This window comes from Kitasatospora sp. NPDC059146, assembly GCF_042786665.1.
Classification (GTDB): domain Bacteria; phylum Actinomycetota; class Actinomycetes; order Streptomycetales; family Streptomycetaceae; genus Kitasatospora.
This window is the reverse complement of the sequence record NZ_JBHZCY010000086.1, coordinates 1-40,805: the sequence shown is the minus strand read 5'-3', so window position 1 is coordinate 40,805 and position 40,805 is coordinate 1. Positions and strand designations below refer to the sequence as shown.

Genomic DNA, 40,805 nt, shown 5'->3' with positions numbered 1-40,805 from the left:
CAAGTACGTCCAGTACGAAGCCGACTCGGGCGCACGCCCAGCCGGGCGCCCAACGCCGCGCGCTGATCTGCCAAGATCCGCCGGACAGGCCCTAGACGTCGGGCAGGGCGGCCAGCAGCCGGTCGATCTCCTCGGGGGAGTTGTAGGCGTGCAGGCTGACCCGGACCGAGGTGTCGGTCTCGCCGGCGCGGGCCTGGCAGTGGCCGTCGGCGCGGACCATCAGGCCGTGGCTGGCGAGGACGAAGCCGAGGTCGTTGGAGGGGATCGCGCGGTGTCGGAAGGTGACGATGGCCTCGCGGCGCTGCACCGGGGAGTCGGCGGCCAGGCTCTGTCCGCAGCCGAGCACCTGGTAGGCGTCGGAGCCGCTCAGGCCGTCGGTGAGGCGGGTGGCCAGGGCGGTGGTCCAGCGTCGGATGCGGTCGGTGCCGGCGGCGTCGAGCCAGTCCAGGGCGGCCTCCAGGCCGGCGATCCCGCAGGTGTTGGGGGTGCCGCTCCAGCCGCCGGGGCGGAACTCCGGGCCGCGGGTGTTGCGGGCCCAGACGGCGCCGGTGCCGGGCAGGGCGAGTGCCTTGTGGCCGGAGAAGACCACGAAGTCGACGTCGAGGCGGCCGACGTCCACCGGCAGGTGGCCGACGCTCTGTGCCGCGTCCAGGCAGATCGGTACGTCGGGGCCGACGGCGGCCCGGATCCGGTGGACGTTCATGTCGGCGCCGTACACGTGGTGGACGTGGGTGGCGGCGACGAAGGCCGTCCGCTCGGTGACGAGTCCGGGCAGCGCCCGGTGGTCGTAGTCGTGCGAGGCCGGGTCGTACGGGAGTTCGCGAACCCGGACGCGGACGCCGCGGTCGGCGAGCAGGTGCTGCGCCTCCAGCCAGGGCAGGGCGTTGGCCTGGTGGTCGGCGAAGGGCACGATGATCTCGTCGCCGTCCCGCAGGTGCCGGGGGAGCCAGTCCCGGGCCACCGTGCGCAGGCCCTCGGTGGTGCCGCTGACGAAGTGCACTCCGGAGGGCTGCCCGGGTGCCGGGTCGCCGAGGAAGGCGGCGACCCGGGTGCGGGTGCGTTCGACCAGCGTGGTGGTGGCGTTGGCCCAGGTGTAGGTGCCGCGCCCGGCGTTGGCGTTGGCGGTGGTCAGGTAGTGGTGAACGGCGTCGAGCACCGCCCGCGGCTTCTGGGCGGTGGCCGCGCTGTCCAGGTAGGCCTGCTCGGGGGCGCCGGTGATGATCGGGAACTGCTTGCGCAACTCCCGGTGCCAGCCGTCCAGTTCGTCGAGGGTGCTCATGCGCGGCCTCCGTTCAGTCCCGGACCAGCGGCGCGCCCGCGTCGCGCCAGCCGATGATGCCGCCCGCCAGGCTGCGGGCGTCCTGGTGCCCCATCCGGGTGAGCAGTGCGGCGTACCGGACCGACTTCTCGCCGACCGGACAGGCCAGCAGGACGGGCCGGCGGGTGCCGAACGGCATTCCCCCGTGCAGGAGTTCGTCGAACAGCTCGTCGACGATGTTGACCGAGCCCTCGATGTGCAGCGCGGCGTAGGCGAAGGGGCCGCGCAGGTCGACCACCAGCGGGTGCTCCTCGGCGATCCACTCGCGGGCGGCGTCCACGTCGACGGCCCGGGCGGCGGCGAGTTCGGCCTCGGTCAGGGTGCCCACCGAGTTCGGCCGGGCGGGCCGGTGGAACAGCTCGGGGCGGCGGTCGCGGACGTAGCCGAGGTAGCTCTCGACCCGGTCGCAGACGATGAACACGGCCGTCCGGCGCTCCTCGGTGCCCGCCAACTCGGCGTCCAGGGAGCGGAGGTGGCGCAGCGCGCCGTAGTAGGCGCCGCCGCCGGTGGGGCCGGCCAGCAGGCCGCAGCGGCGGATCAGGGTGAGCATGCCGTCGATGGCCTGCTCGGCGGTCACCGAGGCGATGCTGTCGTAGGTGTCGGGGTCGAACAGGCCGACCTCGTGCACCTCGTCGATGGTGCGGATGCCGGGGATGAAGTCGGACTTGTGGGCGACCAGTCCGAGCACCTCGACCGCCGGGTTGTGGGCGCGCAGCACGGTCGCCACGCCGGTGGAGGAGCCGGCGGTGCCGACGCAGGCGATGAAGACGTCGGGGGCGCGGCCGTCGAGGTCGCGGACGATCTCCGGACCGGTGCCGGTGAGGTGGGCGTCGAGGTTGAGCGGGTTGAAGTACTGGTCGGTGTGGAGGTAGCCGGATTCGGCCGCGGAGAGCATCCGGTGGATGCGGGTGAGCGGGTCGTCGGCGTCGGTGGGGTCGAGGCACTCGGCCCGGCCGGGCAGTTCCTCGATCTCGGCGCCGAGCAGCAGCAGGAGGTCCTTGACCTCGGGGACCTTCATCCGGTTGGTGACGCTCTTGAACGGCAGGCCGTGCATGCCGGCGATCAGCGCGAGCGCCTTGGCGGTGTTGCCGCTGGAGAGTTCCACGACGGTGTCGCCGCGCGCGACGGCGGCGGGGAGCGCCTCGCGGGTCATGTTCCAGGCGGCGCGGTCCTTGACCGAGCCGAAGGGGTTGAGCAGTTCGAGCTTGGCGTACAGGTCGATGCTGCGCAGGCCGGTCACGGCCGGGTCGATCCGGACCAGCGGGGTGTCGCCGATCGCGTCGGTGATGCTGTCGTACCTCATGCGCGTCCGTCCCCCTGGGGTGTCGCGGGCCCCGCGGTGTCGAGGGGCCAGTACTGCTCGTCGAGGCGCCAGTGCCAGGCGCCGTCCTGGCGGTAGGCGGCGACCTTGCGCGCGACGGGCTGCCGGATCGGTCCGCCGGCGTTGAAGTCCATCAGGTAGCCCGCGGTGTTGGCGAAGGCGAGCAGGTCGCCGGGGGCGGGGAGGCGGGGGAGGTGGACCACCCGACGGGTGATCAGGTCGGCCTCCAGGCAGAGGTTGCCGAGCAGGTGGACGCCGACGGACCCGTCCGGGGTGGCCGGGGTGGCGGGGGCGCCGGAGCGCGGGATCAGCACCGGGTCCATCAGCACCCCGTGGTCCTCCAGGCCGGCGTCCCGGGCGTTCATCTCCAGCCGCACCAGCTGCTCGGCGCCCGGCCCCCGTCGCACCTCCAGGACGCGGGCGAGGGTGGCCCCGCACTGGTCGACCAGGGCCCGGCCGGGTTCGACGGCCAGGTCGTACATGTTCTCCAGCAGCAGGGTGGCCAGCGGTCGGCCGAGGGTGGGTGCGGGGTGGGAGAGCAGTTCGTCCAGGTATGCCTCGGCGACGACCGGGCGGTGCGCGGGGTACAGGCCCAGCGTGCCGCGCAGGGTGCCGGACTCGTTGCGGAGCCCGTAGCCGTGCCCCTGCCAGGTGAGCGGGGGCCGTCGGCCCAGGACGGCGTCGGTCAGTGCGGTGGTGTACCGCTCCCACTGGGCGGCGTCGGCCAGGTAGTTGACGCCGAAGCCGCCGCCGATGTCGATGGTGCGGGGGTGCAGGCCGCGGCGGTGGCACTCGTCCATGATCCGGATGCAGGCTTCCAGGGCGACGGCCTTCTCGCCGATACCGGTGGTGTCCAAGTGGTAGGCGACGCCGGTGAGTTCGACGGTGTCGCGGTGGCGTTCGAGGGCGTCCAGCAGTGCGTCGAGCTCGTCGGCCGGGACGCCGAAGCGGCTCGGCCGGGTGAGGACGGTGACGCCGGGCGAGTGGAAGCCGGAGAGCCGGGGCATGACGGGCACCCGGGGGAGGGCGTGCTTGCGCACCAGGTCGGCCAGCTCGTCGAGTTCGGCCAGGGTGTCCAGGTGGACGGTGGCGCCGGTGCGGGCGGCCAGCCAGAGGAACTCGCGGGTCTTCGGGCCGGTGGCCAGGATCCGCTCGGGGGCGCAGCCGGCGCCGAGGGCGTGCTGGAGCTCGCCGAGCGAGGCGACGTCGAGCCCGGCGTCGGCGGCGGCGTCCGCGGCGGCGAGCCGCCGGACGAGGGCGCTGGAGCGGTTGGCCTTGTGGGCGAAGTGGATCCGCCCGGTGAGCCGGTGCTTGCGGTAGACGGACCGGAAGCGGGCCAGGTTGTCGGCGAGCTGTTCGGGCAGCAGCAGGTTGAGCGGTGACCCGAGTGCGTCGACCAGGGTGTGCAGGAGGTCGGTGGTGTCCAGGAGGGATCGGAGCCGGGGCTCCAGCCGTGGTTCCAGGTACAGCGGTGAGGGCCGCATGGTGGTCAGCCTCCCGTCGGTGGTCCGGGGTGAGGGGCACACGGCTCGCCGACGGGCTGCCCAGGCCGGTCGACGACCGAGGCAAACGGTAACTGTTTTCAGTTTGAATCAACAGCGGTTTCTGTCACGCCATAGCAAAGACTGTGCCCAGATGAAAGTACTCAATCCGTTTGTGACAGAAGGAAGTTGGGTCAGGGACCAATTCCGGTCAGCGCAGCGCCACCAGGACGGAGCTGGCGCCGTACTGCCAGACCGACCCGGCCTGGCGGAAGCCCGCCAGTCGCAGCAGTGCGGCGTGCTGGGCGGCGGACAGGCCGTTGCCCTCGCCCTCGCTGGGCGGCAGCTGCCGCTCGCGGGCCGCCAGCAGTTCGGCGAACTCCGGGATCCGGCGGGCGGCGTCCCACCACTGCGACCAGTCCTCGGCGCCGCCCACGCCCCGGCGCTGGGAGCGGCGCCGGCCGATCGCCAGTGCCAGTTCGGCGAGGGAGGGCTCCTCGGGGATCAGGTGGTCGCCGTTGACCAGGACGGCGCCGGGCCGCAGCGCGCCCGCGAGGTCGCGGTAGATCCGGAGCAGTGCCTCCGGCGGCGGGTAGTGCAGCGCGGTGGAGGAGAGCACGGCGTCCAGCGGGCGGTCGAGTCCGAGGTCCTCGATCCAGCCGGGGCGCCCGATCAGGGTCTCCACCCAGCGGGTCACCCGGGGGTGTCCGGCCCGGCCGAGCGCGAGCAGCAGCGGGTCGATGTCGACGGCGACGACCTCGGCGTGCGGCAGCCGTTCGGCGACCCGCGCGGACAGCGAGCCGGGACCGCTGCCGAGGTCCGCGATCAGCGGACGGGTGCGGTGGCCGACGACCTGCTCCACCACGTCGACCATGACGGTGAACCGCTCCTCGCGCTCCACCGCGTACCGCTCCTGCTGGCGCTCCCAGCGTTCCAGCCAGGCCCCGGCCAGGGTCGCGTCCACCGGCATCCCGACTCCCGCTGTGTCCGTGCGCATTCGAGCTCCCCGTGCGATGCCAATGTGTGTCATGTTCATACGGATTGGCAACGGAACCGGCCGGTGCGATCCACTGCCCGCACCGTAATGATATCCGTTTTCATCTGAGGGGCGTGCCACGGGCCTGCCGCGAGCCTGCGGCGGGCCCGCCACGGGAATCCGCGAAGCACCAGGGCCGGGCCGGGCCGGAGCGCAGCAGCGCCCCACCCCGGCCCTTCCGGCGGGTCTACCGCCCGGCGGACTGGTCCGCGACGGCGCGCACGGCCGCGCCCGCCCAGGCGCGGTTGCCGAGCAGCGTCTTGACGTCCGAGGCGAGCCCGTTGTCGGGGTTCACCCGGAAGCCCAGCTCGTACAGGGTGTTCTTGTCCCAGTTGGTGGTGAGCAGCCGGATCGGGACGTCCCCGGGGTGGGCCTGGAGGGCGAGCTTGAGCTCGGCGACGACCTCGGGCGTGATCCGGGAGGCCGGGACGGTGATCTGGACCGGCGGCTTGGTGCCGAGCTCGGCGGAGGAGACGTCGAGGGTGGCGATCTCCTGGCCGAAGATGCTCAGCGAGCCGTCGCGCTCGTTGAGGCGGCCGCGGACCGAGATGACGTTGTCCTCGATCATCTGCTCGGCCATCAGGTTGTAGGTGGCCGGGAAGAACAGCACCTCGACCGAGCCGTCGCGGTCGGACAGGGTGATGATCGCCCAGGCGTTGCCCGCCTTGTTGATCCGCCGGTCCACGCCGGTGATCAGCCCGGAGAGCCGGACCTCGCCCTCGGAGCGGCCGGAGCCGAGGAGCTCGGCGATCGAGGTGTCGCGGTTCTGGGAGAGGATGTGCTCGGCGCCGTCCAGCGGGTGGCTGGAGACGTACAGGCCGAGCATCTCGCGCTCCAGGGCGAGGAGCTGGCGCCGGGGCCACTCGTTCTCGGTGAGCTGGAAGTCCAGTCCGATGGCGGGTCCGCCGCCGTCACCGGTGTCGAGGGCGCCGAACAGGTCGTCCTGCCCGATGGCCTGCTGCTTCTTCAACCCGGTGACGGCGTCGATGGCGCTCTCGTGGACGCTGCTGAGCGAGAGCCGGCTGTGCCCGAGCGAGTCGAAGGCGCCGGCCTTGATCAGCGAGTCGATGGTGCGCTTGTTGCAGACCACCAGCTCGACCTTGTCCAGGAAGTCGGCGAAGGAGGTGTACTTGCCCTTCTCGTCGCGGGTCCCGACCAGGGACTCGATCACCGGCACGCCGACGTTGCGCACGGCCTTGAGGCCGAAGCGGACGTCGCTGCCGACGGCGGTGAAGTCGACCACCGACTCGTTGACGTCGGGGGAGAGGATCTTGATGCCCATCTGCCGGCACTCGGCCAGGTAGACGGCCATCTTGTCCTTGTCGTCGGCGACCGAGGTGAGCAGCGCCGCCATGTACTCGGCCGGGTAGTTGGCCTTGAGGTAGGCGGTCTGGTACGAGACCAGGCCGTACGCGGCGGAGTGCGATTTGTTGAACGCGTAGCCGGCGAACGGGACCAGGACGTCCCACACCGCCTGGATCGCCTCGTCGGAGTAGCCGCGCTCCTTGCAGCCCGCGTGGAAGGGGACGAACTCCTTCTCCAGCACCTCCTTCTTCTTCTTGCCCATCGCGCGGCGCAGCAGGTCTGCCTGTCCGAGCGAGTAGCCGGCCAGCACCTGGGCGGCTCGCTGCACCTGCTCCTGGTAGACGATCAGGCCGTAGGTGGGGCCGAGGACGTCCTTGAGCGGTTCCTCCAGCTCGGGGTGGATCGGGATGATCTCCTGCTGGGCGTTCTTGCGCAGCGCGTAGTTGGTGTGCGAGTTCATGCCCATCGGGCCGGGCCGGTACAGCGCGGAGACGGCGGAGATGTCGGCGAACTCGGTGGGCTTCATCAGCTTGAGCAGGGCGCGCATGGGGCCGCCGTCGAGCTGGAACACGCCCAGGGTGTCGCCGCGGGCGAGCAGCTGGTACGTGGTGGGGTCGTCGATCGGGATCTTCTCGATGTCGACGTCGACGCCCCGGTTGGCCTTCACGATCTTGATGCAGTGGTCGATGATGCCCAGGTTCCGCAGACCCAGGAAGTCCATCTTGATCAGGCCCATGGCTTCGCACGACGGGTAGTCGAAGCCGGTGATGATCACGCCGTCCTTGTCCCGCATGTGCAGCGGGATCAGGTCGAGCAGCGGGGTCGAGGAGAGGATGACGGCCGCGGCGTGCACGCCGGTGCCGCGGATCAGGCCCTCGATGCCGCGCCCGGTGTCGATGATCTTCTTGACGTCGGGCTCGTTCTGGTACAGCGCCCGGATCTCGGTGCCCTCGTTGTACCGGGAGTGCTTCTCGTCGAACAGGTCGGCCAGCGGCACGCCCTTGCCCATGACGTCCGGCGGCATCGCCTTGGTGATCCGGTCGCCCATCGCGAAGGGGTAGCCGAGGATCCGGTTGGCGTCCTTCACGGCCGCCTTGGCCTTGATGGTGCCGAAGGTGTTCACCTGGGCCGTGTACGCGGCGCCGTACTTCTCGGTCACGTAGCGGACCATCTGGTCGCGCTGGCGGTCGTCGAAGTCGATGTCGACGTCCGGGGGGTTGATGCGCTCGGGGTTGAGGAAGCGCTCGAACAGCAGGTCGTGCTCCAGCGGGTCCAGCTGGGTGATGCCGGTGAGGTAGGCGACCATCGAGCCGGCCGCCGAGCCACGGCCCGGGCCGACCGGGATGCCGTTGTCCCGGCCGTACTGGCAGATGTCGGCGACCACGAGGAAGTAGGCGTCGAACCCCATCGGGGTGATGACGCCCATCTCCAGCTCGATCCGGTCCAGTACCTCCTGGCTCGGGCTGTCGCCGTACCGGTGCTGGAGCCCGACCTCGATCTTCTTGCGCAGGAAGGAGGCCTGGGTCTCGCCCTCGGGCACGTCGAACTGGGGCATCCGGTCGACGTAGGTGAAGACCTCGTCGTACGACTCGATCCGCTCGGCGATCGCGAGGGTGTTGTCGCAGGCCTCCGGCAGCTCGCGGAAGAGCTCGCGCATCTCCTCGGCGGTCTTCACGTAGTAGCCCGAGCCGTTGAACTTGAAGCGGTTCGGGTCGTCCTTGTTCTTGCCCACGCCGACGCAGAGCAGGCTGTCGTGGGCGTCCGCCTGGTCGGCGGTCACGTAGTGGGAGTCGTTGGTGGCCAGCAGCGGGATGTTCAGGTCCTTGGCCAGGCGCAGGAGGTCCTCGCGGACGTCCTTCTCGATGGAGAGGCCGTGGTCCATCAGCTCCAGGAAGTAGTTCTCCTTGCCGAAGATGTCCTGGTAGGCGCCGGCCGCCTTGACCGCCTCGTCGTACTGCCCGAGCCGCAGCCGGGTCTGCACCTCACCGGAGGGGCAGCCGGTGGTGGCGATGATGCCGGTGGCGTTGGCGGCGATCAGCTCGCGGTCCATCCGGGGCTTCATGTAGTAGCCCTCCATCGACGCGAGCGAGGAGAGCTTGAAGAGGTTCCGCAGGCCGGTGGCGTTCTGCGCCCACATGGTCATGTGGGTGTAGCGGCCGCCGCCGGAGACGTCCTTGCCGCCTTCGCCGTCGGAGCCGGTGGGACGCTGGCCGCCGGGCGACCAGAACACCTGCTTCTTGAGGAAGCGGGACGCCGGGGCGACGTAGGCCTCGATGCCGATGATCGGCTTCACCCCGGTCTTGGCGGCGGAGTGGAAGAACTCGTACGCGCCGAACATGTTGCCGTGGTCGCTCATCGCGATGGCGGGCATGCCCTGTCTCTCCGCCTCGGCGAACAGCTTTCCGTTCTTCGCCGCCCCGTCCAGCATCGAGTACTCGGTGTGGACGTGCAGGTGCGCGAAGCTGTCGGACACGGCGCTTTGCTCCTCGGTGGACCGGGGGGTACGGAAGCGGTCCACGTTAGCGGGTCGCCCCGGGGAGTGCGGCATTCCGGGGTCTGGGCCGACGGACTCCGACGAGATCCTCCCGCCGCCTTGACAACCGCTCCCGCCGTCGGGGTGCGCCGACGGCGGAAGCCGTGCGGTCAGGCGGTCGGGGTGGCCTCGGGGAGGGCGGGGATCTCGGTGACGCTCGCCAGCACGTGGGTGTGCGGGTGCCCGTCGAAGTCGGCCCGGGTGAGCTCCCCGGTCAGCACCCCGACGACCACGCCGGCCCCGGCGTTGCGGCCGGCCTCGACGTCGACCACGGTGTCCCCGGCGGTCAGCACCCGGCGGGTGTCGATCACCCCGGTCTTCTCCATCGCCCGGTGGATCATGTGCGGGGCCGGGCGGCCGCGCGGGACCTCGTCGGAGGTGACGACGGCGTCCAGGTTGCCGCCCTCGCCGGTGGACCAGCCGAGCGACTCCAGCAGCGGGTAGGCGACGTCGTCGCTGAACCCGGTGGTCAGCGCGACCTTGATGCCGCGGCGGCGCAGCTCGGCCAGGGCCTCCTCGACGCCCTCGATGGCCTGCGGGGGGTTGGCGCGGTAGGCCTCGCGCAGGAACTCCGCGAAGGCCGCGTAGCTCTCCTCGACCAGCTCCGGGGTGGGGGTGCCGCCGCCGATGCGGACCAGGGCGGCGATGGCCTCGCGCTTGTCGGTGCCCATCCAGGTCTGGAGGTCGGCGTCGGCGACCGCCACCCCGTTGCGTTCGACGGCGGTGCGCAGCGCGCGGTACACGGCGCCGGACTCGTTGACGGTGGTACCGGCCATGTCCAGGGCGGCGAGCTCGATCACGGTGTTCAGTCCTCTTCGGTGCGGTAGCGGCCGATCACGGTTCGGCCTTCGACGGTGTTCTCGACGGTGAAGGTGGCCATCGCGGGCAGGTAGCGGTCGTCGGCGTCCTCCAGCGGGACGCCCCGGCCGGAGGTGGTGAGCCGGCGCACCCGCAGCAGCGGGTCCCCGGTGGCGATCCGGAGGAGCTCGGCGTCGCGCGGCCCGGCGGCGACGGCGTCGATGGTGTGCCGGGCGTGGTGCAGGTCGACCTCGCGGCGCAGCAGCTCCTGGTAGACCGAGCCGGTGTCCGGGTCGAAGTCGAACAGGATGCGGCCGACCTCGTGGACGAAGGTGGAGCGTTCGAGCATGGCCGGGACGCCGTCCAGCAGGCGCAGCCGGACGAGTTCGACCACCGGCTCGCCCTCGGCGAGGCCGAGCCGGGCGGCCGCCTCCGGGGCGGCCCGGCGGCGGGCCACCTCCAGGGTGTGCTGCCCGGGCTCGCGGCCGATGCTGCGGGCCCACTGGGTGAAGGACAGGAAGGTGCCGAAGGGCTGGGAGGGCGCGGTGCGGTGGGCGACGGGCGGTTTGCCGCGTCCGCCGACCAGGCTGCCCGCGCTCCGCAGCATGGCCAGGGCCTGGCGGACCGGGCCGCGGGAGGTGCCGAACTCGGCGCAGAGCTGCGACTCGCTGGGCACCGGCTCGCCCTCGGGCCACTCGCCGGACTCGATGCGGCGCAGGAACTCCGCGCCGAGCCGTTGGTGGAGGGGGAGGTCCTCACTTGTCTTCACAAGTCGACTATGACACCCGGGGCCGGAACTTCTCAAGGCCGGTCCACCTGCGGATTCTCCTGTTCATCCAAGTGGGCCCGAAGATCGTCCGCCGGGTGAACAGGGGGTGACTTGTACATACATCTCTTGACTCCGGCGCTCGTCGGCCGCTTGGCTGGGGACCATGAGCAGCAGCACCGCATCCGTAACCACCCCCGCCGTCTCCCCCTCGCGCGACACCGCCGGCGCGCCCGGCCCCAGCGACGTGGTGATCGTCGGCGCCGGCATCGTCGGCCTGGCCCACGCCTTCGAGGCGCTCCGCAACGGGCTGTCCGTCACCGTCGTGGAGCGCGACCGGCAGCCGGTCGGCGCCTCGGTCCGCAACTTCGGCCACTGCTGCATCACCGCCCAGGACGGCGCACTGCTCGGACTGGCCCGGCGCTCCCGCTCCGGCTGGCTGCGCGCCGCCGCGGCGGCCGGCTTCTGGGCCGAGGAGGCCGGCGCCCTGGTGGTGGCCCGGTCGGAGACCGAGGCGGCCGTGCTGGCCGAGCTGCACGCCGACCGCGGCGGCGACGACGTACGGCTGCGCACCGCCGCGCAGACGGCCGAGGCGCTCGGCCGCGCGGGCGGCGAGGCCGGCGACCTGGTCGGCGGCGCGCTGCTGCCCGCCGACCTGCGGGTCAACCCGCGCGAGGCCGCGCCCGCCCTGGCCCGCTGGGTCGCCGAGCACCCGCGGGGCCGGGTGCTGTGGGGCACCGCCGTCACCGGCGTGGAGTCCGGCGCCGTGCACACCACCCGCGGCCCGGTGCGCGGCGACCGGATCCTGGTCTGCGTCGGCCACGACCTCGACTACCTGTTCCCCGACATCGCCGAGGACCACGAGATCCAGCGCTGCCGCCTGAGCATGGCGCGGGCCGAGGCACCGGCCGGGTTCCGCACCAACGCGGCGGTACTGACCGCCACCTCGATGCTGCGCTACGACGCCTTCACCGCCCAGCCGTCGGCCGGCCCGCTGCGCGCGGAGGTCCTCGGCCACAGCGCGGAGCTGGTGGGCATCGGCGCCAATGTGATGTTCACCCGGCTGCCGGACGGCACCGTGCTGGTCGGCGACTCGCACCACTACGACGCCACCACCCCGCCGTTCGTCGACGAGCGCACCCACGAGCTGCTGATCGCCGCCGTCGCCCGGGTGCTGGGCGTGCCGGACCTGCGGATCCTGGAGCGCTGGCAGGGCGTCTACGCCAGCAGTGCGCGCGGCCCGCTGCTGGTGCGCGACCTGGCCCCGGGCGTGCGGGCGATCACCGTCACCTCGGGCGTCGGGATGACCCTCTCCTTCGGCCTGGCGGCCGCCACCTTCGACGGCACCCTGGCCGCGACCGACTGAGCCCACGGGCCCGGACGGCCGTCCGGCCGGGCCCGTTGAGGGGCCCGGCCGGTGAGTGCTCCGGGCGCGTGCCCGGCGCGGCTCAGAACGCCGAGTGGGCGAACCAGTGCGCCAGCAGCTCCTCGTCCCCGGCGAGCTCGATCCCGGCGGCGGTGCGGTCCAGGCGCCCGTACAGGAGCAGCAGCAGCTCGGCGGCGCCCGCCCGGACGGTGGCGTCGGCGGCCGCCTCGGAGCCGTCGGGGTCGGCGTCCGCCAGGCCGAAGCCGTCGGGGCGCAGCCGGACCAGCCAGTCGCCCTCGCCGTCGGTGCGGGTGAAGCGGATGGTCCGGTCCTCGGCGCGCAGCTCGGCCGTCCCGGGGGCGAAGAGGGTGGCGAAGGGCAGGTTGGTCAGGAACTCGGCCACGCCGTCGGCGGCGAGGGCCGGGTCGATCTCGGGTGCCAGGCCGAGTGCGGTCTCGGCGTCGACGCGGTGGACCAGGGTCTCGAAGAGCATCCGCCGCACCCAGAACCGGGCGTGCTGGTCCGCGCCCCAGGCCCACATCGGCTCGTCGAGCCCGCCCTCGGCGAAGGCGGCGGCGGACTCCCGGGCGGACTCGGCCAGCCAGGCCGGGTACTGGTCCACGCCCTCGGGCAGCCGCAGGTCGACGTCCCGGCTGCGCGGCGGCTCCTGGATCCGCTGCCGGAGCAGGACGGTGAACCAGCGGTGCACGCTGCCGGTGTGGCGGACGAGGTCGGCGAGCGTCCAGCCGGGGCAGCCGGGCACCGGGAGGGCCGGGTCGGCGTCCTGGACGGCGGTGACGAAGCGGGCGGTCTCGGCGGCGACGGCAGCGCCGTGGTCCTGCGGGGTCATGAGGGCTGTCTCCAGTGCTACGGATGTCGCGGCGCCCCGGGTCGGACTGCGCCCGATGGCTTGCGCTGTCAATTTTTCACCAGCTGAAACAATCGCCACGACGCTAGGCCTGAAAGGTTGAGCTTGTCAAGTAACTCTGCGGAGGCGCCGAGAGGCCGTAGCGCCGCGGTGACCGGGCCCGGCAGGGGTCGTTGAGCAGGGGCCGGACGTCCCCGCGAGAAAGCGTGCAGCCACGTGCCCCAGCCCTTCGAACTCCCCGCCTTCTACCTGCCGTACCCCGCCCGCCTCAACCCCCGACTGGAGGAGGCGCGCGAGCACTCCCGGCAGTGGGCCCGGCAGATGGGCATGCTGGAGGGCTCGGGCATCTGGGAGCAGCGGGACCTCGACGCCCACGACTACCCGCTGCTGTGCGCCTACACCCACCCGGACTGCGACGGGCCCGAACTCTCGCTGATCACCGACTGGTACGTCTGGGTGTTCTTCTTCGACGGCCACTTCCTGGAGACCTTCAAGCGCACCCAGGACCGGGCCGGCGGCAAGGCCTACCTGGACCGGCTGCCCGCCTTCATGCCGCTGAACCTCCCCTTCTCGATGCCCGAGCCGCGGAACCCGGTCGAGGCGGGCCTCGCCGACCTCTGGCTGCGCACCGTCCCCGGCACCTCGCGGGAGTGGCGCGAACGCTTCGCGCTGAGCACCGAGCACCTGCTCGACGAGTCGATCTGGGAGCTGTCGAACATCGACATCGGCCGGATCCCCAACCCGGTCGAGTACATCGAGATGCGCCGCAAGGTGGGCGGCGCGCCCTGGTCCGCCGGGCTGGTGGAGCACGCGGCGGGTGCCGAGGTCCCGGCGTCGGTCGCCGGCACCCGGCCGCTGCGGGTGCTCCGGGACGCCTTCTCGGACGCGGTGCACCTGCGCAACGACCTGTTCTCCTACCAGCGCGAGACCGAGGAGGAGGGCGAACTGAGCAACGGCGTCCTGGTGCTGGAGACCTTCCTCGACATCTCCACCCAGGAGGCGGCCGACCGGGTCAACGACCTGCTGACCTCCCGGCTCCAGCAGTTCGAGGACACCGCGCTCACCGAACTGCCCCCGCTGTTCGCCGACCACGGCCTCGGCCCGGAGGAGGCGGCCCGGGTGCTCGCGTACGTCAAGGGACTGCAGGACTGGCAGTCCGGCGGGCACGAGTGGCACCTGCGGTCCAGCCGCTACATGAACGGCGGGGGCGTGAACGGCGGGGGCGTGAACGGCTTCGGCCCGCAGGGGAGTTCGGTGCTCCCGCTGGGCGGCCTCGGCACCTCGGCGATGGACCTCGAGCGGCTGGGGGCCGCGACCGGCGCGCAGCGCGTACGGAACTTCTCCTTCGTCCCGCACCGGCGCACCGGGCCGTCCCTGGTGCCCGCACTCCGGTCCCCGGGCGAGGTACGGGCCAGCCCGCACCTGGCGCAGGCCCGACAGGCGTCGCTGGAGTGGGCCGAACGGATGGGCATGCTCGCCCCCGGACCGCGCACCGGCGGCCGGCCGGTCTGGAGCGAACGGACCCTCGCCCGCGCCGACTTCGGCCTGCTGGGCGCCCTCACCCTGCCGGACCTCGGCGCCGAGCAGCTGGCCGCCGCCGTCGGCTTCATCACCTGGGGCTGCTACGGCGACGACCACTTCGACGCCGCCTACGGGCAGCCGCGCGACCTGGCCGGGGCCAAACTGGCCGCCGCCCGCCTGCTGGCGCTCACCGCACCGGGCCAGGCCGCACCCGTCGCCCCCGCGGACGCGCTGGAGCGCGGGCTCGCCGACCTCTGGTCCCGGCTCGCCGAGCACCTGCCGCCCGCCGCGCAGGACACCGTCCGAGGCGTCCTGACGGACCTGCTGGAGGGCTGGGTGACGGAGGTCGCCAACCTGGCCCACCACCGCATCCCCGACCCGGTCGACTTCCTGGAGGTGCGTCGGCAGACCGTCGGCGGGGAGTTCTTCACCACGATCCCCGGTCTGCTGCGCGGTGAGGCGCTCCCGCCCGAGGTCCGGGCCAGCGGCACGATGCGGGCCGTGGAACTCGCGGCGGTCGACCACTCCGCCCTGGTCAACGACCTGTACTCGTACCAGCGGGAGATCGAGTTCGAGGGCGACTTCCACAACTCCGCGCTGGTCGCGGAGCACTTCTTCGACTGCGGCTACCGGGAGGCGGCGCACGTCGTCGCCGACCTCGCGGAGGCCCGGCTGGACCAGTTCGAACACCTGGTGGCCGCCGAACTGCCCGTCCTCTGCGAGGACTTCCGGCTCGGTGCCGCCGCCCGGCAGGCCGTCGACGAGCACGTCCGCCACCTGCGGGCCTTCCTGGCCGGCAATCTGGACTGGCACGGCCGCAGCGGCCGCTTCACGGAGGCCGAACTGCGACGCCACCACGGCCACGAGCTGCGGGGGCCGACCGGCCTCGGCACCTCGGCCACCCGGCTCCCGCTGCCGGCCCGCTGATCCGGCGGCCGCCCGCACCGGGCGCCGGGCGCGGCTACCCGGCCGGTGCGGGACGCACGGTGAGGCCGGGCCGGCGGCGGTGGACGGTGAGGTAGACCAGGCCGTCCTCGCCCGCACCGACCGCCCGCCGCGCGCCGTGCGGCAGCCAGGCGGTGCAGCCGGGGGAGAGCAACTGCCGGCCGTTGGCCGTCTCCAGGTGGCCGCTGCCGTCGAGCACCTGGACGAGGACGTCGAGGTCCGGCTCCACATGGGCCGCGACCTCGGCGTTCGCCGGCAGGCGGACGATGTTGGCGTCGAGCTGGCGGCCCTCCTCCTGCAACCGCCACAGCGCCCCGCCGCGGTCGGCGGGGGCCCGGTGCAGCAGGGAGTCCAGGTGGGTGAGCACACCTGGTCCGGGGTGGGACGTCAACGCGGCCTCCTGCGGGCGAGCGGGGGTGAGGGGATCGGCCCGTGGATTCTACGGAGGATCACCGGGCGTCCCTCGCTCGGCGGCGAGCAGCCGGTCGAGGGCCGTGTCGACGTCCAGGTGGTGGGACTCCGCCCCGGCGGGCACCAGCGCGAAGCAGTCCGAGAGGAACGCCGTGACGAGGTCCTCCGGGGCGCTCACCACGGCCCGGCCGACCGGCCCCAGAAGGGTGATCAGCACCTCGCCCGCCGCCCCCGGGCGGATCCGCACGTCCCCGCTGCCGACCGGGCCGAGCCGCCCCTCGTTGAGCAGTTCGCGGCTGAAGTACCAGCACACCCGGGCGGCGTCGCCGGTGCACCGGCACGGGGTCAGCGGGAACGCCAGGCAGGCCGCGTACGGGAGGCTCGCGTCGAAGCGGAGCTCGGCCTCGACCGGGACGTCGGGCGCCGGGCCGTCGGGGAAGGTGACGGGCACCGGGCGGACGGTGGACAGCTGCATCGGTTCGGCCTCCTGCGATCGCGACCCGCCGGACCGGGGCGGCCCGCCGTACCCGGGGGCGCCTACCCGGTGCGCCGGCCGGCAGCGGGCGGGGGAGGAATCTGCACAATTCCCCCGCATCGCCGGGGCGTCGGGCATCCGTACGGGGCCCTCGCATTCACTCACACGGATGAAACGGTGGGCTGTCCGGCGTCCTCGGCGTAGCCGCGACCGGCCCGTGGCGGCGGAGGCTGGGAAGCGCGCCGCTCCCGCCGCCGCACCCCTCCCGAACGGAGCCCGTCCGTGACCAGCCCCCGGCCCCTCCAGGCAGCCGCCGCGCTGCTGCTCTCCGCCGCCCTCGCCGCCTGCTCCAGCTCCGGCAGCCCGTCGAACGGCAGCCCGTCGACCGGCACCACCTCGAACGGCGCGCCCTCGTCCGCGGTCACCAGCCCCGCGCAGGTCAGCAGCGCCGCCACCAGCCCGGCGCAGAGCAGCGGTGCCGCGACCACTCCCGCGCAGGGCAGCACCGGCGCCCTCCAGGTCATCATCAAGAACTTCGCCTTCTCCCCCGCGACCCTGACGGTGAAGGCCGGCCAGACCGTCACCGTGATGAACCAGGACTCCACCGCCCACACCCTGACGGCCTCCGACAAGTCCTTCGACACCGGGACGATCCAGCCCGGCGCCAGTGCCACCTTCACCGCCCCGCAGCAGACCGGCGACCACCCGTACATCTGCACCATCCACCCGTTCATGCACGGCACCCTCACCGTCGGCTGACCGGCCGTGGCCCCCCGCACGCACGCCCGCCCCCGCGACGGACGCCGGCCCGTCGAGCTCCTGCTGTGCCTGGTGGCCGTCGCCGGGCTCGCCGTGGACGCGGCCGTCCACGCCCGGCTCGCCGACCGGTACGACGCCATCGGCGACAGCATCACCCAGGGCACGCTGTTCCGGGCCGAGGCCGCCGCCGCCAGCCTCGCCGCGCTGCTCCTGCTGCTCGGGCGCCGCCGATCCGCCGTCCTGTTCGGCTGGCTGGTCGCGGCCTCCGGCCTCGGCGCCCTGCTGCTCTACCGCTACGTCGACGTCGGCACCCTCGGACCGCTGCCGAACATGTACGAGCCGATCTGGTTCGCCGACAAGACCCTGGCCGCCTGGGCCGAGGGCATCGCCACGGCGGCGCTCACCGCCCTGCTGCTGCTCGGCCTGCGCCGCCGCCGAGGCCAGGAACCCGCCTGAGCGGGAGCGGGCGCTCCCGGGCGGTGCCCCGCCGCTCGGGTGAACGGGCGGCGCGGCGGGGGCGACGGGCCCGGAGGCGGATCGGGCGGAGGCGATGATCGCCGGAATCCCCGGGCCCTCACCGTCGGAGGCGGACATGCGGATCCTGCTCCTCGCCAGCGCGTTCAACAGCCTCAGCCAGCGGCTGCACGCCGAACTGCGCGACCGCGGCCACCGCGTCGACGTCCAACTGGCGGGTGACGACGAGGAGTTGCTGGCGACGGTGGCCCGGCTGCGGCCGGATCTCGTGCTCGCGCCGATGCTCCGCAGCGCGATCCCGCGCACGCTCTGGGAGCAGCTCACCTGCCTGGTCGTCCACCCCGGCCCGCCGGGCGACCGCGGCCCGTCCTCGCTGGACCGGGCGGTCCAGGAGGGCCGCACCGCATGGGGCGTCACGGTGCTCCAGGCCGAGGCGGAGATGGACGCCGGACCGGTCTGGGCCTGGGCGCCCTGCCGGCTGCCGGAGCGCGGCAAGAGCGACCTCTACCGCAACGAGGTCGCCGACGCCGCCGTCACGGCCGCGCTGCTCGCCGTGGAACGCTTCGCCTCCGGAAGCCACGCCCCGCAGCCGCAGCACGGCCCCGGCTGGCACGGGACGGTGCGCACCCGGCCGCCGCTGCGCCAGGCGGAGCGCCGGATCGACTGGACGGCCGACCCCACCGAGGAGGTGCTGCGCCGGCTGCGCGCCGCGGACTCCCGCCCCGGGGTGCTGGACGTGCTGTGCGGCGCTGAGTGGTACCTGCACGGCGGCCACCGGGAGCCGCTGCTGCGCGGCCGCCCGGGCGAGCTGCTCGCCACCCGGGCCGGCGCGGTGTGCCGGGCTACCCCGGACGGCGCAGTGTGGCTCCCCGAACTGCGCCGCCGCCGCACGCCGGGCGGGCCCGCGACAATCAAGCTCCCGGCGGTGACGGCGCTCGGCGCCCTGCTGCCGCCCCTGCCGGAGCACCCGGCGCCGCTGACGGCGGACGAGGGCGAGCACCCGGGCTGGTCGGACTTGGGCTACCACGAGGACGGCCCGGTGGGCTTCCTGCGGTTCTCCTTCCCCGGCGGGGCGATGTCCGCCGAGCACTGCCGCCGACTGCTGGCCGCGTACCGCTTCGCGCTCGGCCGCCCGACCACGGTGCTGGTGCTCGGCGGCGGCCGGGACTTCTTCTCCAACGGCATCCACCTCAACGTGATCGAGGCCGCGCCGGACCCGGCCGCCGAGTCCTGGGCGAACATCACCGCGATGGACGACCTGGTCGCCGAGGTGCTCACCACCACCGACCGGCTGGTGGTCGCGGCCGTCGGCGGGAACGCCGCGGCCGGCGGGGTGATGCTGGCGCTGGCCGCCGACGAGGTGTGGTGCCGGGCCGGCTCGGTGCTCAACCCGCACTACCGGCTGATGGGGCTGCACGGCTCGGAGTACTGGACGTACACCCTGCCGCGCCGGGTGGGCGCGGCGCAGGCGGAGCGGCTGACCGGGCGGGCCCTGCCGGTGTCCGCCGCGGCCGCCGAGCGGATCGGCCTGGTCGACCGGGTGCTCGACGCCGGGCCGGAGGAGTTCGGGGCGCACACGGCCCGGCTGGCGGGGCTGCTGGCCGCCTCGCCGTCCGTCCACCGGCGGATCGCGGCGAAGAAGGCGGCGCGCGAGGCCGACGAGCGGACGAAGCCGCTGGAGGCGTACCGGGCGGAGGAGCTCGCGGTGATGCGCCGGCAGTTCTTCACACCCGAATCGCCGTACCACGTGCTGCGGTCCGCGTTCGTGCGCAAGCAGCCGGTGCCCGCCGGGCTCCGCGCCGAGCCGTGACCCGAACGGCCGCGCCCGGCTTGCGCGTGCCGGGCGGTCCCGCCGGGTCGGTGGACCGGCGGAAGGCCCGAAGCGTTGCTATGACTGGGTCCGAGCCATTTTCGTCCGGCTCCCATCCCCGAGGAGGCATCCTCATGGGTGCTGCAACAACCGACACCGACGTGGTGCACATTCTCTGGATCAACGCCGGCCTCAGCTGTGACGGGGACTCCGTCTCGCTGACCGCCGCGATGCAGCCGAGCATCGAGGAGATCGTCACCGGCGTGCTGCCCGGTCTGCCGAAGATCGCGGTGCACTGGCCGCTGATCGACTTCGAGTGCGGGCCGGTCCAGGGCGCCGACAACTTCGTCGAGTGGTTCTTCAAGGCCGACCGCGGCGAGCTCGAACCCTTCGTGCTGGTCGTCGAGGGGTCGATCCCCAACGAGAAGATCAAGAAGGAGGGTTACTGGTGCGGCTTCGGTGACGACCCCGCCACCGGCCAGCCCATCACCACCAGTGAGTGGCTGGACCGGCTCGCCTCCAAGGCGACCGCCGTGGTGGCGATCGGGACCTGCGCCACGTACGGCGGCATCCACGCGATGGCCGGCAACCCGACCGGCGCGATGGGCGTGCCGGACTACCTCGGCTGGGACTGGAAGTCCAAGGCCGGGCTGCCGATCGTCTGCGTGCCGGGCTGCCCGATCCAGCCCGACAACTTCGCCGAGACGCTCACCTACCTGCTGTACCAACTGGCGGGCTCGGCGCCGATGATCCCGCTGGACGACAAGCTGCGGCCCGCCTGGCTGTTCGGCGCCACCGTGCACGAGGGCTGCGACCGCGGCGGGTACTACGAGCAGGGCCAGTTCGCCACCGACTACGGCACCCCCGAGTGCCTGGTGCGGCTCGGCTGCTGGGGCCCCGTCGTCAAGTGCAACGTCACCAAGCGCGGCTGGATCAACGGCGTCGGCGGCTGCCCGAACGTCGGCGGCATCTGCATCGCCTGCACCATGCCGGGCTTCCCCGACAAGTTCATGCCCTTCATGGACCCGCCGCCCGGATCGCGCGTCTCGACGGGTGCCAGTGCCGCGTACGGCTCGCTGATCCGCCGGCTGCGCGCGATCACCCAGAAGACCGTCGACAAGGAACCGAAGTGGCGCCGTACCGGGCGTCACCTGACCACGGGCTACCGCCCGCCCTGGTGACGGGGGAGGGCCGCACACCCCCCGGTGTGCGGCCCGCGTCGGCCACCGCCCGGTCCGTCGAACCCCGCCGACCCCGCCGAACCCGTAGACCCCTAGACAAGGACACCCAGAGACGATGGCAACACCGATGACCAGGGCGGCCGGCGACGGCAGCGGCCTGACCGAGATGTCGTGGGACCCGATCACCCGGATCGTGGGCAGCCTGGGCATCCACACGAAGATCGACTTCAAGCAGAAGCGGGTCGCGGAGTGCTACAGCACCTCGTCGGTCTTCCGCGGCTACAGCGTCTTCATGCGCGGCAAGGACCCGCGCGACGCCCACTTCATCACCAGCCGGATCTGCGGGATCTGCGGCGACAACCACGCCACCTGCTCGGTCTACGCCCAGAACATGGCGTACGGCGTGAAGCCCCCGCGCCTGGGGGAGTGGATCATCAACCTCGGCGAGGCGGCCGAGTACATGTTCGACCACAACATCTTCCAGGAGAACCTGGTCGGGGTCGACTACTGCGAGAAGATGGTCCGCGAGACCAACCCCGGCGTCCTGGAACTGGCCGAACGCACCGAGGCCCCGCACGCCGGCGACCACGGCTACAAGACCATCGCCGACATCATGCGCTCGCTCAACCCGATCGAGGGCGAGTTCTACCGCGAGGCGCTCCAGGTCAGCCGCTACACCCGGGAGATGTTCTGCCTGATGGAGGGCCGCCACGTGCACCCCTCCACGCTCTACCCGGGCGGCGTCGGCACCGTCGCCACCGTGCAGCTGTTCACCGACTACCTGACCCGGCTGATGCGCTACGTCGAGTTCATGAAGAAGGTCGTGCCGCTGCACGACGACCTCTTCGACTTCTTCTACCAGGCCCTGCCCGGCTACGAGGAGGTCGGCCGGCGCCGGGTGCTGCTCGGCTGCTGGGGCAGCCTCAACGACCCGGACCACTGCGACTTCACGTACCGCAACATGACGGACTGGGGGCGGCGGATGTTCGTCACCCCCGGCGTCGTGGTCGACGGCAAGCTGGTCACCAACGACCTCACCGAGATCAACCTCGGCATCCGGATCCTGCTCGGCAGCTCCTACTACGAGGACTGGCAGGGCAAGGAACTGTTCGTCACCCACGACCCGCTGGGCAACCCCGTCGACCCCCGGCACCCGTGGAACCAGCACACCATCCCGCAGCCGCAGAAGCGCAACTTCGACGACAAGTACAGCTGGGTGATGTCCCCGCGCTGGTTCGACGGCAAGGAGCACCTCGCCCTCGACACCGGCGGCGGCCCGATCGCCCGGCTGTGGTCCACCGCGCTGTCCGGCCTGGTCGACATCGGCTACATCAAGGCCACCGGCCACAGCGTCCGGATCAACCTGCCCCGCTCGATGACCAAGCCCGAGGTCACCTTCGAGTGGAAGATCCCGCAGTGGAGCAACGCCATCGAGCGCAACCGCGCCCGCACCTACTTCCAGGCCTACGCGGCCGCCGCCGCCCTGCACTTCGCCGAGAAGGCGCTCGAAGAGGTCCGCGCCGGGCGCACCCAGACCTGGGAGCGCTTCGAGGTGCCGGACGAGTCGATCGGCTGCGGCTTCACCGAGGCCGTGCGCGGCGTGCTCTCGCACCACATGGTGATCCGCGACGGCAAGATCGCCAACTACCACCCGTACCCGCCCACCCCGTGGAACGCCAGCGTGCGCGACAGCTACGGCACCCCCGGCCCGTACGAGGACGCGGTGCAGAACACGCCGATCTTCGAGGAGAACTCCCCGGAGAACTTCAAGGGCATCGACATCATGCGCGCCGTGCGCAGCTTCGACCCCTGTCTGCCCTGCGGCGTGCACATGTACGTCGGCAACGGCCGCACCCTCAAGACCATGCACGTCCCCACCGGCCTGAGCGGGCTCACCGCATGACGGCCGAGCAGACCGGGCAGCGGATCCAGCAGGCCCTGGACGCCCTGGCCGGCAGCGACGCCGAACAGGCCGGCGAGCAACTCGTCCGCGAGCTCATGGAGTTCTACGGCGAGGGCCTGGCCCGACTGGTCCCCGCGCTGCCCCCGCCCGCCCTGGAACGGATGCTGGACGACCCGGCGGTGGCCGGACTGCTGCTCCTGCACGACCTCCACCCCGAGGACGTCACCGCCCGGATCGACCGGGCGCTCGCCAACCTGCCCGAGCGGATCGAGGTGCTCGGCTTCGCCCCGGAGACCGGCACCCTGCGGCTGCGCCGCACCGCCTCCGGGTGCGGCTGCGGCGAGCAGGAGGTGGAGGCCGCCCTCGCCTGCCACGCCCCCGAGGTGACGGCCCTGGACCTGGAGCGCGCCCCCCAGCTGCTCCAGATCGGCACTCGCCCGCCCCAGCCCGCGGAGGCGCGATGAACACCCGGAGGGTCTCCCGCGACGGGACCGCCCTGCTGCGCCGGCTGCGCGAGCCGGCGCCCCCGCGGCCCGAGCAGTGCGGCCTCTGCGGCCACGACCTGCCGCCCGGCCACCGCCACCTGGTGGACGTCGAGGAACGCTCCCTGGCCTGCACCTGCACCGCCTGCGGCCTGCTGTTCCAGCAGCACGGCGCGGCCGGCGGCCGCTACCGCACGATGCCGGACCGCTACCTGCACGATCCGGACGGCGCGGTGGACGAGCGGGTCTGGTCGGTGCTCGGCGTCCCGGTCGGCACCGTCTTCCTGTTCCGCAACGCCGTGCTGGACCGGTTGCTCGCCTTCTACCCCGGCCCGGCCGGCGCCACCGAGAGCGAGGTCGACGAGGAGGCCTGGCAGCGCGCCCTCGGCAGCAGCCGGCTGGCCGCCGCCCTGGAACCGGACGTCGAGGCGCTGCTGCTGCGCCGCACCGACGGCCGGGTCGCCTGCTACCTGGTGCCGATCGACGTCTGCTACGAGCTGGTCGGCCGGCTCCGCCGGTGCTGGCACGGCTTCGACGGCGGCGCCGAGGCCCGGGCCGAACTCGACGCCTTCTTCGGCCGGTTGGCCCTCCGGGCCCGCCCGTTGACCGCGGCGGTGACGGCATGACGAAGCTCGGCTTCGCCTGCACCGGCGTGCGCTCCGACCCGTACGCGGCCGGGCCCACGTTGGTGTTCCGGCTGCGGATCACCGGGCCCGCCGACACCCGGGTGCACGCCCTCGCCCTGCAGTGCCAGCTGCGGATCGAACCCGCCCGCCGGCCCTACGGCGAGGCCGAGGGGGAGCGGCTGGGCGACCTGTTCGGGGAGCGGGAGCGCTGGGGGAGCACGCTCAACCCGATCCAGTTCGCCACCGTGCCGCTGCTGGTGCCCGGCTTCACCGGCGAGACCGAGGCCGACCTCGTGGTGCCGTGCAGCTACGACCTGGAGGTCGCCTGCGCCCGGTACTTCCGGGCCCTGGAGGGCGGTGAGGTGCCGCTGCTGCTGCTCTTCTCCGGCACCGCGTTCGCCGGCCCCGGCGGGTTCCAGGTCACCCCGGTGCCCTGGGACCAGGAGGCCCGGGTGCGGATGCCGGCCCGGGTCTGGCGGGAGGCCGTCGACCAGCACTTCCCCGGCTGCGGCTGGCTGCGACTGCCGGAGGACCTGATGGACGAGCTGCTGGCGCACCGCTCCCGGCGGGCGCTGCCCTCCTGGGAGGCGACGGTGCGCGACCTGCTCGCCACCGCGGCGGTGCGGGAGGGAGTCCGGTGAGCGGGTTCACGGTCGAGCTCCCCGAGGGGATCGAGCGCGGCTTCGCGGGCGCCCGGCAGATCGCCGACGCGGTGCTGCTGGAGGGCTACGTGCTCTACCCGTACCGCGCGTCCGCCGCCAAGAACCAACTGCGCTGGCAGTTCGGCGTGCTGGTGCCGCCCGAGTACACCCGGCAGGGCGGCGAGCACTCGCACCAGCGCACCGAGTGCGTCACGGAGGCGCGGCAGGGCGACCGGCTCGCGGTCGAGCTGCGGTTCCTGCGGGTCCAGCGGCGCACCGTCGAACGGGCCACCGACGGCGGCGGGTTCGAGCCGGTGGAACGGCTGGAGCTGGCCGACCGGGTGCTGGTCGAATGGGACGAGGGCGTCGAAGAGCGGATCGAACTGCTGGTGTCCGTCGAGGAGTTGACCGGTGCCGGGGTGCAGCGCGACTTCCGACTGCCGGGCGTCGGCTCCACCGAGCTGGTGCACGAGCACGGCAGCGCCGTCGGCCGGCTGGTGCGGCGGCGCGAACAGGTCGACGGGCTGGTCCGGTTGCGGATGAAGGAACTGCCCGGCCCGTACCGGGCGCAGCGGCTGACCGCCGAGGTGGAGAACGTCTCCGCCTGGACACCGCGCCGCAAGGCCGGGCGGGAGGAGGCGCTGGCGCGCTCGCTGGTCTCCGCCCACCTGCTGCTCGGGCTGGAGCACGGCCGCTTCGTCTCGGTCACCGACCCGCCCGAGTGGGCCCGCCCGGCCGTCGAGCGGTGCCGCAACGACCGCACCTGGCCGGTGCTGGCCGGACCGGACGGCGGGTACCAGGTGATGCTCTCCTCGCCGATCATCCTGGAGGACCACCCGCGGATCGCCCCGGAGAGCCTCGGCACCCTCTACGACGCCACCGAGATCGACGAGATCCTGGCGCTGCGCACGGCGGCGCTGACCGAGGACGAGAAGCGCGAGGCCCGGGGCACCGACGACCGGGCCGGGGCGGTGATCGACCTCGCCGAGTCCATGCCGCCCGAGGTGCTGGAACGGCTGCACGGCGCCGTCCGCGGCCTGCGCGAGATCACCGGCTCCGGGACGGACTCCGAACAGCCCTGGTGGGACCCCGGCAACGATCCGGCGGTCGACCCCGAGCGGGACAAGGTGCTGGTCGACGGCCGGCAGGTCGGCGCGGGCAGCCGGGTGCTGCTGCGGCCCGGGCGGCGGCGCACCGACGCCCAGGACCTCTTCCTGGACGGGCGCACCGCCCTCGTGGAAGCCGTGCTGCACGACGTCGACGGCTCGGTGCACCTCGCCGTCACGGTCGAGGACGACCCGGGCGCCGACCTGTGGCGGGCCCAGGGGCGGTTCCGCTACTTCCAGCCGGACGAGGTCACCCCGCTGGAGGAGTCGTGAGCGGCGGCGCGGTGCTGGTCGCCGGGGTCGGCAACATCTTCCTCGGCGACGACGGGTTCGGCGTGGAGGCCGTCCGGCGGCTGGCCGGCGTCGAGCTGCCGGACGGCGTCGAGGCGGTCGACGTCGGGGTGCGCGGCGTCGACCTCGCGTACCGGCTGCTCGACGGCTACCGGACGGCCGTGCTGGTGGACGCCACCTGCCGGGGCGGCCCGCCCGGCACCCTCTACCTCATCGAGGCGGCCGCCGAGCCGCTGGAGGCGCCCGCCCTGGACGGGCACCGGATGGGACCGGACGCCGTGCTCGGGCTGCTCGCCACGCTGGCCGCCGGCACCGGGGCCGAACCGCCCGGGCGGGTGCTGGTGGTCGGGTGCGAGCCGGCCTCGCTGGAGGAGGGCATCGGGCTGAGCGAGCCGGTGGCCTCCGCCGTGGACGGGGCCGTCCGGATGGTGCTGGCGGCCGTCGAGGAGGCGGTGCGGGCGGATGCGTCAAGTCCGGACCCGGTGAGTGCGGAGTCCGAGAGGAGGACAACACCATGCTGAGGAAACTGTTCTGCGCGGCCCTGCTGGCGGGGATCGGCGCACTGGTCTGGCAGAGCCTGCCGGACCTCAAGCGGTACCTGAGGATCTCGCGGATGTGAGCCGCGGATTGCTGCGAACGGTGCAGCCCCGGACCGGGTGGCGGCGCGGCTTCGAGCCGTCGCCGCCACCGCCCCCTGTAATGGGGCGCGTTGCCGCCCGCCGTGGGAAGGGACCGATGCACGAGATGTCGATCGCCGCCGCCGTGGTCGAGCAGGTGGACACGGCCGCGCGCGAACACCGGGCCCCCGGCGTGGCCCGGGTCCGGCTCCAGGTCGGCGAGTTGGCGGGCGTGGTGCCCGAAGCCCTCGACTTCTGCTTCGAACTCGCCTGCGCCGGAACGCTGGTGGAGGGCGCGGTGCTGGACACCGAGGCCGTCGAGGCACGCGCCCGCTGCTCGCCCTGCGCCGTCGAATGGGCCGTCGGCATGCCGCCGGACCTCGGCTGCCCGGACTGCCGCTCCGGCGTGGGCGTCGAGCTGCTCGCCGGGCGCGAGCTCCAGATCCTCGACGTCGAGTGGGCCGCCGGCCCCGGCGTCCCGGCCGAACAGAAAGGCTGAAACCGATGTGCCAGTCGGGCCACACGGTCGACCTCCGCCGGGCGGTGCTCGCCCGCAACGACGACAGCGCCCACGAGCTGCGGGCCGCACTGACCGCCCGCGGGACGGTCGCCGTCAACCTGCTCTCCAGCCCCGGCAGCGGCAAGACCGCCCTGCTGGAAGCCGAGTTGGGGCTGGCCCGGCGGCGCGGGATCCCGGTCGCCGCGCTCACCGCCGACCTCGCCACCGAGAACGACGCGCTGCGGCTGGCCCGTTCGGGCGCACCGGTGAAGCAGGTGCTCACCGACGGGCTCTGCCACCTGGAGGCGCGGATGCTCGCCGGGCACCTGGACGGCTGGCTGCCGCAGGACTGCCGGCTGCTGTTCGTGGAGAACGTCGGCAACCTGGTCTGCCCGGCCTCCTACGACCTCGGGGAATCGCTGCGGGTCGTGCTCGCCTCGGTCACCGAGGGCGAGGACAAGCCGCTCAAGTACCCGACCGCGTTCGGGCTGGCCAACCTCGTGCTGGTGACCAAGGCGGACCTCGCCGCGGCGGCCGAGTTCGACGAGGCGGCGTTCCTGGCGAACGTCCAGCGGGTCAACCCCGGGGTGGAGGTGGTGCCCACCTCGGCCCGGACCGGGGACGGTGTGGGGGCGCTGCTGGACCGGGCGCTGGCGGTGCTGGACGGCGCCGTGCCGCACCGGCCGGTGATGGCGGCCGGGCAGGGCGAGCACGCCCACGCGGGGCAGGCGCACGCGGAGCACTCCCACGCCGGGCACTCGCACGCGGAGCACTCGCACGCCGTGCCGGGGACGCCGTGACGGCGCTCGACCGCGAACGACGGCGGGTCGCCGTCCGGGGGTTGGTGCAGGGCGTCGGCTTCCGGCCCTTCGTCTTCGCGCTGGCCGGGGAACTCGGCCTGGCCGGCAGCGTCACCAACACCGGGGAGGGCGTCCTCGCCGAGGTCGAGGGCAGCCCGGCCGCCCTGGACGCCTTCTGCCGCCGGGTCGCCGCCGACGCCCCGCCGCTCGCCCAGGTCGCCTCCGTCGAGCACGCGCCGCTCGCCGCCACCGGCGCCACCGGGTTCGCCATCACCCCCTCCCGCACCGACGGGCCCCGGGCCACCCTGATCCCGCCCGACGTCGCCGTCTGCGCCGACTGCCTGGCCGAACTCGCCGACCCCGCCGACCGGCGCCACCGGCACCCGTTCATCAGCTGCACCAACTGCGGCCCCCGGCACACCATCGTCACCGGCCTGCCGTACGACCGGGCCAACACCACGATGGCGGGCTTCCCGATGTGCGCGGACTGCGCCCGGGAGTACACCGACCCGGCCGACCGCCGCTTCCACGCCCAGCCCGTCGCCTGCCACGCCTGCGGGCCGCGGCTCACCCTCACCGTGCCCGGACGCGCCGACCTCGACGGTGAGGACGCGCTCGGCGAGGCCCGGCGGCTGCTCGCCGACGGGGCGGTCCTCGCCGTCAAGGGCATCGGCGGCTACCACCTGGCCTGCGACGCGCGCGACGCCGCGGCCGTCGCCCTGCTGCGGCGGCGCAAGCGGCGCGGCGACAAGCCCTTCGCGGTGATGGCCCGCGACCTCGCCACCGTCGAGGCGCTGACCACGGTCGGGCCGGTCGAACGGGAACTGCTCACCGGCGCCGTCCGGCCGATCGTCCTGCTGCGCCGCCCCGGGGGCTTCGCGGCGCAGCTCCCGGCGGTCGCCCCGGGCAGCCCCGACCTCGGGGTGATGCTCCCGTACACCCCGCTGCACCACCTGCTGCTCGCCGCCCCCGGGCCCGACCTGCTGGTGATGACCAGTGCCAACCTCTCCGGCGAGCCGATCGTCACCGACGACCGGCACGCGCTGAGCGCGCTCGCCCCGCTGGTCGACGGCTGGCTCGGCCACGACCGGCCGATCCACGTGCCCTGTGAGGACTCGGTGGTACGGGTGGTGGACGGCGAGCTGCTGCCGCTGCGCCGCTCGCGCGGGTACGCCCCGCTTCCGCTCCCGCTGCCGGTGCCCGTCCGGCCGGTGCTGGCGGTCGGCGGCGACCTCAAGAACACCTTCGCGCTCGCCCGCGACGGCTACGCCTGGCTGTCCGGCCACATCGGCGACATGGACGACCTGGCCACCCTGCGCGCCTTCGACCGGGCGGTGGGGCAACTAGGCCTGGTCAGCGGGGTGCGGCCCGAACTGCTGGTCGCCGACCGGCACCCCGGCTACCGCTCGCTGCACCACGCCGAGCGCACCGCCGCCGGCCGGCCGGTGCGCCGGGTGCAGCACCACCACGCCCACGTCGCCGCCGTGCTGGCCGAACACGGCCTGGACGGCGGGCGGCCGGTCCTCGGCATCGCCTTCGACGGGACCGGCTACGGCGAGGACGGCGCGATCTGGGGCGGTGAGGTGCTGCTGGCCGACTACGACGGGTACCGCCGGGTCGCCCACCTCGGCTACGTGCCGCTGCCGGGCGGCGACGCCGCGGTCGAGCGCCCGTACCGGGCGGCGCTCGCCCACCTGCGCGCCGCCGGGCTGCCCTGGGCGGCCGGGCTGCCGCCGGTGCTGGCCTGCCCGGAGGACGAACTGCGGCTGCTGGAGCAGCAGTTGGAGCGCGGACTGAACTGCGTGCCGACCTCCAGCATGGGCCGGCTGTTCGACGCGGTGTCCTCGCTCGCCGGGGTCTGCCACCGGGCCGGGTACGAGGCCCAGGCGGCGATCGAACTGGAGGCGGCCGCAGTGGAGTTCGGCCCGGCGGAGACCGGCCCGGCGGCGGGCTACGCCTTCGGGCTGGCGGAGCGCGCGGGCGGCTGGACCGTCGAACCCGGGCCGGTGCTGGCCGGGGTGCTGGCGGACCTGGCGGCGGGCGCGCCGACCGGGCTGATCGCCGCCCGCTTCCACCGCGCGGTCGCCGGGGCCGTCCGGCGGGTCTGCGCGAACGTCCGCCGGGAGTACGGGATCTCGACGGTGGCGCTGAGCGGCGGGGTCTTCGCCAACGCGCTGCTCTCCTCGGCCTGCGCGAGCGGCCTGGGGGAGGACGGCTTCACCGTGCTGCGGCACCGCCGGGTGCCGCCCAACGACGGAGGGCTGGCGCTCGGCCAGCTGATGGTGGCCGGCCGGTCGTCGGCCGCCCGGGAGGAGTGACAGCGGATGTGTCTGGCGGTGCCCGGCAGGGTGACGGAGATCGAGGAACGCGACGGGACCAGGATGGCGGTGATGGACTTCGGCGGGGTGGTCAAGGACGTCTGCCTGGAGTACCTGCCCGACCTGGCGGTGGGGGAGTACGCCATCGTCCACGTGGGGTTCGCGTTGCAGCGCCTGGACGAGGAGTCGGCCCGGCGGACCCTGGAGCTGTTCGAGGAACTCGGGCTGCTGCAGGAGGAGTTCGGAGATCCGTGGGAGGCTGCGGGCAACCCCGCGGCGGTCGAGGAGGCGGGACGGTGAAGTACCTGGAGGAGTTCCGCAACCCCGAGCTGGCCGAGGGCCTGCTCGCCGACATCAGGGCGACGGTCACCCGGCCGTGGGCGCTGATGGAGGTGTGCGGCGGCCAGACGCACAGCATCATCCGGCACGCCATCGACCAACTCCTGCCGGACGAGGTCGAGTTGATCCACGGGCCGGGGTGCCCGGTGTGCGTCACCCCGCTGGAGGTGATCGACCGGGCGCTGGCCATCGCCGCCCGCCCCGGGGTGATCTTCTGCTCCTTCGGCGACATGCTGCGGGTTCCCGGCACCGACCGCGACCTGTTCCGGGTCCGGGGCGAGGGCGGCGACGTCCGGGTGGTGTACTCGCCGCTCGACGCGCTGCGGATCGCCCGGGAGAACCCGGACCGGGAGGTGGTCTTCTTCGGCATCGGCTTCGAGACCACCGCCCCGCCGAACGCGATGGCCGTCCACCTGGCCCGCAAGCAGGGCCTGCGCAACTTCAGCATGCTGGTCTCGCACGTCCGGGTGCCCCCGGCGATCGAGGCGATCATGGATTCGTCGGAGTGCCGGGTCCAGGCCTTCCTGGCCGCCGGGCACGTGTGCAGCGTGATGGGCACCGAGGAGTACCCCGCGCTGGCCGAGCGCCACCGGGTCCCGATCGTCGTCACCGGCTTCGAGCCGCTCGACATCCTGGAGGGGATCCGGCGCACCGTACGGCAGTTGGAGCGCGGCGAGCACACCGTCGACAACGCCTACCCGCGGGCCGTCCGCCCCGAGGGCAACCCGGCGGCCCGCGCCATGCTGGAGGACGTCTTCGAGGTGACCGACCGGGCCTGGCGCGGCATCGGCGTCATCCCGCAGAGCGGCTGGCGGCTCTCACCGCGCTACCGGGACCACGACGCCGAGCACCGCTTCGACGTCGGGGGCGTCCGGACCAGCGAACCCGCCGCGTGCCGGGCCGGCGAGGTGCTCCAGGGGCTGCTCAAGCCCCACGAGTGCGAGGCCTTCGGTACCGTCTGCACCCCGCGCACCCCGCTCGGCGCCACCATGGTCTCCAGCGAGGGGGCCTGCGCCGCGTACTACCTCTACCGGCGGCTGAGCACGCCGACCGGGCCGAGCACGCCGAGCCCCGTCCAGGAGGCGAGCCCCGTTGGCTGACACCGACCTGCTCATCGAAGCGTCCGGCGGCGTCGGTGCGGCCGGTGTGCCGGACCTCTCCGGCTGGAGCTGCCCGCTGCCGCTGCGCGACCACCCCCGGGTGGTGATGGGGCACGGCGGCGGTGGGGCGATGTCCGCCGAGCTGGTGGAGAACATCTTCGCCCCCGCCTACGGCAGCCGGGCGCTGGCCGGTCTCGGCGACTCCGCCGTGCTCGAACTGGGCGGCGCCCGGCTGGCGTTCTCCACCGACTCCTACGTGGTGCGGCCGCTGTTCTTCCCCGGTGGCTGCATCGGCGACCTCGCCGTCAACGGCACCGTCAACGACCTGGCCATGAGCGGGGCCCGGGCGGCCTACCTGTCCTGCGGCTTCATCCTGGAGGAGGGGGTGGAGCTGGCCGTGGTGGACCGGGTGGCCCGGGCGCTCGGCGCGGCCGCCCGCACCGCCGGGGTGGAGGTGGCCACCGGCGACACCAAGGTGGTCGAGGCCGGGCACGGCGACGGCGTCTACCTGAACACCGCCGGCATCGGGCTCGTCCCGGCCGGGGTCGACATCCGGCCGCAGCGGGCCCGCCCGGGCGACGTGGTGATCGTCAGCGGGCCGATCGGGCTGCACGGGGTGGCGATCATGAGCGTCCGGGAGGGGCTGGAGTTCGGGGTCGAGGTGCGCAGCGACTGCGCGGCGCTCGGCGGTCTGGTGGACGCCATGCTCGGGGCGACCCTCGACCTGCACGTGCTGCGGGACCCCACCCGGGGCGGGCTGGCGGCGGCGCTCAACGAGATCGCGGCGGCGGCCGGGGTGGGCGTGGTGGTGAGCGAACGCGCCGTCCCCGTCCCGGACCCGGTGGCCAACGCCTGCGCGATCCTGGGCCTGGACCCGATGTACATCGCCAACGAGGGCAAGCTGGTGGCCTTCGTCCCGCGCACCGAGGCGGACGCCGTGCTCGCCGCGATGCGGGCCCACCCGCTGGGCGCGGAGGCGGTGGTGATCGGCGAGTGCGTCGAGGACCACCCCGGGATGGTCGTCGCCCGCACCGGCTTCGGCGGCACCCGGGTGGTGGACCTGCCGCTGGGCGAGCAGCTCCCGCGGATCTGCTGACGGCGCCGGTCGTGTCTCCACCGGCGTCCGGCCGGCGCGACGGGCCCCTCGGGAAACCGATTTCCGTTTTCGCCCGGCCGTGGTCTATGGTGGAGACATCGACGCGGGGTGGAGCAGCTCGGTAGCTCGCTGGGCTCATAACCCAGAGGTCGCAGGTTCAAATCCTGTCCCCGCTACTCAGTAGGAGCCGGGGTCGGCGCACTTGGTGCGTCGGCCCCGGCTTTTTTGCGTCCGGGGGCGGTGCCGGGCCGAGAAGTCCACACAAGCGGAGGCGTCGGCACTTCTGGCGGGGCGGGGCCGATCGTGCGAGCCTTGCGCGGGTTCGGCCGGGGGTCCGCTCAGGGCCGTCGGCCGCCGGTTCGTCGGGCACCGTGGATTTCCAGGGGGGACGCAATGCGGATCAGGATCGGACGCCGTACGGCCGAGGTCGCCGCCGTGGTGGCGTTGACGCTCGGAGCGACGGGCATGGCGACGGGGGGTGCGTCGGCCGCGTCCCAGCCGACCGGGGCGGAGGCCTGCCCGAGCGGGAACGTGTGCCTCTACTTCCACTCGCCGCAGTACGGCTGGGGCGCGTGGGAGAACTGGTCGGTCGGGCAGACCGTCGACCTGCGCAGCGCCCACTTCGGCCACTGGGGCAACAACGGCGCCGGCTGGGGGCAGACCGTGGCGGACAACGCCGCCTCGCTGGTCAACAACACCGGGCAGACGGTGGCCGTGGTCGCGGACGACGGGACCTGGGACTACTACCGGGCGGGCTACTCCGACGTGCTCGACTACACCTACAACAAGGACGCCCAGCTCTGGAGTTGACCGGACCTTGGCACGGGAGGCCCCCGCACCGGATCGGTGCGGGGGCCTCTTTGCCTTCGGCGGCTGAGTGGCCATCAGGGTGAGGTGGCGTGAAGTCGGTTGGTGTGCGGTCGAGTTGCCGGCATTGATGGGGCCCTGACAGCAGATTTGGTTACTTTAGGGTAATTTAAGGGTGTCGTCCGGGTGAACGTCCCCGGCCTCGCATGAAGGACTCGTACGTGCTCTCTCCTCACTCCCGCCGCTCCGGCCGCCGTCTGGCCGGCACCGCGCTGGCCCTCGCCGCCGCCGTCGGTGCGCTGCCCGTCGCTCCCGCCTTCGCCGACCCGGCCCCGGTGCCGGCGTCGACCGTTCCGGCCGTGCCGGCCTCGCCCGCCGATGCCACTCCGTACCTGGACGCGGTGGAGCGGACGCTGCGTCAGGTGTCGCCCGGGCTGGAGGGAACGGTCTGGCAGCGGACGGCCGGCAACCGCCTCGACGCACCGGCCGGGAACCCGGGCGGGTGGCTGCTGCAGACGCCGGGCTGCTGGGGCGACGCCTCCTGCACCGAGCGGACCGGCACCGAGCAGCTGCTCGACAAGATGCGGGAGAACATCGGACGGGCCACCCGGACCGTCGACATATCAACTCTCGCCCCGTTCCCGGACGGTGCGTTCCAGGACGCCATCGCCGACGGCCTCAAGGCCTCGGTGGCCGCCGGGAACACCCCGCACGTGCGGGTCCTCGCCGGCGCCGCGCCGCTGCTCAACATCACCGCGCTGCCCTCCAAGTACCGGGACGACCTGGTGGCCCGGCTCGGCAGCGCCGCCGGCCGCGTCACCATCGAGGTCGCCTCGATGACCACCGCGAAGACCGCGTTCTCCTGGAACCACTCCAAGTTGCTGGTGGTGGACGGGCAGAGCGTCATCACCGGCGGCATCAACAACTGGAAGGGCGACTACCTCGACACCGCCCACCCGGTCACCGACGTCGACCTCGCGCTCACCGGCCCGGCCGCCGCCTCCGCCGGTGCGTACCTGGACACCCTGTGGGACTGGACCTGCCGCAACACCGGGGTCCTCTCGGCCGCGTGGTACGCCTCCACCAACGGCGCGAGCTGCACCCCCGACCTGGAGAAGCGCCGCAACCCGGCGGTCGGGCAGGTGCCCGCCACCGGAAACGTCCCGGTGATCGCGATCGGCGGCCTCGGCGTCGGGATCACCGACGAGGACCCCGCCTCCGACTACCGCCCCGACCGGACGGCCCGGCCCGCCGACGTCAAGTGCGGCCCGATCGGCCTGCCCGACCGCACCAACGACGACCGCGACTACGAGACGGTCAACCCCGAGGAGAACGCGCTGCGCGCCCTGATCGCGGGCGCCACCGGCCGGATCGACATCTCCCAGCAGGACGTCACCGGCACCTGCCCGCCGATGCCCCGCTACGACGCCCGGCTCTTCGACCTGCTCGCGGGCAAGCTCGCCGACGGGGTCAAGGTCCGCATCGTGGTCAGCGACCCCGGCAACCGCGGCGCGGTCGGCAGCGGCGGCTACTCGCAGATCAAGTCCCTGAACGAGATCAGCGACACCCTCGCGGCCCGGCTCGCCGCCCGCCTCGGCGACCCGGCGCAGGCCCGGACCGCGATGTGCCGCAACCTCCAACTCGCCCCGTTCCGGGCCTCCTCCGCCCCGACCTGGGCCGACGGCCACCCGTACGCGCTGCACCACAAGCTGGTCTCGGTCGACGGCTCCGCCTTCTTCATCGGCTCCAAGAACCTCTACCCGGCCTGGCTCCAGGATTTCGGCTACGTCGTGGAGAACCGCACCGCCGCCGCGCAGCTGGACCAGCAGCTGCTCGCCCCGCAGTGGCAGTACTCGCAGGCCGCCGCGACCTTCGACTACAGCCGCGGCCTCTGCCAGGGCTGAGTCCGCGGCACCCCGCCGAGCCGCCGTCCGGAGCCTCCTGCCCAGGTGCCCTGGGCGGCGGCTCGGCCGCTGCGCCAGCATGGGGGCATGCCCCAGACGCCGGAGTCCGCCCGCAGCATCGCCGACAGGTACGTCGCCCAGGTCGCGGCACTCGACCCGGCGACCTCGACCAGACTCGGTCTGCACCCGGAGGACGACCGGCAGCCGGACCTGTCGCCGGAGGGCTTCGAGGCGCTCGCCGAACTCGGGCGGCGGACGCTGGCCGCGCTCGACGACGCCGCGCCCCCGGACGGAGCCGCCGACCGGGACTGCGCCCGGCTGCTGCGGGAGCGGCTCACCGCCGAACTCGCCGTGCACGAGGCCGGCGACCACCTCCGCCAACTGCGCAACGTCAACTCCCCGCTGCACAAGGTGCGGGGCGTGTTCACGATGATGCCCACCGAGACCGACGAGCAGTGGGCGGCCGTCGCCGGCCGGCTGCGCAACGTGCCCGGAGCGCTGGACGGCTACCGCGCCACCCTGATCGAGGGCATCGCCCGGGGACTGCTGAGCGCACCCCGGCAGGCCCGCGCGACCATCGCCCAACTGGACGCCTGGACCGGCCGCTCCGGCGGCGGGAGCTGGTTCAACGGCTTCACCGCGGCCGGGCCCGCCCGGCTGCGCCCCGAACTGGACGCCGCCGCCGACCGTGCCACCGCCGCCACCGCGGCCTTCCGCGACTGGCTGCACGACACCTACCTGCCCGCCGCCGACGGCACCCCGGACGCCGTCGGCCGCGAGCGCTACCTGCGCTCCGCCCGCTGGGCCAACGGCGCCGACATCGACCCGGCCGAGGCGTACGCCTGGGCCTGGGAGGAGTTCCACCGCACGGTCGCCGAGATGCGCACCGAGGCGGACCGCATCCTCCCCGGAGCCGGCCCCCGGGCCGCCATGGACCACCTCAACCGGCACGGCCACGCCGTCGAGGGCGAGGAGAACGTCCGCGCCTGGCTCCAGCAGGTCGTCGACGAGGCGATCGACGCCCTCGACGGCACCCACTTCGACATCTCCGGCCCGCTGCGCCGGGTCGAGACCAGGATCGCGCCGCCCGGCAGCTCGGGCGCGCCCTACTACAACGGCCCCAGCCTGGATTTCCGCCGCCCCGGCCGCACCTACCTGCCCACCCTCGGCCGGCGGTCCTTCCCGACCTGGCAGCTCGTCAGCACCTGGTACCACGAGGGCGTCCCCGGCCACCACCTCCAGACCGCCCGTTGGACCGCCTGCGCCGACCGGCTCAGCAGCTACCAGATCACCCTCGGCGCGGTCAGCGCCGACAAGGAGGGCTGGGCGCTGTACGCCGAGCGCCTGATGGACGAACTGGGCTTCCTCACCGACCCCGCCCGGCGGCTCGGCTACCTGGACAAGCAGATGCTCCGGATCATCCGCGTGATCGTGGACCTGGGCATGCACCTGGAACTCGCCGTCCCGGCCGACAGCGGCTTCCACCCCGGCGAACGCTGGACCCCGGAACTCGCCACCGCGTTCATGGCCGCCCACCACGGCAGCGAACTCCCGCGCCGCAGCAGCGAGATCGACCGCTACCTGGGCTGGCCCGGCCAGGCCATCGGCTACAAGCTGGGCGAACGCGTCTGGCTGCGGGGCCGCGAGGAGGCCCGCCGCCGCCAGGGCGCCGCCTTCGACCTCCGGGCCTGGCACGGCACCGTCCTCGCCCAGGGCTCGCTCGGCCTGGACGCCCTGGCGGCCCGCCTCGCCGAGGCGTAGGCCGAGGGGTCCCTGTTCCCGCCGGCCCCGGCGGGGGAGTGCCCTTACCCGATCCCGCCGGGGGTGTGGCAGCCGGGCCACCGCACCGCCTTGTCACGTTGTGTGATCAGCCGGGGGCAGTGCGCGAAAGTGTCCGACCGGGCCGAATGTGCGGGCGATCCGGCTTGTAGGCTCGTAAGGAACAGCTCGGATTCTTGAAGGGGGAGCCCGGTGCGCGCCCGTCGCTGGACAACTGTGGTCGCTGGAGTCGTCACGCTGAGCAGCCCGGCGGTGGCGTACGCCCGCGGTGGGGGCGGTAGCCACGGGTTCGGCGGCGGTGGGGGAGGCGGTGGCAGCCACGGTGGGGGCGGCGGCAGTCACGGCAGCGGCTTCCACGGGTTCGGCGGCGGTTTCGGCTTCGGGTTCGGGGCCGGCAGCGGTGGGTTCGTCTCCCTCCTGGTGATCGTGGCCGTCCTCCTCCTGATCATGTGGGTCGTGTACCGGCGCCGGAAGGCGGCGCAGGCGGTCGGCCTGAACACGGTGTCGGACCGTACCGCGCACCGCGCGGACGAGCAGGCGCGCGAGCGCGCCGCCCGGGTCGCGGCCCGGGTCGACGCCATCGCCGACACGGACGCGACCTTCGACCGCGCCGCGCTGGAGCGCCGGGCCGTCGAGCTGTACGTGACCGCCCAGAACGCCTGGACCCGGCACGACCACGCCACCCTGCGGCAGGTCCTGTCCCCGGTGCTCTACGGCAAGTGGGCCGAGCAGCTGCGCGACTACGAGTCCCGCGGCGAGGTCAACGTCGTGGAGATCGTCTCCGGCCCGGTGGTCGAGCTGGTCGACGTCGCCAACCGCGCGGGCGAGGAGAACGACACCGTCACCTTCCGGGTCACCGCGACGCTCAGGGACTACGTGCGCCGCGGCGACGGCGCGGACGCCGTGCGCAAGGACGACTCGACGCGCCCGGTCGAGTACTGGACGCTGCGCAAGAGCCCGGCCGGCGAGTGGATCGTGTCCTCGGTGGAGCAGGCGGCCGAGGGCGCGCACCACCTGACCAACGCCATCGAGACGGACGGTTGGGACCAGAAGGAGGTCGCCCGCGAGGCGGTCCTCGAGGTGGCCGGGAAGACCGCGGTCAGGGGCGCGGGCGACATCCTGTCGCTGACCAACATCTCGTGGAGCACGGACGCCGACACCGCCGTCGGCGATCTGAGCGTGCTCGACGGCCGGTTCGACAAGGCGGTTCTGGAGGTGGCCGTCGAGCGCTTCCTCGAGGAGTGGGTCATGAACGACGGCAGCCTGGACTTCACGTCCGTCCGCACGGTCGACCGGACCGTCATGCGGGACGCCGTCGTCAGGTCGGTCACGGTCCGCTCGCTGGTCTCCCGCGATCCGATCGTCTTCCGCGTCGCGGTCGACGCGGAGGGCGTCTACTACGAGGTCGACCGCCGCACCGAGCAGGTGCTGCGCGGCGACGCGCGCCGACGCCGCCCGATCACCCTCGCGTTCGACCTCCGGCTGGACGACACGTCGACCAAGGCGTGGACCGTGGTCGCCGCCGACGTGGAGTAGGCGGCGCCGTGGACGCGCACGACCGCTGACGGGACGGAACGGACCCCTCGCCCGCAGCAGAGCGCCGGCCTCAGGGGGTGACGGCCACGGCCGAGCGGTCGGCGGCGATCCGTACCGCGAAGCCGGCCAGGGCGGTGCCCATCACGTAGCGCTGGATCCGGGTCCAGAGCGGGCGGCGGGAGAAGAACGTCGAGACCGATCCGGCGGTCAGCACGAAGATCCCGTTCACGAGCAGTCCGACGACGATCTGGGTCAGTCCCAGCAGCAAGCTCTGCGCCGCGATGTGACCCCGGCTCGGGTCCACGAACTGGGGCAGCAGCGACATGTAGAGGATCGCGATCTTCGGGTTGAGCAGGCAGGTCAGCAGGCCGATCGTGAAGAGCTTGCGCGGCGGGTCCGGCACGAGCTCGCGCTGCTCGAAGACCGAGGAGCCGCCGGGGCGCACCGCCTTCCAGGCCAGCCAGAGCAGGTAGCCCGCGCCGGCGAGCTTGACCGCCAGGTAGATCTCCGGGATCAGCGAGAAGACCGCCGAGATGCCCGCGGTCGCCGCCAGCAGGTAGGCGAAGAAGCCGGTCCCGACGCCGGCCAGGGAGATCAGTCCGGCGCGGCGCCCCTGTGCCACCGAGCGGGAGACGAGGTAGATCATGTTCGGTCCGGGCGTGAGCACCATCCCGAACTCCACCGCCGCGATGCCTGCTATCGCGCTGATACCGACCATGTCGCCCCCGCCCTCAACCGTCCTGTTTTGCGGGCGAAACCTAGCACGCGACGCTCATTCGGATCATGCCCCGGTCGTCCGCGGAGGACTCCGGCGGGTCACCACCCGTTCACAGCAGACCTGATAGCGGGGCGCGGCACGGGCGGCGACGCTTGTGGGACGCGGGCCCGGGCCTAGGGTGGCCCGGCCGGGACGAAGGCGGAAGATCCATGTCGCGTTTCCTCGATGGCCGGCCGCGGGCGGCCGAGCGGCTGAGCCGGAGCGCCGGCGCGGTCGGCGCCGTACTCGGTTGCACGATGCTCGTCGTCGCGGGCTGCAGTTCGTCGTCGACGTCGCCGTCCACCGTGTCGTCCCGCCCGTTCTCGCCGGACGTGAGCTCGTTCTCCGGGGTGCTGCCGTCCGCGGTGGCCTCGGCGAAGGCGTCCGTGCTGGAGTCGGTCTCGGCTGCCGCGGCCTCCCGGTCGGCGGCGGCCGCCTCGTTCGAAGCCTCCGTGTCGGCACAGGTGTCGGCAGGCCGTGCGGAGGCACAGGCGGTCCTGGCGAAGACGGAGGGCTCCGGCAACGCCCTGTCGGACGTCACGCTCACCGGGCTGCCCAAGGCGCAGGCGGCCGGCTTCAACGCCGCGCTGGTCACGGTGGTGAACAGCACCCGGGCGACGGCGTCGTACGCGGTCAAGGTCGAATTCCTCGACGAGAACGGCAAGGTGGTGGACACCAGCTTCCTGGGAGTCAAGGACCTGGCCCCGGGCGCGAAGGCCCAGCCCACCGCGTTCAGCCCGATCGACCGGGACAAGGCACTGCTCTCCAAGGTCACCCAGGCCCAGCGGTACTGAGAACGACGCACGCACGCACGGGCGGAGGCCAGGGGCCCCTGGGGTAGTCGTGTCCGGGGCAGGCGTGTGAGCATGACCGGATGACTGCGAGGACCGAAGAGGCGTACGAGCTCTACCGGGTGACGACTCCGGTGCTGGAGATCGCCTACCATCGGACCGGCGAGCGCCGCCGTGCGTCCGCTGCCCCGGTGATCCTCCTGCACGGTTTCCCCTACGACGTGCGGGCCTACGACGAGGTCGCGCGGCTGCTCGCCGAGGCCGGCCGGGAGGTGCTGACGCCGTACCTCCGCGGTTACGGTCCGACCAGGTTCCTGGACGCGGGGACGATGCGCAGTGGCCAGCAGGCCGCGCTGGCGCGGGACCTGGTGGAGTTCATGGACGCGCTGGGGATCGAGCGGGCGGTCGTCGCCGGTTACGACTGGGGCGGGCGGGCGGCCTGCGCGGCGGCGGCGCTGTGGCCGGAGCGGGTCCACGGCCTGGTCGCCGCGGGCGGCTACACCGTCCAGGACATCGCCCGGGCGATGGAGCCCGCCGCACCGGAGGCGGAGCGCGGCCTCTGGTACCAGTACTACTTCCATTCCGAGCGAGGCCGCCAGGGGCTGGAGCAGAACCGGGAGGAGCTGTGCGGGCTGCTCTGGCGGCTGTGGTCGCCGACCTGGGCGGGGGCGGCGGAGGCGTTCGCGGCGTCGGCGGCGAGCCTGCACAACCCGGACTTCGTGGACGTCGCGATCCACTCCTACCGCCACCGTTTCGGCCTGGTCGAAGGCGATCCGCGCTACCGGGAGGCGGAGGACGCGCTGGCCGGTCGGCCGACCGTCGTGGTCCCGACGGTGGTGCTGGTCGGCGAGGAGAACGGCGTGATCCCCGTGGCGGATCAGACCGGCACCGAGCGGTTCACCGGGCCGTGCGAGGTGCGGACCCTGCCCGGGGTGGGGCACAACGTGCCGCAGGAGGCCCCCGGAGCGTTCGCCGCGGCGATTCTGGGCCTTCAAGGCGAATCTTTCAGGGGTCGAGGTGAGCGAAAGCCTGAACACCGCCACAG

At 73.3% G+C, this 40,805-nt stretch carries 36 protein-coding genes and 1 tRNA gene; 26 read left to right on the top strand and 11 right to left on the bottom strand.

Annotation, left to right across the window (positions count from 1 at the left end; all coding sequences use genetic code 11):
* Positions 1-91: 91 nt before the first annotated feature.
* The 7 genes from ACFXPX_RS29755 to ACFXPX_RS29725 form a co-directional block, all read right to left on the bottom strand.
* Positions 92-1,279, bottom strand: a complete 1,188-nt coding sequence (locus ACFXPX_RS29755; RefSeq protein ID WP_380644071.1) for an aminotransferase class V-fold PLP-dependent enzyme — start codon at positions 1,277-1,279, stop codon at positions 92-94.
* A gap of 13 nt (positions 1,280-1,292) precedes the next feature.
* Positions 1,293-2,621: a pyridoxal-phosphate dependent enzyme gene (locus ACFXPX_RS29750; protein ID WP_380523682.1), complete on the bottom strand. Its 1,329-nt coding sequence runs from the start codon at positions 2,619-2,621 to the stop codon at positions 1,293-1,295.
* Positions 2,618-4,123, bottom strand: a complete 1,506-nt coding sequence (locus tag ACFXPX_RS29745; RefSeq protein ID WP_380644070.1) for a Y4yA family PLP-dependent enzyme — start codon at positions 4,121-4,123, stop codon at positions 2,618-2,620. Before ACFXPX_RS29745 ends, ACFXPX_RS29750 begins: the two co-directional genes overlap by 4 nt.
* A gap of 208 nt (positions 4,124-4,331) precedes the next feature.
* On the bottom strand, positions 4,332-5,117 hold the full coding sequence (locus ACFXPX_RS29740) for a class I SAM-dependent methyltransferase (RefSeq protein WP_380644069.1): 786 nt from the start codon (positions 5,115-5,117) through the stop codon (positions 4,332-4,334).
* 226 nt (positions 5,118-5,343) lie between these two features.
* Positions 5,344-8,934, bottom strand: a complete 3,591-nt coding sequence (dnaE, locus tag ACFXPX_RS29735) for a DNA polymerase III subunit alpha (protein WP_380523674.1) — start codon at positions 8,932-8,934, stop codon at positions 5,344-5,346.
* A 170-nt stretch (positions 8,935-9,104) separates the two neighbouring features.
* Positions 9,105-9,794: a phosphonatase-like hydrolase gene (locus tag ACFXPX_RS29730; RefSeq protein ID WP_380397693.1), complete on the bottom strand. Its 690-nt coding sequence runs from the start codon at positions 9,792-9,794 to the stop codon at positions 9,105-9,107.
* 5 nt (positions 9,795-9,799) lie between these two features.
* The gene (locus tag ACFXPX_RS29725; protein WP_380523671.1) at positions 9,800-10,561 is read right to left on the bottom strand and encodes a GntR family transcriptional regulator; all 762 of its coding nucleotides are present in this window, start codon (positions 10,559-10,561) and stop codon (positions 9,800-9,802) included.
* 163 nt (positions 10,562-10,724) lie between these two features.
* Between ACFXPX_RS29725 and ACFXPX_RS29720 the strand changes: the two genes are divergently transcribed.
* Complete coding sequence (locus ACFXPX_RS29720) at positions 10,725-11,924, top strand: TIGR03364 family FAD-dependent oxidoreductase (RefSeq protein WP_380593167.1); 1,200 nt, start codon at positions 10,725-10,727, stop codon at positions 11,922-11,924.
* Positions 11,925-12,006: 82 nt separating this feature from the next.
* On the opposite strand, the gene ACFXPX_RS29715 is transcribed toward ACFXPX_RS29720, so the two are convergent.
* Complete coding sequence (locus ACFXPX_RS29715) at positions 12,007-12,774, bottom strand: maleylpyruvate isomerase family mycothiol-dependent enzyme (RefSeq protein ID WP_380523667.1); 768 nt, start codon at positions 12,772-12,774, stop codon at positions 12,007-12,009.
* 234 nt (positions 12,775-13,008) lie between these two features.
* Between ACFXPX_RS29715 and ACFXPX_RS29710 the strand changes: the two genes are divergently transcribed.
* Positions 13,009-15,240 carry a germacradienol/geosmin synthase gene (locus ACFXPX_RS29710; RefSeq protein ID WP_380644068.1) on the top strand — a complete coding sequence of 744 codons (2,232 nt, stop codon included), beginning with the start codon at positions 13,009-13,011 and terminating at the stop codon, positions 15,238-15,240.
* A gap of 34 nt (positions 15,241-15,274) precedes the next feature.
* Here ACFXPX_RS29710 and ACFXPX_RS29705 read toward each other — a convergent pair whose 3' ends face one another.
* A complete protein-coding gene (locus tag ACFXPX_RS29705; RefSeq protein ID WP_380593169.1) occupies positions 15,275-15,649 on the bottom strand; it encodes a cupin domain-containing protein in 375 nt (124 codons plus the stop codon).
* 48 nt (positions 15,650-15,697) lie between these two features.
* Positions 15,698-16,144, bottom strand: coding sequence for an SsgA family sporulation/cell division regulator (locus ACFXPX_RS29700; RefSeq protein WP_380644067.1), 447 nt, complete (start codon positions 16,142-16,144; stop codon positions 15,698-15,700).
* 282 nt (positions 16,145-16,426) lie between these two features.
* Here ACFXPX_RS29700 and ACFXPX_RS29695 point away from each other — a divergent pair, with 282 nt between their 5' ends.
* The 22 genes from ACFXPX_RS29695 (at position 16,427) to ACFXPX_RS29590 (ending at position 38,212) form a co-directional block, all read left to right on the top strand.
* Positions 16,427-16,903, top strand: a complete 477-nt coding sequence (locus ACFXPX_RS29695) for a cupredoxin domain-containing protein (protein ID WP_380523659.1) — start codon at positions 16,427-16,429, stop codon at positions 16,901-16,903.
* A 6-nt stretch (positions 16,904-16,909) separates the two neighbouring features.
* Positions 16,910-17,359, top strand: coding sequence for a hypothetical protein (locus ACFXPX_RS29690; RefSeq protein ID WP_380523657.1), 450 nt, complete (start codon positions 16,910-16,912; stop codon positions 17,357-17,359).
* A 136-nt stretch (positions 17,360-17,495) separates the two neighbouring features.
* The gene (locus ACFXPX_RS29685) at positions 17,496-19,187 is read left to right on the top strand and encodes an enoyl-CoA hydratase-related protein (protein ID WP_380644066.1); all 1,692 of its coding nucleotides are present in this window, start codon (positions 17,496-17,498) and stop codon (positions 19,185-19,187) included.
* A 134-nt stretch (positions 19,188-19,321) separates the two neighbouring features.
* Positions 19,322-20,368, top strand: coding sequence for a hydrogenase expression protein HypE (locus ACFXPX_RS29680; protein ID WP_380644065.1), 1,047 nt, complete (start codon positions 19,322-19,324; stop codon positions 20,366-20,368).
* Positions 20,369-20,483: 115 nt separating this feature from the next.
* The gene (locus ACFXPX_RS29675) at positions 20,484-22,271 is read left to right on the top strand and encodes a nickel-dependent hydrogenase large subunit (RefSeq protein ID WP_380593173.1); all 1,788 of its coding nucleotides are present in this window, start codon (positions 20,484-20,486) and stop codon (positions 22,269-22,271) included.
* A complete protein-coding gene (locus ACFXPX_RS29670; RefSeq protein WP_380397714.1) occupies positions 22,268-22,735 on the top strand; it encodes a thioredoxin in 468 nt (155 codons plus the stop codon). The genes ACFXPX_RS29675 and ACFXPX_RS29670 overlap by 4 nt, the downstream gene beginning before the upstream one ends.
* Positions 22,732-23,379 (top strand): DUF5947 family protein, encoded by a 648-nt coding sequence (locus ACFXPX_RS29665; protein WP_380644064.1) that lies wholly within the window; start codon positions 22,732-22,734, stop codon positions 23,377-23,379. The genes ACFXPX_RS29670 and ACFXPX_RS29665 overlap by 4 nt, the downstream gene beginning before the upstream one ends.
* Positions 23,376-24,020 (top strand): DUF6084 family protein, encoded by a 645-nt coding sequence (locus ACFXPX_RS29660; RefSeq protein WP_380644063.1) that lies wholly within the window; start codon positions 23,376-23,378, stop codon positions 24,018-24,020. The genes ACFXPX_RS29665 and ACFXPX_RS29660 overlap by 4 nt, the downstream gene beginning before the upstream one ends.
* A complete protein-coding gene (locus tag ACFXPX_RS29655; protein WP_380644062.1) occupies positions 24,017-25,399 on the top strand; it encodes a hypothetical protein in 1,383 nt (460 codons plus the stop codon). Before ACFXPX_RS29660 ends, ACFXPX_RS29655 begins: the two co-directional genes overlap by 4 nt.
* Positions 25,396-25,938, top strand: a complete 543-nt coding sequence (locus ACFXPX_RS29650) for a hydrogenase maturation protease (protein ID WP_380523641.1) — start codon at positions 25,396-25,398, stop codon at positions 25,936-25,938. Before ACFXPX_RS29655 ends, ACFXPX_RS29650 begins: the two co-directional genes overlap by 4 nt.
* The gene (locus tag ACFXPX_RS29645) at positions 25,932-26,036 is read left to right on the top strand and encodes a DUF6893 family small protein (protein WP_380397724.1); all 105 of its coding nucleotides are present in this window, start codon (positions 25,932-25,934) and stop codon (positions 26,034-26,036) included. The genes ACFXPX_RS29650 and ACFXPX_RS29645 overlap by 7 nt, the downstream gene beginning before the upstream one ends.
* Before the next feature lie 116 nt (positions 26,037-26,152).
* Positions 26,153-26,533: a hydrogenase maturation nickel metallochaperone HypA gene (hypA, locus tag ACFXPX_RS29640; protein WP_380523639.1), complete on the top strand. Its 381-nt coding sequence runs from the start codon at positions 26,153-26,155 to the stop codon at positions 26,531-26,533.
* Positions 26,534-26,538: 5 nt separating this feature from the next.
* Positions 26,539-27,333 carry a hydrogenase nickel incorporation protein HypB gene (gene hypB, locus ACFXPX_RS29635; RefSeq protein ID WP_380593178.1) on the top strand — a complete coding sequence of 265 codons (795 nt, stop codon included), beginning with the start codon at positions 26,539-26,541 and terminating at the stop codon, positions 27,331-27,333.
* Positions 27,330-29,651, top strand: a complete 2,322-nt coding sequence (gene hypF / locus ACFXPX_RS29630) for a carbamoyltransferase HypF (RefSeq protein ID WP_380644061.1) — start codon at positions 27,330-27,332, stop codon at positions 29,649-29,651. The genes hypB and hypF overlap by 4 nt, the downstream gene beginning before the upstream one ends.
* Positions 29,652-29,657: 6 nt before the next feature.
* Positions 29,658-29,951, top strand: a complete 294-nt coding sequence (locus ACFXPX_RS29625; RefSeq protein ID WP_380397731.1) for a HypC/HybG/HupF family hydrogenase formation chaperone — start codon at positions 29,658-29,660, stop codon at positions 29,949-29,951.
* Positions 29,948-31,090, top strand: coding sequence for a hydrogenase formation protein HypD (gene hypD, locus ACFXPX_RS29620; RefSeq protein ID WP_380644060.1), 1,143 nt, complete (start codon positions 29,948-29,950; stop codon positions 31,088-31,090). The genes ACFXPX_RS29625 and hypD overlap by 4 nt, the downstream gene beginning before the upstream one ends.
* 13 nt (positions 31,091-31,103) lie before the next feature.
* Positions 31,104-32,186: a hydrogenase expression/formation protein HypE gene (gene hypE, locus ACFXPX_RS29615; protein WP_380644072.1), complete on the top strand. Its 1,083-nt coding sequence runs from the start codon at positions 31,104-31,106 to the stop codon at positions 32,184-32,186.
* A 102-nt stretch (positions 32,187-32,288) separates the two neighbouring features.
* Positions 32,289-32,362, top strand: a tRNA-Met gene (locus ACFXPX_RS29610).
* 217 nt (positions 32,363-32,579) lie between these two features.
* A complete protein-coding gene (locus tag ACFXPX_RS29605) occupies positions 32,580-32,996 on the top strand; it encodes a peptidase inhibitor family I36 protein (RefSeq protein WP_380397735.1) in 417 nt (138 codons plus the stop codon).
* A gap of 218 nt (positions 32,997-33,214) precedes the next feature.
* Positions 33,215-34,897: a phospholipase gene (locus ACFXPX_RS29600; protein WP_380593181.1), complete on the top strand. Its 1,683-nt coding sequence runs from the start codon at positions 33,215-33,217 to the stop codon at positions 34,895-34,897.
* Between the two features lie 87 nt (positions 34,898-34,984).
* Positions 34,985-36,658 (top strand): DUF885 domain-containing protein, encoded by a 1,674-nt coding sequence (locus ACFXPX_RS29595; protein WP_380644059.1) that lies wholly within the window; start codon positions 34,985-34,987, stop codon positions 36,656-36,658.
* Between the two features lie 210 nt (positions 36,659-36,868).
* Positions 36,869-38,212 (top strand): Tim44-like domain-containing protein, encoded by a 1,344-nt coding sequence (locus ACFXPX_RS29590; protein ID WP_380644058.1) that lies wholly within the window; start codon positions 36,869-36,871, stop codon positions 38,210-38,212.
* A 70-nt stretch (positions 38,213-38,282) separates the two neighbouring features.
* Here the strand turns inward: ACFXPX_RS29590 and ACFXPX_RS29585 are convergent, their stop codons facing one another.
* Positions 38,283-38,930 carry a LysE family translocator gene (locus ACFXPX_RS29585; RefSeq protein ID WP_380644057.1) on the bottom strand — a complete coding sequence of 216 codons (648 nt, stop codon included), beginning with the start codon at positions 38,928-38,930 and terminating at the stop codon, positions 38,283-38,285.
* A gap of 209 nt (positions 38,931-39,139) precedes the next feature.
* Here ACFXPX_RS29585 and ACFXPX_RS29580 point away from each other — a divergent pair, with 209 nt between their 5' ends.
* Complete coding sequence (locus tag ACFXPX_RS29580) at positions 39,140-39,763, top strand: hypothetical protein (RefSeq protein ID WP_380595300.1); 624 nt, start codon at positions 39,140-39,142, stop codon at positions 39,761-39,763.
* A gap of 80 nt (positions 39,764-39,843) precedes the next feature.
* A partial coding sequence (locus tag ACFXPX_RS29575; protein ID WP_380644056.1) for an alpha/beta fold hydrolase occupies positions 39,844-40,805 on the top strand: 962 nt, incomplete at its 3' end.

Coding starts and splice junctions, on each gene's coding strand:
- ACFXPX_RS29595 (WP_380644059.1), top strand. CDS start 34,985: ATGCCCCAGACGCCGGAGTCCGCCCGCAGCATCGCCGACAGGTACGTC.
- ACFXPX_RS29675 (WP_380593173.1), top strand. CDS start 20,484: ATGGCAACACCGATGACCAGGGCGGCCGGCGACGGCAGCGGCCTGACC.
- ACFXPX_RS29625 (WP_380397731.1), top strand. CDS start 29,658: ATGTGTCTGGCGGTGCCCGGCAGGGTGACGGAGATCGAGGAACGCGAC.
- ACFXPX_RS29700 (WP_380644067.1), bottom strand. CDS start 16,144: ATGCAGCTGTCCACCGTCCGCCCGGTGCCCGTCACCTTCCCCGACGGC.
- ACFXPX_RS29685 (WP_380644066.1), top strand. CDS start 17,496: ATGCGGATCCTGCTCCTCGCCAGCGCGTTCAACAGCCTCAGCCAGCGG.
- ACFXPX_RS29750 (WP_380523682.1), bottom strand. CDS start 2,621: ATGAGGTACGACAGCATCACCGACGCGATCGGCGACACCCCGCTGGTC.
- ACFXPX_RS29665 (WP_380644064.1), top strand. CDS start 22,732: ATGAACACCCGGAGGGTCTCCCGCGACGGGACCGCCCTGCTGCGCCGG.
- ACFXPX_RS29715 (WP_380523667.1), bottom strand. CDS start 12,774: ATGACCCCGCAGGACCACGGCGCTGCCGTCGCCGCCGAGACCGCCCGC.
- hypB (WP_380593178.1), top strand. CDS start 26,539: ATGTGCCAGTCGGGCCACACGGTCGACCTCCGCCGGGCGGTGCTCGCC.
- ACFXPX_RS29645 (WP_380397724.1), top strand. CDS start 25,932: ATGCTGAGGAAACTGTTCTGCGCGGCCCTGCTGGCGGGGATCGGCGCA.
- hypA (WP_380523639.1), top strand. CDS start 26,153: ATGCACGAGATGTCGATCGCCGCCGCCGTGGTCGAGCAGGTGGACACG.
- ACFXPX_RS29605 (WP_380397735.1), top strand. CDS start 32,580: ATGCGGATCAGGATCGGACGCCGTACGGCCGAGGTCGCCGCCGTGGTG.
- ACFXPX_RS29680 (WP_380644065.1), top strand. CDS start 19,322: ATGGGTGCTGCAACAACCGACACCGACGTGGTGCACATTCTCTGGATC.
- ACFXPX_RS29740 (WP_380644069.1), bottom strand. CDS start 5,117: ATGCGCACGGACACAGCGGGAGTCGGGATGCCGGTGGACGCGACCCTG.
- ACFXPX_RS29660 (WP_380644063.1), top strand. CDS start 23,376: ATGACGAAGCTCGGCTTCGCCTGCACCGGCGTGCGCTCCGACCCGTAC.
- ACFXPX_RS29585 (WP_380644057.1), bottom strand. CDS start 38,930: ATGGTCGGTATCAGCGCGATAGCAGGCATCGCGGCGGTGGAGTTCGGG.
- ACFXPX_RS29720 (WP_380593167.1), top strand. CDS start 10,725: ATGAGCAGCAGCACCGCATCCGTAACCACCCCCGCCGTCTCCCCCTCG.
- ACFXPX_RS29755 (WP_380644071.1), bottom strand. CDS start 1,279: ATGAGCACCCTCGACGAACTGGACGGCTGGCACCGGGAGTTGCGCAAG.
- ACFXPX_RS29580 (WP_380595300.1), top strand. CDS start 39,140: ATGTCGCGTTTCCTCGATGGCCGGCCGCGGGCGGCCGAGCGGCTGAGC.
- ACFXPX_RS29745 (WP_380644070.1), bottom strand. CDS start 4,123: ATGCGGCCCTCACCGCTGTACCTGGAACCACGGCTGGAGCCCCGGCTC.
- ACFXPX_RS29670 (WP_380397714.1), top strand. CDS start 22,268: ATGACGGCCGAGCAGACCGGGCAGCGGATCCAGCAGGCCCTGGACGCC.